We start from the raw sequence: 55,640 nt of genomic DNA on the forward strand, positions 1-55,640 counted from the left end.
GGCACCCCTGGACCAACGGCCAGGTCGAGCGGATGAACCGGACCATCAAGGAAGCAACGGTCAAGCGGTTCCACTACGAGACCCACGATCATCTCCGCCGCCACCTCGGCGACTTCATCCACGCCTACAATTTCGCGCGCCGTCTGAAGACCCTCAACGGCCTGACCCCATACGAATACATCTGCAAAATCTGGACAAAAGAGCCTGACAGATTCGACGTCGATCCAACCCATCAAAGTCCGGGACCAAACATCTAGCCCCCTCAGTCACTTCGCGACAGCTCCCCCAGAGGGGGAGCAGCTGGCCGCCTTAAGCCGCGACCATGTTCTTGGCGATGGCCGCCTCGCGCATATTCTTCTGCAGCTTCTCGAAGGCGCGGACCTCGATCTGGCGAACCCGCTCGCGGCTGACACCGTAATGGGTGGCCAGCTGTTCCAGGGTGGTTGGGTCGTCCTTCAGCCGGCGCTCGGTCAGGATGTGACGTTCGCGGTCGGTCAGTTCGACCATGGCTTCCTGCAGAAGACCCATGCGCAGGGACTTCTCTTCGTTCTCGGCGACGACGGTCTCTTGCGACACCTGGTTGTCGTCGGCCAGCCAATCCTGCCATTCGCTCTCGCTGTCGGAGCGCAGCGGGGCGTTCAGCGAGGCGTCGGGACCCGACAGGCGGCGGTTCATCGAGATGACCTCGCTGTCCAGCACGCCCAGCTTGGTGGCGATGGCGCTGACCTGGTCGGGACGCAGATCGCCGTCCTGGAAGGCCTCGATCTGGCTCTTGGCCTTGCGCAGGTTGAAGAACAGCTTCTTCTGCGCGGCGGTCGTACCCATCTTCACCAGCGACCACGAGCGCAGGATATATTCCTGGATCGAGGCGCGGATCCACCACATGGCGTAGGTGGCCAGGCGGAAGCCCTTGTCGGGCTCGAACTTCTTGACGGCCTGCATCAGACCCACATTGCCTTCGGAGATCACTTCGCCGATCGGCAGACCATAGCCGCGATAGCCCATGGCGATCTTGGCCACCAGACGCAGGTGCGACGTGACCATCTTGTGGGCGGCCTCGGTGTCCTGATGCTCTTTCCAGCGCTGGGCGAGCATGAACTCCTCGTCCTTGGGAAGCATCGGAAACTTGCGGATTTCGGTGAGATAGCGCGACAGGCCGCCGTCAGGCGACATCACCGACAAGGAACGAACGGCCATGCGAAATACTATCCCCTTGGGCTGGCGGATCGCCCGCCTTATTGCCTCACAACAGGTCAGATAGGAAACGGTTGCGGTCAAGTTAAGTCCGGTAACGCATTTGTAATGTCCCACCGAAGCGCTCAGGTATTGAGCGTATCAAGCGCGGCCTTGAACCCGGGCCTGTTCGCGGCGATCTTTGCCTGGAGAGCTTCAGGGGAAGGCAGAGTCGCGATGTTCCGTTTCATCTTTCGGGTGTTGTTCGCCGCGGTCGGCCTCTGGCTGGCTGATCGGCTGGTGGGAGGGATCTCGGCGGATGGCTGGACCACCCTGATCATCGCCGGCCTGCTGTTGGGTGTCGTCAATGCCGTGGTCAAGCCGGTGGTCGTGCTGCTGACCTTCCCCCTCACCATCGTCACCCTGGGTCTGTTCCTGCTGCTCGTGAACGCGGCGATGCTGGGGCTGGTGGCCTGGCTGCTGGACGGCCTGACGGTCAACGGTCTCGTGGCCGGCGTTCTGGGCTCGATCATCGTTGGCGTGGTCAGCTGGGCCGGACAGGTGCTGATCGGAGACGGGAAGTCGGAAAGGGACTGATCTTGCTCGCCCAGACGGCGAGGCTCGCACCGGTTACTGAATCCAGGGCCGCGGCCATGGTCACGGTAACGCTCCCGCAAACACTGTGACGTCCTCGTGAAGTTTTCGAGAAATGAAGGTCGAGAAGCGTCGCCATTAGCACCCCGTTAGTCGGAAAATGGTCGTTGCATTTCGCAGTGGAGGCGTACCTATGTTCACTTTGCGAGACACCGTTTCTTCCCTGGCCCCGGCGCGTCGAGACGATCTAGGCAAGACTTTGTATGAGCGGTTCCGCGAGGAGCCCGACACTCTGATCGTTCCAGTGCTTGACGACGAAGACCGGCCCATCGGCCTGGTCGAGCGCAACGCCTTTTTCCTGCGCATGGCCGCCGAATATGGCCGCGCCCTTTACGCCAATCGGCCGATCTCGGCCCTGATGGACGTCGAGCCCCTGGTGGTCGACGCCGACACCGCCCTGGCTGACTTCACCACCGACAGCCTGTCCTATCGCGCTTCCGACCTGCTGCGCGGCTTCATCGTCACCGATGGCGGCCGCTATCTGGGCGTCGGCACTGTGCTGGCCCTGCTGCAGGCCGCCAACGAGAGCAACCGCCGGGGCGTGGCGGAACTGGCGGTCGCCAAGGCAGACGCCGAGCGCGCCCAGACCTTCATGACCGCCGTCGTCGAAGCCATGCCCTCGATGGTCTTCGTCAAGCGCGCCGACGATCACCGCTACGTGCTGCTCAACCGCGCCGGCGAGAAGACCCTGGGCTTTTCGCGCGCCGAGGTGATCGGCCGAACCGACGCAGACTTCCACCCGGCCGAGCACGCGGCCGTCTATCTCGAACGCGACCGCGAAGTGTTGAAGTCGGGCGAAGTTCGCGTCATCGAGGAAGACCTGGTGCCGCGCAAGGACGGCTCGCTGGCCATCCTCCGTACAAAGAAGATTGCGATCAATGACGCCGACGGCCGGCCCGAATATCTGCTGGGCGTCTCGGAAGACATCGCCGACCGCAAGCGCGCCGAGGCCCAGATCGCCCGTCTGGCCCACTACGACCCCCTGACCGAACTGCCCAACCGCGTGCTGTTCCAGAAGGACCTCAGCGAGGCTCTGGCCCGCCGCAGTCGAACCGGCGACCAGTTGGCCGTGCACTTCATCGACCTGGACCGCTTCAAGACCGTCAACGACACCCTGGGCCACCCGCTGGGCGACGCCCTGCTGCGCATCGCCGCTGAGCGCTTGCGCAGTTGCGTGCGCGAAGGCGACACCGTAGCCCGCCTGGGCGGGGATGAGTTCGCGGTGGTGCAGTCGGGCCTGACCGACCTTGCCGGGGCCACGAAGCTGGCGGAACGCGTGGTCGAGGCCATGGCCGCGCCGTTCGACCTGCAGGGCCATCAGGTGATGATCGGGGCCAGTGTCGGGGTCGCCGTCGCGCCGTCGGATGGCGACGACGCCGACGAACTGCTCAAGAAGGCCGACATGGCCCTCTATCGCGCCAAGGCCGATGGGCGCGGGGCGTTCCACTTCTTCGAACGGGCCATGGACGAGCAGCTGCAGGCTCGCCGGGCGCTGGAATTGGACCTGCGTCGCGCCTTGGTGGCCGGCGAATTCCAGCTCTACTACCAGCCGCTCTACAATCTGGGCGACGACCGGGTGACCGGCTGTGAGGCGCTGCTGCGCTGGAACCATCCGGATCGCGGCATGGTCTCGCCGGCCGACTTCATCCCCATCGCCGAGGAGATCGGCCTGATCGTCCAACTGGGCGAATGGGTGCTCCGCGAGGCCTGCGCCGAGGCGGCCACCTGGCCTGATCACGTGCGCCTGGCGGTCAACCTTTCACCAGCCCAGTTTCGCGACCGAGGCCTGGTTCGCACCGTGGTCTCGGCCCTGGCGGTCTCAGGCCTGCCGGCCGAGCGCCTGGAGCTTGAGATCACCGAGTCGGTGCTGCTGCAGGACAATGTCGCCAATATGGGCATGCTGCATGACCTGAAGGCCCTGGGCGTGCGCATCTCAATGGACGACTTCGGCACGGGCTATTCCTCGCTAAGCTATCTGCGCAGCTTCCCGTTCGACAAGATCAAGATCGACCAGACCTTCGTGCGTGACATCCTCGAGGACAGCGACGCGATGGCCATCATCAAGGCCGTGCTCGACCTGGGCGCCAGCCTGGGCATTGTCACCACGGCCGAGGGGGTCGAAACTCAAGAACAGCTGGACGCCCTGCGCGATCAGGGTTGCGCCGAGATCCAGGGCTACTTCATCAGCCGCCCCGCGCCAGCCTCGGAAATCGCAAGGATGTTGGGCGTCGACGCGCGCAAGCTTGGCGGGAAGGCGGCGGTTAGCCTGGAGACGGCAGGGGTCAAGTCCAGTCCGCCTGCACGGATCAGACGACGGGCTTGACCGAGCCAATCACGGTTTCGACCTCGGGGAGCTCGGTGCTGAAATAGTGCTCGGTAGGAGCGATGTAGAGCACGACGTAGAGCTTGCCCTTGTACTCGGCCACCAGGGCCGTGGCTGAGGTGTCCAGGCCCTCTTTGGTCTTGGCTTTAAGGTTGAACCGCACGGCCCGGGCGTCGGCGAAACGCGCGGGCTGCGGAGCTTCCACCTCGACCCGCTGATAGTCGAGCGCAGCCATGCTGTCGGCGACGAACTCGATGTGCTCGCTAGGTGACATGCCAGCCCGGTAGGTGGGGGTCGGGCGTTCCTTGGCGACGGGCTTGACCATGAATTCGCCAGGCGCGAGGCCGTCGGTGACGTAGAGACGGTTCAGCAGGGGGCCGTCCATCGACAGCAGCCGCACCTTGGGCGGACGTCCGTTCATTATGGCGCTGATATCGGACCAGGCATGGCCCAGGGTGACCTGAGACGCTCCAACCTTGTATGCGCCGGCTGGGGCTGTGGTGACGCTGACGCAGGCCGATAGAGCCAGGGCGGCGGCGCAGACCGCCACTGGAACGCGGACGACGAAGCTCTTCATAGGGTGGTTCCTTCGGCCAGTGCATCGAGGCTGGATTCCACCAGCCAGCGGTCCGACGCCTGAGGCGCGCGGGCGAGATAGTCTTGATAGGCCGCTTGAGCCGCGGGCTTGTCACCGGCCTGGGCGGCCAGGTCGCCCAAGGCTCGCCACGCCGAGAGCGGCGCGTCGGGTTCGGCCGTGGCGGCCGCATAGGCTTGGCGGGCCTTGACCAGATCGTCGTTCTGACGACGCTGGCGATGGACCTCGCCGCGATAGAAAGCCAGAACGCCCAGATCCTCGCCCAGCGCGCTGAGGCGTTCGATCAGGGCCAGACTTTCGCCGGGATCGCGGCGGCGCAGATCGTCCTTTAGCCAGGCCGGCAGGTGCGGGCGGATCATGGTGCGATAGGCGCGGCGATCGACTGTGGTCGCCTTTGATGCTTTGGAGGCCAAGGCGTCCAAAGCCGCGATGCGTTCCGCGCTCACCGGGTGGGTGCTGAAGAGACTGCCTCTGGCTTCCTGATCCCGGACCTTTTTGAAGCTTGAGGCCTGAGTTTCGGCGACCAGCCGCCGCCACATCGTTGCGCCGGCATGCGGATCGTAGCCAGCGGCGACAGCGCGGCCAAAGCCAAGGGCGTCCGCCTGCTTTTCGTTCTCGCGGGAGAAGCCGAAATAGGCCGAGATCTGGCTCAGATATAGCAGATCATTGACCGAACTGGCTGTGCGCATGATGTCGGCGCTGTTTTGTGCCGATCCCGTATTGATCGCCGCTCCAGCCGCCACGACGGTGACCGCCAGCTGCAGGGCCATGGTCGCCTGGGCGCGGGACTTCATGGCCCGGTAGGCTTCGATGGAGTGGTTTTCGGCGAAGTGGCTGATTTCGTGGCCCAGCACGAAGGCCAGTTGGTCTTCGCTCTCGGCGCGCAACAGCAGGCCTGACCACACCTCGGTATAGCCGCTGGGGGTCATGGTGGCGTTCAGGAACGGGCGATCCATGACGTAGACCCGGATATCGCCATTATATTCCGGGGCCAGTTTCGCGACAATTCCGGCGACATAGTCGTTGAGTGCAGGATCGCGGTTTCGCTCGGCCGATTGGCGGGCCTGCTGCTCGGCCTTGTCTGACAGGCCCCACAGGCCACCCTCGTCGGACGCCTGGGCCGGACGCAGGTGCGGAGTCCGCGGCTGGCTCCATGCCGGGATTGCCGCCAGGCCCGCGATCGCCACTGCGAAGGCCATTCCTCCGCGAAGCGCTGAATAGGTCAGAGCGGCGCGTCCTTCAGCAGGGCGGCGGCAAAGGCCTTGGCTCCCTCTGGCGAACGCATGTCCGATCCGGAGCCGGCTACAGCGACATTGAACCACACGATCTTGCCGGTGCGCAGGTCGACCAGCGAGGTAAACGCCTGTTGGGTCGCCATCGGAATGGCGACGCCGAGCAGAGCCGCGCCGACCATGGCCACCTTGCGCCCGCCGCTGGAATAGGCGCCGCGCCCATAGGTGAACAGGGCAAAGTCGGCATCATAGGCCTGGGCCAGGGTCGTGGCGCCAGAGCCCAAGGTCCAGTCGAAGCCCTTCTTGGTCGGCAACGAATAGACGCCGTAATTGAAAGCCTGAATCGAGTTACCGACCGCTTCGTGCAAGCGTAGCAACTGCAACGAGCGAGGGTCCTCGACGCTGGCGGGGTCCAGTTCGCGGAAGGTGTGGCTCTTGAGCGCGGGGGCGGCTTTCAACTCGCGCTTGAGATTGTCGCGAGCCTCCTTGGACCAGTCGGCCCGCGCCTCTGAGATACCCGTGGCGGTCAGCAGCGACAGCTCGATATCGGGCTGGACGATCAGGATGCGAGAACCGGCGGCGGGCCGGGTCTGTGTCTTGTCGGCCAAGCGTGTGTTGGTGGTTGTGCAGGCGGCCAGCAACAGGCACGCGACCAAGGCGGTGAAACGCAACATGACTTAAACGATCCTAACGCCATCCTCTGCGAGCTTCGGCTCCAAGGACAATCATCCTTAACGAGAACGCTACCTGGTGTCGACCGCTATGCGCGCAAGAGCCATCCCCAGGTCCTCGACCATCTCTGGCGTCGTCGCCCAAGAGCACATGAAGCGGGCGGTGCCGTCCAGGAAGCGATAGACGAACCAGCCCTCGCCGCGCAGGCGCTCCAGGGCCGGCTCGTCCATGTCGACGAAGACGCCATTGGCCTCGACCGGATGGCGGATAGGGAAGGGCATCAGAGCGGCCAGCTTGCGGGCCATGGCGTTGGCGTGGGCCGCGCGCGCCGCCCAGGGGCCGCCGTCATTGGCCTCGCCCAGCAGGCCCAGCCACGGGGCGGCGAGGAAGCGGCCCTTGGAGACCAACTGGCCGGCGTGCTTGAGCCGGGCGTCGAGGCGCCTGGCGTGGTCGGGGTTCAGGAACACCACGGCCTCGGTCGGGGTGGAGCCGGCCTTGGTGCCGCCCATGACCAGTATATCGACGCCCATCTTCGCGACCGATTTCAGGTCGAAACCCGAGGCTACGGCGTTGGCCAGTCGCGCGCCGTCGAGATGCACGCCGTAGCCCCTGGCCTTCACCGGCGCGATCAGAGCCCGCAGATGCGCCTCGTCATAGACCGTGCCGTATTCGGTGGCGGTGGTCAGGGACAGGGCGGCTGCCGGCTGACGGTAGGAGACGTCGGGCTCCGAAAGGGCCGCTTCCAGCGCAGGGACCTCGATCTTGCCCGAGGCGCCCGGCAGGCCGATCAGGCCCACGCCCTGGCCGAAGAAGCCGGGGGCGCCGGTCTCGTCGGTGCAGATATGGGCGTGCTCATGGGCCAGCACCGCCTCGTGCGGTTGAGCCAGGACGGTCAGGGCAAAGGCGTTGGCCGCCGTGCCCGAGGCCGTGAACCGCACCGCCGCATCCGCGTTCAGCAGGGCGCGGATGCGGTCGGCGGCGGCGGCGCTGACATGGTCGGTCCCATAGCCCGAGGCCGTGCCCGCGTTTGCGGCGACCAGCGCCCCCATCACCTCGGGCATGGCGCCCGCGACATTGTCGGAAGCGAAGTCGTATCGAGCCGTTGGGCGGGCAGTCGTCATCAGCTTGGCGGGTTCTCGGGAAAGGCCGGAAGGGCGGGATCGATCGGATGCCACGGTTGGGCCGAGCTGGTCCAGATGTGAACCATGGGCGACAGGGCCGACGGGTCGTCCAGGCTGCCCACCTTGACCGGATGGAAGGGCAGGGCGCCTTGCGAAATCAGGGGCGTGCCGCAGTCGGCGCAAAAGACGCGGCTGACCGTCTCGCCGCTGCCGCCGGCCCGGTCGTACCGCCGGGGCTCGCCCTTGGTGAACGCGAAGCCATCCCTGGGCGCCAGGGCCACATAGTTGGGCCCGCCGCCCGAGGCGTACTGGCAGTCGCGACAGTGACAGGCGCCGACGCCCATCAGCGCGCCGGTGATTTCATAGCGCACGGCGCCGCATTGGCACCCACCTTCAAGCTTGGACATGTCAGCCTCCCCGCTGATGTAGGGTCAGGCCTGTCGACCCCATTCGCGCACATCCTGCACGAACAATTCCGGCTCTTCCATTGCCGCGAAGTGACCGCCGCGTGGCATGTCGGTCCAGCGGTCGATGTTGTAGGCGCGCTCGCACCACGAACGGGGAGGGGCCGTGTAGATGGTCTCGCCGGGAAAGTTAGCGAAGGCGGTGGGGGTCTCGCAGCGCTGGCCCTGCGCCAAGGCGACGCCGCCCTCCTCCAGCATGCCGCGATAATACCAAGCGCCGGTCGTGAAGCTGCCGGTCATCACATAGAGCATGACGTTGGTCAGCAGCTGGTCAGGGGTGAAGACCTTCTCGAACGGCTTCGTGGTCAGGTCGGCCCAGTCGTGGAAACGCTCGAGGATCCAGGCGGCCTGACCGACAGGATTGTTCGCGCCGAGCCAAGCGATGGACTGCGGCTTGCTGGCCTGCAGTCGGAAATAGCCGCCATAGGCGTCCAGCGCCGCGCCGAAGCGCGTGATCCAGGCGATCTCCTCGGGCGTGGTCGGCTGGCCGTGAGGGCGCAGGCCGATCATGTTGAGGTGGATGGCCTTCACATGGGCGGCGTGGTCCAGCCCCAGCCACGAGGTGACGAGCCCGCCCCAGTCGCCGCCCTGCGCCAGATAGCGATCATAGCCGAGCTCTTGCGTCATCAGGGTGTTGAACAGCCGCGCCGTGGCCCGCTGGCCTATGGGCCGGACCGGCTTTCCCGAGAAACCGAAGCCCGGCAGGGAGGGGATGACCAGGTCGAAGGCGTCGGCCGGATCGCCGCCGTGGCGCGAGGGGAATGCCAGGGGTTCGATGGCGTCCCAGAACTCGAAATGCGATCCCGGCCAGCCGTGGGTCAGCAGCAGCGGACGCTTGCCCTGGGCCTCGCCAACCACGTGGACGAAGTGGATGTCGAGGTCTTCGATCCGGGCTGTGAACTGGGGGAAGCGGTTGAGGTTTTCCACGGCCTTGGAGAGGTCGAAGCCGTCGGCCCAGTAGGCGCTCAAGCGCCGGAGGGTGTCGGCGTCGCAGCCATGGTTCCAGCCGCCGCCTTCGGGCGAGACAGGGAACTCATAGGCGCGGATCTGGGCCAGCACCTTGTCGATGGCCGGTTGGCTCCACTCGACCCTGAACGGCGTGACCATGACGTTTGCTCCCCTGTTTCCTGGAAGCTGGAGATGGTGACGCGAGGGAGGTCAACTCATCAATGACAGGAAAGCTTAGGCCTTCGCCGCCCCAAACCGTCACCGCACCTTCGGCCACAGCATGTTCACGGCCAGCCCCGTGAGCACCAGCGCCGCCGCGCCGAGCTTCCAGGCCGGCAAGCCTTCGCCCAGCAGCAGAGCCGAGGCGCCCATGCCGAACACTGGAATCATTAAGGCCAGCGGAGCGACCGTGGCGGCCGGATGGCGGGCCAGCAGCCAGCCCCAGGCGGAATAGCCGAACATGGTGTTGCCCACCGCCTGCCACAGCACGGCGGCCCAGGTCAGGGCGTCGGCGCCGCGCACGCCCGCCACCATGGCCGGCCAGCCCTCCAGCCACAGCGACATGAGAAACAGCGGCGGGATCGAGAACAGGCTGGCCCAGACGACATAGCCCAGCATGTTCACCGTGCCGGCCTGGCGGGCGACGATATTGCCGCCCGACCAGCTGGCCGCCGCCAGCAGGACCAGGGCCACGCCGAAGGGCGTTGCCGAGCCTCCGCCGTGGGCGGCGATCAGCACGATGCCCGAGGCCGCCAGCAGCAGGGCGACGATCTGGAAGGGTTGAACCTTCTCGCCGCTGATCTTCATGGCCATGCCGATGGTGAAGAACACCTGGGTCTGCACCACCAGCGATGCCAGGCCCGGCGAGATGTGACCCTTCATGGCCACGAACAGCAGCCCGAACTGCCCGGCCCCGATCAGCAGGCCATAAGCCGCCAGGTTGAGCCAGGACACCGCCGGCCTCTTCACGAAGAAGGCCATGGGCAGCAGCACCAGGGTGAAGCGCAGGGTGGCGAACAGCAGCGGCGGCAGATGATCCAGCCCCACGCGAATGACCACGAAATTGGTGCCCCACACCGCCACCACGGCCAGCGCCAGCAGGAAGTGGCGCAGAGGCAGGGCGGCGTGGGTCATGGCGGTTCCAATCGCTGGATCGTGGTCCGCCGTTTGAGCCTTCACCTCGACCGTAGCAATGGAAACATTGTCGCTGTGACAATTGAAACAGTCGTTTGACTTGCGCAATACCCCGCGCCTAGGCTGCTCTACCTTAACGGGGAGAGCGTCATGGCCTGGGATTTTCTTGTCGCCAAAAGCAACCTGAGACAGGGCGAGTTTCGCGACGCCACCTTGCCTGAATTGTCCGACGGCGAGGTCCGTCTGGCGGTAGAAAGCTTCGCCTTGACGGCCAACAACATCACCTATGCGGTGTTCGGCGAGATGATGCGCTATTGGGATTTTTTCCCGGCGGCCGAGGGTTTCGGCCGCGTGCCGGTCTGGGGTTTCGCGACGGTCGAGGCCAGCCACCACCCTGATATCGCCGTCGGCCAGCGGTTCTATGGCTACTATCCGATGTCGAGCCATCTGACCGTGCAGGCCCGCAAGACCCGCAGCGGGTTCGCCGATGTCGCGGCCCACCGCCAGCATCTGGCGGTGGTCTACAACCAGTACGCCGCCGTTGAAGCCGCCGTCGAAGCCGACGACGGGCTGGAGGCGCTGCGGGCCCTGCTGCAGCCGCTGTTCATCACCGGCTTCCTGATCGACGATTTCCTGGACGAGCACGCGATGTTCGGCGCCCGGTCGATCATCCTCTCCAGCGCTTCCTCCAAGACTGCCATAGGCCTGGCGTTCCTGCTGAAACAGCGCGGCGGGGCGAAAGTCGTGGGCCTGACCTCGGCGCGCAATGTCGCTTTCGTCGAGGCCCTGGGTTTCTATGACCAGGTCGTCACCTATGACGCCTTCCCGACGGCCCCCATCGAAACGCCGGCGGTCTTTGTCGACTTCGCGGGCGACGCCGGCGTGCTCGGGGCGGTGCATGGGCGGTTCGGCGAGGACCTGGCCTATTCCTGCCTGGTCGGCGGCACCCACTGGGAGGCCGAGCGCGGGGCGGGCGATCTGCCGGGTCCTAAGCCGATCCTGTTTTTCGCTCCCGACCGTGTGAAGAAGCGCCAGGAAGACTGGGGTCCCGGCGGTTTCGAGACCCGCTACGGCGCGGCCTGGAGCGCCTTCGTCGCCGACGCAACGCGGTGGTTGAAGGTCGAGACCGGCCACGGTCACGAGGCTATCGCAGCGACCTATTCGGCAGTGCTGGAGGGACGGGCAGGGCCGGAGACCGGGTGCATTCTGCGCACCTAAGGGGCTTCAGCCGCTCAGGCCGCGCGCAGGCCGGCGGGCGCTTCGATATCGAAGTCCAGCCGTTCCCGCAGCGCCTCGCGTCCCGCCAGGGTCAGGTCGGCGGCGCGGCTGGCCCGGTCGCGGACGATCCAGCCCAAGGCCTCCATCCGGTCGCACAGGGCCACGCCCAGCGGACCGGCCAGATGGTGCTGGCGTTCGGTCCAGTCCAGGCATTGGCGAGCGACGCCGCGCTTGGAGCGCAGGGCGGTCGCGTCGATCCCCAGTTGCGCGAACCAGGCGGTTCCGGAGGCGCTGACGGCGTAAAGCTTGTCCTGGCCGGGCACGATATGGCCGCGTCCCTCAAGGGCGCGGGCGAGGCCGACCCCCAGTCGTCCGGCCAGATGGCCATAGCAGCAGCGGCCATTGCGCAGGGCGCGGGCCAGGGGCGAGCGAGGCTCCTCCAGCGCGCGGATCGGGGCGGCCAGCAGGGCGAGGGCCTCCAGGGCGTGAGCCACCTCGGCGTTGTGCAGGCGGTAATAGCGGTGGCGGCCCTCGCGCTCGACCTTCAGCAGGCCGCCCTCGACCAACTTGGCCAGGTGATTGCTGGCGGCCTGGGCAGTCAGGCCGGCGGCCCAGGCCAAGGCGCTGGCCGGCTGAGCGCGGCCGTCGAGCAGGGCCTGCAGCATGGCCGCGCGGCCCGGATCGCCGATCAGGGCGGCGGGGGCGGCGATGTTGGGCTCCATGGGCGGCTCCTTCTGCCCCTTGATACTACCCCATCTGCAGCCGCGATGGTTCAGTCTCGCGTGTAGCATTGGACGCGTCGCCGGGAGCATGAAGGCCGCCATGACCCAAGTCGCCGCTCGCCCCACCCTGATCGTCGTCGCCGCCAGTTTCGGCTTTCTGGTTACCCAACTGGACGTCAGCATCGTCAATGTGGCGCTGGACGCCATCGGCAAGGCGTTCGAGGCGCCGATGGCCGAACTGCAATGGGTGGTCGACGCCTATGTCCTGGCCCTGGCGGCGATGTTGCTCTCGGCTGGAGCCTTGGGCGACCGGATCGGGCCGAGGCGGGTATTTGTGGCGGGGCTGGTGCTGTTCGCCATGGCGTCTGTCGCCTGCGGCCTGGCGACGGGGCCGGGCGGCCTGATCGCGGGGCGAGCGGCCCAGGGCGCGGCCGGAGCGCTGCTGGTGCCGCCTTCGCTGGCGCTGATCGCCCACGTCTTCGAGGGCGACGACCGGGGCCGGGCCTGGGCGGTGGGCTGGTGGACGGCTGCGGGCGGGGTGTCCATCGCCGCCGGCCCGGTGCTGGGCGGCCTGCTGATCGCGGCGCTCGACTGGCGCTGGGTGTTCCTGGTCAACCTGCCGCTCTGCGCCATCGGCGTGGCCCTGACCCTGTCGGTGATCCCCGAGGCGCCCCCCAAGGCTCGCAAGCCGCTGGACCTGCCGGGCCAGGCCCTGGCGCTCGTCGCGGTGACGGCCCTGGTCGGGGCGGTGATCGAGGGCGGCCGGCGCGGCTGGGGTCATCCGGGCCCGCTTGTCGTGCTGGTCGTCGGTCTGCTGGCGGTGGCGGCCTTCCTGTGGGTCGAGGCGCGCAGCCCGCATCCGGTGGCGCCATTGTTGATGTTTCGCCAGCGGGCGGTGTCCACGGCGGTGCTGGTCGGCAGCGCCTTGAACTTTGCCTATTACGGCCTGGTCTTCGTGCTGGGGCTCTATCTGCAGCGGGCGGTCGGCTATGGACCCGAGCAGGCTGGGCTGGCCTTCCTGCCGCTGACGGCGACCTTCATCGTTTCCAACCTGTTCAGCGGCGGATTGGTGGCCCGGTTCGGTGCGGCGCGGATGACCAGCGTCGGGGTGCTGCTCTCGGCGGCCGGCTACGCCCTCACCGCGCGACTGGGGGCGGGCAGTTCGTTCTGGGAGATGTTGCCGGGGTTCGCGCTAATCCCGGGCGGGATGGGCTTGGCGATCCCGGCCTTGACGAGTGGACTGCTGGCCAGCGTGGATCGGAGCGTGGCGGGCGCGGCGACGGGCGTTCTGAACGCCTGCCGTCAGGCTGGCGGCGCGGCGGGCGTCGCGGTGTTTGGCGCGCTGGCGGCGGGCGGGCCGGAGAGGATCGTCAGTGGGCTGAGAATGTCGGGCGTGATTGCGGCGATGATGCTGGTCGGGGCGGCTTGGGTGGCGGGGCGGCGGGAAAAAGTCTGACGCCGGACGCCCCCTCCGTCACGTCGCGTATCCGCGCCGCGCCACCTCCCCCGCACGCTTCGCTACGGGGCAGGAGAAGAACCGCTGAACCCACCTGCCCCGTGAAACGGGGGAGGTGGCGCGATGCGGATACGCATCGCGACGGAGGGGGCGTGCCGGCAGCTCAGACACGAAAGCGCCCGCCCCGATTTCCCAGAGCGGGCGCTTCAACTCAAACCTCAGAGGCCGATCGCTAAACCAGCGACCCGTGGCACTGCTTGAACTTCTTGCCTGAACCGCAGGGGCAGGCGCCGTTGCGGCTGGTGTTTTCCCAACCTTCCGGCAGCACCGAGATCGGCAGGGCCTCGCGCTGCTGGGGCGACATGCCCTCGGGGATCGCGCCGGCCACGGCGATGTTCTCGCCGGTCAGCGGGTCCAGGTGGACCTCGATCAGGTTTTCCGGGCTGTGCAGCGGTTCGGGCTCGGCGTAGGCGATCTCGACCGTCATCAGCCAGCGAGTGGTGTTGGTGCGCAGGTCGCCCAGCAGCTTCTCGAACAGGGTGAAGGCTTCGGTCTTGTACTCGTTGAGCGGATCGCGCTGGCCGTAGCCGCGCAGGCCGATGACGTTGCGCAGGTGGTCCAGGTGCATCAGGTGCTCGCGCCACTGCAGATCGATCATCTGCAGCAGGAAGCTCTTTTCGACCTGACGCATCTGGTCGGGCGTGATGATCTCTTCGCGCTGGACGGCGTATTCTTCCGCGGCCTTGGTGATGCGCTCGCGCATCTCCTCGTCGGCAATGCCTTCCTCAGCGGCCCAGTCGGCCAGGGGCAGGTCGAGACCCAGGATCGATTTCACCCGCTCGGTCAGGCCCTCGATGTCCCACTGCTCGGCATAGGCCTTGGGCGGCAGGTGGCGCAGGACGAGGTCATCGACCACATCGCGGCGCATCTCGTTGATGATGTCGGAAAGGTCGGTCGACTCCATGAACTCCTGGCGCTGCTCGAACACGGCCTTGCGCTGGTCGTTGACGACGTCGTCGTACTTCAGGAGGTTCTTGCGGATCTCGTAGTTGCGCTGCTCGACGCGCTTCTGGGCGGTGGCGATGGCGTTGTTGAGCCACTTGTGGGTGATCGCCTCGCCTTCCTGAACGCCGAAGGTGCGCATGATCGCGTCCAGGCGCTCGCCGGCGAAGATGCGCAGCAGGTCGTCCTCGCACGACAGGAAGAACTTCGAACGGCCCGGGTCGCCCTGACGGCCGGTCCGGCCGCGCAGCTGGTTGTCGATACGGCGGCTCTCGTGGCGCTCGGTGCCGAGCACGAACAGGCCGCCGGCGGCCAGGGCGCGTTCCTTGGCGGCGGCGATCTCGATCTCGAGTTCCTTGCGCTGAGCGACCTCGTCCTCGTGGATCGGGGTGATCCCCAGGCCCTTCTGCTGCTGGCGCCAGTTGGACATGCGCATGTCCATATTGCCGCCCAGCTGGATGTCGGTGCCGCGGCCGGCCATGTTGGTGGCGATGGTCACCGCGCCGGGGACGCCGGCGTCGGCGACGATGCCGGCTTCCTGTTCGTGGAAGCGGGCGTTCAGCACCTGGTGCGGGATGCCGTTCTGCTTCTTGCCGTCGTTTTCCCAGGCAAAGGTCGACAGCAGCTTGGACAGTTCTTCCGACTTCTCGATCGACACGGTGCCGACCAGGATCGGCTGGCCGCGCATGTGGCAGTCGGCGATCTGCTTGAGGATCGACTCGTTCTTCTCGCGTTCGGTGCGATAGACCTCGTCATCGTCGTCGATGCGCAGGACCGGGCGGTTGGTCGGGATTTCGCTGACACCCATCTTGTAGATGTCTTCGAATTCTTGCGCTTCCGTAGAAGCAGTCCCGGTCATGCCCGACAGCTTGGAATAGAGGCGGAAATAGTTCTGGATGGTCACCGAGGCCAGGGTCTGGTTCTCGGGCTGGATGTCGGCGCCTTCCTTGGCCTCGATGGCCTGGTGCAGGCCCTCCGAGAGGCGGCGGCCGGTCATCATGCGGCCGGTGAACTCGTCGATCAGGATGATCTCGTCGTCCTTGCGGATGTAGTCCTTGTCGCGGGTGTAGAGCACGTTGGCCCGCAGGGCCTGGTTGACGTGGTGCACCACCGAGATGTTGGCGGCGTCGTAGAGGCCGGCGGTGTCTTCGGCTAGGTGGCCGCCCGACATCAGGATCTCTTCGATGCGCTCCTGACCGTCCTCGGTGAGGATGACCTGCTTCTGCTTCTCGTCGTGATCGTAGTTGGTTTTGTCCTTGATCAGGTCTTTGATCAGGACGTCGATGGTCTTGTAGAGTTCGCTGCGGTCCTCGGTCGGACCCGAGATGATCAGCGGGGTGCGGGCTTCGTCGATCAGGATCGAGTCGACCTCGTCGACGATCACGAAATGGTGGCCGCGCTGGACCATTTCCTCGACGCTGTAGACGAGGTTGTCGCGCAGGTAGTCGAAGCCGAATTCGTTGTTGGTGCCGTAGGTGATGTCGCTGCGATAGGCGCGCTGACGCTCGCCTTGGCTCAGGCCGTTGACGATGACGCCATAGCTGAGGCCCAGGAAGGTGTAGATCTGGCCCATCCAGTCGGCGTCGCGCTTGGCCAGATAGTCGTTGACCGTGATGACGTGGACGCCCTTGCCGGCCAGGGCGTTCAGATAGGTTGGCAGGGTGGCGACCAGGGTCTTGCCTTCGCCGGTGCGCATTTCCGAGATGCCGCCGAAATGCAGCACCATGCCGCCGACCAGCTGGACGTCGAAGTGGCGCATGCCCAGCACACGCTTGGAGGCCTCGCGTACGACGGCGAAGGCTTCGTGCAGAACGTCGTCGAGGGTCTCGCCCTTCTCCAGGCGCGCCTTCAACTCGTCGGTCTTGGCCTTCAGCGCCTCGTCGGAAAGGGCGGCGTACTCCGCTTCATAGGCGTTGATCTTCGCCACGCGGGTGGTCAGCGTCTTGACCTTGCGGTCGTTGGAAGAACCGAAGAGCTTTTTGGCGAAGCCGAGCATGAAGTCGAAATTCCGATGAAGCGTGAGGCGCGGTGGGCGTTGGAGTTCCTGCAAGGCTAAGACCAAGCACGACTATTTCGGCCCTTACAGCGCGCGGGAGACTTAAGCAGCGACCCCACCAGTGTCAACGCGAGCGCCCCTCATAGGGCGTGGTAGAGGCGAAGGTTTCCGGCGTTTTCCACGTTTAGTTGTCGCGTGCGCCAAAAATGCCGGAAAGCCTTCCCAAGGATGCGCCGGAGTTGCATTCCCCTGCGGCCGAAACCACGCTAGAGCCTGTCACTTTCGGACGTGCAACGACCGAAAGTGAAGAGCAGACTCTAGATTATAAAGCTGAAGCGCGATCGCCGCCGAAACCGGCTTCCACTTTCGGCTATCGCGCTCTAGAGCCGTCCAAAGGTCGTTCGGAGTCCTCCCTTTGATCAAGTTCCCCCACAGCCGCATCTTGGCCCTGCTGGCCGTTACGGTTGTTCTGGCCGCCTGCGGCCAGAACAAGAGCGCCGAGAAGCCGCCAGAGCCGGGCGACACCGCCGTGGCGCGGGTCAACGGGCACAATGTCTGGGCGTCCGACGTCAAGCGCGAGGCGGTGGCTCAAGGCCTGATCAGCGAGGGCGAGCCGCTGGACATTTCCAGCGATCTCTTTCGCCAGCGCCTGGATGAAGTTGTCGACCAGAAGCTGCTGGCCGCCGAGGCCCTGAAGCGCAAGCTGGACAAGGATCCCGTCGCCCAGCGCCGTCTGGCCGCCGCGCGCGAGCGCATCTTGGGCGACATGCTGGTCGAGAGCGTGGTCGAGAAGGCCGTCAACGAGGACGCCATCCGCCGGCTTTATGCCGAGCAGCAGAAGCTCTCCAAGCGCTCCGAAGAGATCCGCGCCCGCCAGATCCTGGTCGCTACCCAGGCCGAGGCCGACAGCATCCGCAAGCTCCTGGCCACCGGGGCCTCGTTCGACGCCCTGGCCATGGAGCGCTCGACCGACCAGGCCACCCGCTTCAATGGCGGCGATCTCGGCTATTTCACCGTCGACGTCATGCCTGAGGCCTATGCCGGGGCCCTGAAGACCGCCAGCAAGGGCGACCTTGTCGGCCCGTTCGCCACTGAAGGCGGCTGGGCGATCCTGCGCGTCGAAGACAAGCGCATGGAAGAGCCGATCACGCTGGAGGCCGCTCGTCCGCAGATCGTCCGCTTCCTGACCTATGATCAGGTCCGGGATCTGCTGGAGAAGCTGCGCGGCGGCGCCAAGGTCGACATGCTGACCGCCAAGACCCAGGAAGTCCCCGGCGCGCCGCAGGAGCCGGCCTCGGCGCCGCCCGAGCTGCAAGGCTCTGCGCCCGCCGCAGCGCCGTCCGCTCCGGCGCCGGCCAAGAAGTAGTCGAGACGACCTTATGCCCCGCAAGACGGACCAGACCGACGCCCCCCAGGCGAATAAGCCCGCGCCCGAAGCCGCTATCGCCTCGCCGGGGGCCGTCGAGCGCGTGGGCCAAAGCCTGGAGCGCGCCCTCGATCCGCTGGCCTCGGCCCTGAAGCGGGCCACCCAACGTCGCGCGGACAAACCGGCCAAGGCTGGAAAGGCCCCGGAGGCGGCCGCGCCCGGCAAGCCCGGTCTGGCCATCTCGCCCCTGGCCGTGCCTTTCCCGCATATCCCGCCGATCGCCGGCGTCGAGATCGCCACCGGTCGCGCCGGCTTCTACAAGCACGAGCGCGAGGACCTGCTGCTGATGCGCTTCGCCGAAGGCACCAGCGCAGCGGGCGTCTTTACCCGTCACGGGGTCGGCTCGGCTCCGGTCGACTGGTGCAAGCGCCAGCTCACCGCCAGCGGCGGCGCCGATGTGCGGGCCCTGGTGGTCAATGCCGGCTGCGCCAACAGCTTCACCGGCAAGCCGGGCGCCGACGCGGTGCGCCGGGTGGCCACGGCCGTGGGCAAGCGGTTCGACTGCCGTCAGCGCGACGTGATGATGGCCTCGACCGGCGTCATCGGGGTGATCCTTGACGACGCCAAGATCACCGCTCGCCTGCACGAGGTGGAGACCCGCCTGACGGCCGATGCCTGGTCCGGCGCGGCCGCCGCGATCATGACCACCGACACCTTCCCGAAGGGGGCCTATGCCACGGCCCTGATCGACGGGCACGAGGTCAGGATCGCCGGTATCACCAAGGGCTCGGGCATGATCGCGCCCGACATGGCCACCATGCTGGCCTTCGTGGCCACCGATGCGGCCATCGCCCCGGCCGCCCTGCAGACCCTGGTCAGCCTGTATACCCGCACCACCTTCAACTGCGTCACGGTGGACGGCGACCGCTCGACCAACGACACCCTGCTGCTGTTCGCAACCGGCCAGTCGAGCGCGCCTAAGATCCACCGCGCGGTCGACAAGCGCCTGGCCGATTTCCGCGAGAAGCTGGAAGCGGTGCTGCTGGATCTGGCGCTGCAGCTGGTTCGCGACGGCGAGGGCGCGACCAAGTTCGTCAAGATCACCGTCAATGGCGCGGAAAGCCCGGCCAGCGCCCGCAAGATCGCCCGCACCATCGCCGAAAGCCCGCTGGTCAAGACCGCCTTCGCCGGCGAGGACGCCAATTGGGGCCGCATTGTCATGGCGGTCGGCCGCGCCGACGAGCCGGTGGCCCGCGAGCGGATCAATGTGAAGTTCGGCGAGCTCTACGCCGCCCGCGATGGCCTGGTCTCGGCCGAATATGACGAGGCGGCGATGAGCGCCTATGTCAGGAACGCCGAGTTCGAGGTCAGCGTCGATGTCGGCGTCGGCAAGGGCTCGGCCACGGTCTGGACCTGCGACCTGACCAAGCAATATGTGGCCATCAACGGCGACTACCGGTCCTGACCATGGCCAGTGAGCCGCGCCCCATCGACCTGGACGCCGTCGCCTCGGCCTGCCGCGCGAGCGGCTACCTCGTCGAGGAGATCGATCGCGGGCTCGAGGTCTCGGGCTCCGACGACGGCGGCGCCTTCTATCTGTTTCCGGAAGGCGACTGGCTGCAGGTGCGCTGCCAGGTGCTGGACCCGCAGGACCTGGACCAGGCTCGCGACCTGACTGCCCTGTTCGAGACCATGGCCCGCGCGCAGTTTCGCCTGATCGGCTGCCGGTTCGGCTTCGATGTCCTGACCGGCCTGTGGCTGATCGAGGACTGCTATCCGGGCTTCGAGCCGGACGACCTGCCGGCCGTATTGGAACAGCTGGCCTTCGTCTGGGGCTCGCTGCAGGATGTTCTCGACGCCGCCTTGCAGGGCGCCGTGCCCAACGACGATTTGCTGGACGCGGCGTTCGAGCTGGAAGCCGCCTCGCCGCCGAACTAGGCGCCGACGCGGTCTTGACGACCGCCCGGGCGGTCGGATGGCGGGAGCGGCTGTTAGCGCCGGAACCTATTGCCAAGCTTGGCCGTTGCTTGTCCGCGTTCACTCATTCGGACGCCTGGGGGTTTCAAATGCGTGGATCTGGCTTTCGATACGGTATGTTCGCGATGGTCGCGGCGCTGGCGCTCTCAGGTGTCGCTCAGGCCCAGACCAAGCGCGACGACGACAAGGCCAAGGACGAAGCCGCATCCCCGGGGCGCTGGGACGATACCCGCAAGAGGGCGCTCGAAATCGGCTCCCAGCCCGGCCGGGACGTCGGCGTGATGAAGCGCGACATGTCGCCCATTCTCGAAGAGGCCCTGGCCGATCCCTATACGCTGGAGGGCCTGAAAACCTGCGTGCAACTGGCCGGAGAGGTCCGCAAGCTCAACGAGGCCCTCGGTCCGGACTACATCGTCGGCAACGAGGTCAAGGAAAGCCGCGCCGGCAAGCTGGCCGAGGCCGGCGGCCGCACGGTGATCAACTCGATCATCCCGTTCCGGGGCCTGGTGCGCGAGATCTCGGGCGCGGCTCCCGCCGAGCGCCGCATGAACGCAGCGTTGGACGCCGGTCTGGCGCGGCGCGGGTTCCTGCGCGGGGTGCACTACAAGCAGCGGTGCAAGACGAAGTTCTGAGGCGGCGAAGTCCTTCTGGAACTGTCGGTCTAGGTCGACTGTTCCTCGCCCAACGCGCTGCTACTGGCGGGCATATCGAGTTTGAAGATCAAGCTATCGCGATCAGGAAAGTCATAGGTCTTCGGTAGTTCAGTGCAGCTCACCAGGCGGTAGCCCCGGCGTTAATAGAAGGCGTGGGAACGCGTTGCGACCGAGGGGGTATCCAAAAAGATTGCGGTGAGGCTCCGCGCTGCGGCCCACGCGATGGCCCGGTCGTGCAGGCCGTGAGACGCCCCGTCCGGACCCCGATAATCCTGTCGCACGAACATTTTTTTCAGCACGCCGCTATCGCCCTAGCGCATCATCCCGATCGTGCCGATGATCTCATCGCCCGCCACCGCCACCCAGTAGGCGCCGTGGCGGTAGGCGCCGGCGATATCGAAGAGTTCTGGCTGCTCTTTGATCGGGACATCCAGGCCGACATCCTCGCGCTGGATCGTCAGAATGAGCGCTGTGACCTCGGGATCGCGCCCTCCAGCATAGTCGATGATCTCGTATCTGGACATGTCGCCCCCTGAATTGTTATCGCGAGGCCCGACGCTCCGCAGCCCTTCCCACTCTCATCGCAGCGAAAGCGCGAGGTCGCGACGCTGGGGGATTTCGACACCCCTTGAACCCGGTCGCCCAATCACGTTCACATGCCGCCTGACCAGTGCGGGGACCCGAGCGTTGACCGAAGCCTTGATCGTGCGGGGGCTGAACAAGACCTTCGCCAAGCCCGCCGTCGCTAATCTCGACCTGACCGTCCATGCGGGCGAGCTCTACGCCCTGCTGGGCCCTAACGGCGCAGGCAAGACCACCACCTTGCGGATGGTGGCCGGCCTGACCCAGCCCGACAGCGGCGAGATCAGCGTCTACGGGATCGACGCTCGCAGGGATCCCGCCGGAGCCAAGGCCTTGGTCGCCTGGGCGCCGGACGAGGCGATGATCTATGACCGGCTGACCCCGCTGGAATATCTGGAATTCGTGGCCGGGCTCTGGAACGTCGATCCCGCCGTGGCCAAGACCCGCGCCGAGGCGTTGCTGGCCCAGTTGGGTCTGGCCGACGAGGCCCGCCGCCGCTGCGAGGGCTTTTCGCGCGGCATGAAGCAGAAGGTCGCCCTGGCCGGGGCCCTGATCCACGATCCCCGCCTGCTGATCCTGGACGAGCCGCTGACTGGCCTGGACGCCGCAGCCGCGCGGCTGGTGAAAGACATGCTGCAGGCCCGGGTCGACGCCGGCGGCACCGTGATCCTGACCACTCACATCCTGGAGGTCGCCGAGCGCATGGCCGACCGCATCGGCATCATCGCCGGCGGCAAGCTGCTGGCCGAGGGCCGGCTGGACGAGCTGCGCGCCCAGGCCGGCGGGGCGGGCGGCAGTTCCACCCTGGAAGACGTCTTCCTGCAACTGACCGCCGAGAGCCAACCCGCGTGAGCCTGCTTGCGCCCGCCAGCACGGCCTGGCTCCTCGCCCACGAGATGCGCCTGGCCTGGCGCGGCTTTCGCGCCGGCCGGGCCGGCAAGGGCGTCGGGGCCTTGATCGGCCTGGCCGTTCTATTCGCCTTCGCCTGTCTCGGCGGCGTCCTCCTGGCGTTGGCCGTGCGCGGCCACGAGGTCCCAATCCATCCCTTGGCCGTGCTGATCGCCTGCATGGCCTGCGCGGTGTTCCTGACCCTGATGCTGTCCCAGACCCTGGGGGCCTCCGCCGAGGCGCTCTACGAGCGCGGCGACCTGGACCTGTTGTTCTCATCGCCCGTTGCGCCGGAAAAGGTGCTGTTGGTGCGCTCGCTGGGCATTGCGACCGGGGTGGCGACGCTTTTCATGGTGTTCGCCGCGCCGCTGCTGCTGCCGTCGATCCTCTATGGACATCCCGGCTGGCTGGGCGTGTTCGGCGTGCTGATCGCCCTGGCCCTGACCGCCACGGCGGTGGGCCTGATCCTGGCCATGGGGCTGTTTGCCTTGATCGGTCCGCGCCGCACCCGCACCGTGGCCCAGGTGCTGGCGGCCCTGGTCGGCGCGGCCTTCTTCCTGGCCAGCCAGGCGCGCACCCTGATGGGTGAGGGCTCCAGCGACAGCCTCTATGCCGACATCGCCCGCGAGGCGATGGACGGCCGCCTGACCCCGCCGCCCTGGGCCAGCCTGCCGTTGCGGGCCATGATCGGCGAGCCCTTGCCGCTGCTGGGAATGTTGGCCGCGGGCGCGGGACTGTTCTGGCTGGCGACCACGGCGCTGGGACGCCGGTTCTCCGACGCTGCCGCAGCGGCGCAGGGCGCGACGTCCAGGCGTCCGCGCGGACCGGTGAAGCCCGCCACCGCCTTCGCCGGTGGGGCCTTCCGCGCCACGGTGCGCAAAGAGCTGCGGCTGATCTGTCGCGACGCCACCCTGTTGTCGCAGGTGTTGCTGCGGGTGCTGTATCTGATCCCCCTGGCCCTGGTGCTGGCCCGCTCGGCCGCCAAGGTCGACGCCGCCGCCCTGGCCGGCGGGGCCGGGATCGTCGCCTTCATGGCCGGTCAGGTGGCCGCAAGCCTGGCCTGGATCACCCTGTCGGCCGAGGACACGCCGGACTTGCTGGCGGTGTCGCCGACCTCGACGGCCACCCTGCGCCGGGCCAAGCTGGTCGCGGCGCTGATCCCGGTGGCTCTGCTGCTGGTCCTGCCCATCGCGGCCCTGACTTGGTTCCAGCCGTTGACCGGCCTGATCACCGCCACCGGCGCGGGCCTCGCCGCCTGGGCCTGCGGGCTGATCAATGTCTGGCATCAGAAGCCCGGCAAGCGAGCCGACTTCAACCGCCGCCGCGGCGCCTCCTGGCTGGCGACTGTGGCTGAAATCATGATCGGCGGCCTGATCGCCGGGGCGACCACCCTGACGGTCATGGGCCTGGCCGGCTGGGCCGCGCCGATGCTGATCGTTGCCCTCACCCTGCTGATGGTGATGCGGCGGACGGACGAGCAGATCGGGAAGGCGCGAAGGGTGGCGAGTTAGAGTTGGCCCTTCTTTTACAGTTCGCTCTTCCCGGCGAAGGCCGGGACCCAGATTCAGCCTGAGCAGTCGGGGATGACGCGCCTTGGGGCGGAGCAAGATCGGTCGCCGCCTCGGGTTCGATCTGGACCCCGGCTTTCGCCGGGGAGAGCGGGATTTCTAGGCGTCCAGCAGGGCGCGGATGTGACAGACCACGCCGTCTGGTTCGAACCTGATGGACGCCTCACCCGACAGCTCGGCGGCCAGGCCGCGCTCGATCAGGCGCGAGCCGAAGCCGCGCTGGGTGGGCGGCTTGACGGGCGGGCCGCCGCCTTCGCTCCAGATCAGATCCAGCCGTTCGGCGCCCGACCCGGGCGCCAGGTCCCAACTGATCAGGATGCGGCCGCCGGGCGCCGACAGGGCGCCGTACTTCACCGCATTGGTGGCCAGTTCGTGCAGGGCCATCGACAAGGACAGGGCGGTGCGCGGCGACAGCCGGATCGACGGCCCGACCAGTTCGAACCGCGCCGGACCGCCGTGCAACTTGGCCAGGCGCGAGGCGATATCGTGCAGTTCGGCGCCTTCCCAGTTCTCGCGGGTCAGCAGGTCATGGGCCTCGGCCAGGGCGACGATGCGGTTGGAAAAGGCCTCCTGGGCCTCCGGCAGGCTGTGCTTACCGTTGAAGCTCTGAGCGGCTAAGGCCTGGATGGTGGCCAGCGAGTTCTTTACCCGGTGGTTCAACTCGTTGACCAGCAGGCGCAGATGCGTCTCGGCGCGCTTGCGGTCGGTGATGTTGACCGTGGCCCCCAGCAGGCGGGTCGCCTTGCCATCGGGCGAGAAGAAGGCCTGGCCCTTTGCGGCGATCCAGCGTTCCAGCCCGTCGTCCCGCCCGATGGCGCGGAACTCGATGGCGAATTCGGCGCGAACGCGCGGGTCGAGGGCATGAGCGATGGCGGCCCGCGTGGGCCTCAGGTCATCGGCGTGAAGGCGTTCGTAGAAGGCCTCAAGGGTGACGGTCTCGCCCGGGGGGACGCCGAACATCGCATAGCAGCGGTCCGACCAGGTCAGCTGGCCCGACCCGACATCCAGTTCCCAGATCCCCAGATCGGCGGCGTCGACGGCCAGGCGCAGGGTCTCTTCCTGCAGCAGGAGATGGGCCTCGGTTTCCTTGCGTTCGGTAACGTCAGAGATCACGCCGACGAAGCGGGTGCAGCGGCCGCCCTCGTAATAGGCCCGTCCGAACGTCTCGATCCAGCGCTGGGCGCCGTCATCGGCGCGGCGGATGCGGTATTCGTGATTGATCCGGCCCTCGCCGGACGGATCCAGAGCCGCGGCCACGGCGGCGCGCATGCCGGTGAGATCGTCGGGATGAACCTGCCGCTCGAAAGCCTCATGGGTGTTTTCGACCTCGTCGGCGATGCCGAAGATAGCCCGGGCGCGGGAGTCCCAGAAACGGACGCCGGCGTCAGGATTGTGATCCCATCGGCCCATGCGCGCGGCGTCCACAGCCAGATCCAGATCGGCCTGGGCGGCGTGCAGCGCCGCCTCGACGGCCTTTCGCTCGGTGATGTCGAGCACGACGCCGGTGTTGCGGGCGGGCCGCCCCCCGTCGTCCAGATAGCAGCTGCCCCGCGTATAGACCCAGCGGATCGAGCCGTCGCTCTGGACCAAGCGATACTCGTCGGCAAAGTCGCCACCCTTTTCCATAGCCGCCAGGCTGATCTGGCGGATCCGCTCGCGGTCTTCAGGATGGACAGCGGCCGTGAAGCTCTTCACCGGCAGACCGGCTTCGACATAGTCGGGCGACAGGGAATGCAGAGCGGCGTAGCCGGCGTCGGCATAGACCTTGTCGGCCTGGATATCCCAGTCCCAGGCGCCGATGTCGCCGGCCGCCTCGATGGCCAGACGGTAGCGTCGTTCGATATCGCGCAGGGTCCGTTCGGTCTCGACCGCTTCGGTGAGCTCGACAGCGGTGATCAGCACCCCGCCAACCCCCGTCGGGAAGGCGGTATCGGGGACCGGGCTGTAGCTGATGGTGAAGTGGCCGATCCGAGCTCCGGAATCTCCGGCGCGCTTGAGACTGAGCGGCATCTTCTCGAGAGCGTAACCGCCGCTGGTTCCCGCCAGAATATCGCTGTGCATCGCTCGCAGGCTGGCCTGAAACTCCTGTGAGTGCTCGGTGAAGAGCATGCCCAGGGCGCTGGGATGCAACTCGTGCAGGGCCGGCGCATAGGCGTCATTATAGATCAGGCAAAGCTCGGGACCCCAGCGAAGAGCCATCGGGAAGTTGGTGGCCAGCATCATGTCGACAGCCAGACGCAGACTGGGCGACCAGGTCTCCATCGCGCCGACCGGCGTTCCGGACCAGTCGAAACTGCGCACGCGTTCGCTCATTTCGCCGCCAGCGATCCTGGTCGGCGTCGGCCCGACGCGCGGCTCTGCCTCCGCCATTGCGGATGTTCCTCCCACCGGTCAATGACCGGCCGCACCCGCATGGTGATCCCATAGCGAAGGTTGATTCAAGGTTTGTCTGGCCCGGATACACCCATCGCGGGCTTCAGACACCTTAACAGACGAAAAAACGGCCGCTTTCACCTCTCGGGTGAAAACGGCCGTCAATTCAATCACATGATAAGACGTGTCTCAAGTGGGCGTACCCATTTTGAGGATCAGTCGATCGGGTTCCAGCGCTTTTCGGCGGGCGCCGCGGCGCTGCTGCGCTTGGGACCGCGATAGTCGCCGCCGGCCGGCTTGGCTGCGGCGTTCGAGGGGCCATTGCGGCCGCGACCCTGGCCCTGGCCCGGGCTCTTGGCCTGCTCTCCGCTGCGCGCGGGGCGATTGCGTTGGCGACGCAGTTCCGAGGGCACGTTGTTGCGCGGGTCGGCGCGACGCGGATCGACGTACTTCTCCGGCGGGGCCAGCTTGTCGGCGACAGCGGCGGCGGCGGCCAAGCTCTTGTCGTTACGACGGTCGAAGGTCGGGATCGTCTGGCGGGTGGCCTTCTGAATGTCGCGCAGCAGGGTGCGTTCGTCATCGGCGCAGAAGCTGATGGCGATGCCGTCCTTGCCCTTGCGAGCCGTCCGGCCGATGCGGTGGACGTAGGACTCCGGCACGTTGGGCAGCTCGAAGTTGAAGACGTGGCTGACGTCGTTGACGTCGATGCCGCGCGCCGCGATGTCGGTGGCGATCAGCGCCTTGACCTGACCGGCCTTGAAGGCGGCCAGAGCCCGTTCACGCTGGCCTTGGGTCTTGTCGCCGTGGATGGCGGCCGCTTCGATGCCGCTGGCGACCAGATACTTGGCCACCCGGTCGGCGCCGCGCTTGGTGCGGGTGAAGACGATGGAGCGCTCAACCGCGCTGTCGGCCAGCAGTTCGGCCAGCAGGGGACGCTTGCGCTGGGCTTCGATGAAGATCAGCGACTGGTTGATACGTTCGACCGTAGTGGCCGACGGGGTGATCGCCACCTGAGCCGGATTCCTCAGCAGTTCGCCGGCCAGCTTGCCGATCTCCGACGGCATGGTGGCCGAGAAGAACAGGTTCTGGCGCTCCTTGGGCAACTGGCTGGCGATCTTGCGGATCGGCACCACGAAGCCCAGGTCCAGCATCTGGTCGGCTTCGTCGAGCACGAAGATCTCGACGCCGTTCAGGTGAGCGGACTTCTCGCCCAGGTGGTCCATCAGGCGACCCGGGGTGGCCACGACCACGTCGACGCCGGCCGCCAGGGCCTTCATCTGCGGGCCATACTTCACGCCGCCGAAGATGGTGGCGACACTCAACCCCATGTGCTTGCCGTAGTCACGGAAGCTTTCGGCGATCTGGGTCGCAAGCTCGCGGGTCGGCGAGAGGACCAGGCAGCGGAAGCCGCGGCGCGGGGCCGGCTTCTTGTCTTCGGCCAGGCGTTGCAGGATCGGCAGGGCGAAGGCGGCGGTCTTGCCGGTGCCGGTCTGGGCGATACCCAGCAGGTCGCGGCCCGACAGCACGGTCGGAATGGCTTGCGCCTGGATCGGGGTGGGGGTGGTGTAGCCCTTGTCGGTCAAAGCCTTGAGGAGCGGCTTGGCCAGGCCAAGGTCGGTAAATTGAGTCAAGTTGGCTGTCTTTCAGACATTGCCGCATGACGGCGCGCGCGGTCCTCGCGCGGCTCGTCCATGGGACGGGTCGGTTGGGGAGCGCCCCGCGTGGCCCGGGCGGTCTATGGACGTTTCAGGGCGCTCGACAGGCTGGACCTGGAATGGTCCCTCACGCGGCTGGAGCACCGATAGCGCCTTTTGGCGCAGACCCCATATCGTTTGTTGCAGGTGCGAAGTCAAGGGGCGCGGGGACGCACCCCCGCGCCCGCGCCTTTCCGGCCTTGGCTTTCAGGGCTTGGGCCTGGGTTTCGCGTCGAAAACCTTGTTGACGATCTTCCAGCCGTCCGGGGTCTTCAGCAACTGGTGCGACCGTCCTTCTTCTCCTCCTCGATCGGTCATCACCGGGACCACTCGCCAGCGCCTCCCCGGCGCGCTAACACCTCGCCCATGACCCGGCACATCCCTCTCCAAGGCGTCGAGAACCTCCGCGACTATGGCGACTACGCCGCTGGTCTGGGCCGGTTGAAGCGGGGGGTGTTGTTTCGCGCCGCTCACCAGGCCGAGGCCACTGACGAGGACCTCGCCGCCCTGGCGGCCCTAAACATCGTCACCCTGGTCGACCTGCGCCGTCCCAATGAGCGCGAGCGGTCGCCGTCGCGGCGCTGGGACGGCTTTGCGGCCCGGGTGATCGACAACGAGCTGGGCGTGACCGGTCCCGATCCGTGGCACGAGTTCCTGAAGGGCTCGGACCTCTCGCTGGGTTCGATCCAGGATTACATGGTCGAGTACTACCAGCGGGCGCCGTTCAAGGAGCGCCATCTCGACCTGTTCTCGCGCTATTTCAAGGCGCTAGCGCAGGCCCGCGGGCCCGTCCTGATCCACTGCGCCGCCGGCAAGGACCGCACAGGCATCCTCGCGGCCTTGACCCATCACGTCGCCGGGGTGTCGGACGACGATGTCATCGACGACTATCTGCTGACCAACGACCCGACCCGCTTCGAGCGGCGCGGCGTCAGGTTCATGGCTGTCATTCAGGAACTGACCGGCCGCACTCCGACCGAAGCGGCCGTGCGCGCCGCCATGGGCGTCGAGGCTCAGTACCTGGCCGCCGCCTTCGCGGCGATGAAGGACCAGCACGGCTCGCTGGACGGCTATCTGGAGCAGGCGGTTGGTCTGGACGCCGACACCCGCGAGGCCGTGCGGGCGCATATCCTGCTCTAAAGTCAGTCGTGACAAACGCTCGTTTAACCGCCACGCTCCCTCAAGCGTCCGCATCAGACGGCGCCCAGACCGGGGTAGGGCATGAGTGACGTTACGGGCGCGCCAGCGGGCGGCAAACCGGCTGGCCTGTCGAAGAGCGCGCTCAGCTGGATCCTGCATCAGGGCGCCCGCGACCCCTATGTGATCCTGATCACCATCTACATCTTCGCGCCGTATTTCTCGCGCGTGCTGATCGGCGACCCGGTCAAGGGCCAGGCGGCCATGGCAGACATCGCCACTGCCTATGGCCTGATCACCGCCGCCACCGCGCCGCTGCTGGGCGCCTCCATCGAACGCTACGGACCGCGCAAGCCGTTCCTGCTGGGCGTGCTGGCCCTGATGGTCCCGCTGTTGCTGGCCTTGTGGTTCGCGACCCCGGCCGGCGGTCTGTCGGTCGGAGTGGTCGGCGTGATCCTGATCGCGCTGGGGGTGGCCTACAATTGGGGCGACGTGCTCAACAATTCGCTGCTGGCCCGCGCCTGCGAGCCGGGGCAAGAGCCGCTGGTGTCTGGGCTGGGCTACGCTCTGGCCAATTTCCTGTCCGTGGTCGTGCTGATCTTCATGCTGTGGGGCTTCGTGCTGCCCGGCGCGGTGCTCTGGCCCGGCATCCCGGCCGCGCCGCTGTTTGGCATGCCGACCGACGCGCACGAGCCCAGCCGGCTCTCGGCGCCGCTGGCGGCCCTGGTCATGGTGCTGGGCGCTATCCCGTTCTTCCTGTGGACGCGCGATGCGCCGCGCACCGGCCTGACCATGATCGCCAGCCTGCGCCATGGCGCGCGGCTGCTGGTCGACACCTTCAGAAACCTGAAGGGCCACAAGGATGTCGCCACGTTCCTGGGCGCGCGGATGCTCTATTGCGACGGCATGACGGCGCTGCTGGTGTTCGGCGGACTGTTCGCGGCCGGGCTGATGGGCTGGGGCGAGCTGGAGATGCTGGCCTATGGCATTTCCCTTTCGATCTTCGGCGTGCTGGGCGGGTTCCTGGCGCCGTGGCTGGACAAGACCCTGGGGCCACGCCGGGCGGTGCAGCTGGAGATTTTTGGCTGCCTCATCGTGCTGATCGGCACGCTGGGCATGGGCCGCGACAAGATCCTCTATTTCTGGAGCTATGACGCCGCCGCCCATGGCCCGGTCTGGAACGGGCCGCTGTTTCGCACCTTGCCGGAGCTGATCTATCTGGGCCTTGGCCTGCTGATCGCCGTGTTCGTTACGGCGCAATATGCGTCGAGCCGCACCCTGCTGGTGCGCCTGGCCCCGCCCGACCGCATCGCCGCCTTCTTTGGTCTGTTCGCCCTGTCGGGCACGGCGACGGTGTGGCTGGGCTCGCTGCTGGTGGCCCTGGCGACCCGGATATTCCAGAGCCAGGTGGCGGGCTTCCTGCCGATCGTAGGCCTGCTGTTGGTAGGCACGCTGGGGCTGTTCTTTGTGAAGGGCGGCGGTCGGGAAGCCTGAGGCATGGCGGCGCGGCGCGGGCGGGAGTATCAACCCCGACCATGCGCCGCGTCGCTCTCCTATCCGCCCCCTGGCGCGAGCCGGTGTGGGCCTTGCAGCCGTTTCGGGACGAGCCGCACGTCTGCGCCCTGCTGTCGGGCGGCGGCGAGCGGTGGTCCTATCTGCTGCGCGCGCCCGAGGCGGTGCTGACGATAGACGCCGCCGACCCGCGTGACCCGTTCCAGGCGCTGGCTGCGCTAGTCGAACCGCGGCTGCCTAATGATCCAGATGGTCCGCCGTTTCAGGGCGGGGTCATCGGTCTGGGAACCTATGAACTCGGCGATCGGGTCGAGCGCCTGGGGCTTTCCCGCACCGACTGGCCCGACCTGACCTGCGCCCGCTATGCCGCCTTGCTGGCTTTCGATCATCAGGAGCGCCGCGTTGTCGCCGTCGGGCGGGGCAATACCGACGGCGAGGCCCAGGCGCGCGCCCGGGCGGCCCTGGCTTGGTTGGACATCCCTGTCGACGGGCGACCAACCGTTGAGGGGCGGCTATGCCACGCCCTGACCGCCACCGACGGCGAAGCCTATGAGGTCGCCGTCGCCGAGGTGGTGGCGCGCATCCATGACGGGGAGATCTTCCAGGCCAATATCGCCCGCGCCTGGACCGGGCGGCTGGCGGACGGCGCCGATCCGTTCGACCTCTTCACCCGCCTGCGCGGCCAGAGCCCGGCGCCGTTTTCGGCCTATTGGCGGCTGGAGGGCAGGGCGCTGGTCTCTAACTCGCCCGAGCGGTTCCTGAAGGTGCTCGACGGCGCTATCGAGACCAAGCCGATCAAGGGCACGCGGCGGCGCGGCGCGACGCCGGCCGAGGACGCCCTGATGACCTCCGAGCTGTTGGCCAGCGCCAAGGACCGGGCCGAGAATCTGATGATTGTCGACCTGATGCGCAACGACCTGGCCCGGGTCAGTCCGCCAGGCAGCGTCAAGGTCCCGGAGCTTTTTCGGATCGAGACCTTCGTCAATGTGCACCACCTGGTCTCGACGGTGACGGCGCGGCTGGCGCCGGGCCTGAGCGTGGCCGATCTGCTGCGGGCCAGCTTTCCGCCGGGCTCGATCACCGGCGCGCCCAAGGTCCAGGCCATGAAGCTCATCTCGCAACTGGAGCCGCCGCGCGGCCCCTATTGCGGCTCGCTGTTCTGGGCCGGGTTCGATGGCAGCTTCGATTCCAGCGTGCTGATCCGCACGGTGGGTCTGGTGCGCGACGGTGACGGATGGGCGCTTGAAGCCCGGGCCGGGGCGGGCATCGTCGCCGACAGCGATCCGCACACCGAGCGTCTGGAAACCGAGGCCAAGATCGCCGCCTTGAAGCGCGCCCTCACTGAAGCCATGACGGAGGCTGCCCAATGATCCCCCTGGACGATCGCGGCCTGCTGCTGGGCGACGGGCTATTCGAGACCATGCTGGCGCTGGACGGCGCGATCCCGGCGATCGAGGCGCATCTGGACCGCTTGGCCGCCGGCTGCGCGGTGCTGGGCCTGCCGGATCTGGATCGCGGGGCCGCGCGAGCGCTGTGTCTGGCCGCGCCGCCGGCCGCGGGGCGGGCCGCCGTGCGCCTGACCCTGACGGCCGGCTCTGGCGGGCGCGGCCTGGATCGTCCGATCGAGATCGAGCCGCGCTTCAGGGTCACCGTGGCTCTCTCAGCGCCCATCGAAACGCCCGCGACCCTGATCGTCGCCCAAACCCGTCGCAACGAGGGCTCGCCGGCTTCGCGACTGAAGACCCTGGCCTATCTCGACAACGTCTTGGCGCGGGCCGAGGCCAGGGTGGCGGGGGCGGACGAGGCGGTGATGCTGAACAATGCGGGCCACATCGCCTGCGCGGCGGCGGCAAACCTGTTCTGGATCGAGGGCGACCGGCTGCTGACCCCGGCCCTGGACTGCGGCGTACTGGCCGGGATCACCCGGGCGCGCGTGCTGGCAGCCGCGCGGTCATGGGAAATCGAAGCGCTGGTGATCGCCGCCGATGGCGCGCGACTGGCGGGCGCCGACGGGATCTTCCTCACCAACAGCCTGATCGGTGTGCGGCCGGTCTCGCGGCTCCACGAGCGGATCTTCGCGCCGCATCCGCTGACCGAGCGGCTAAGGGCGGTCTTCTCCTCCCTTGCATAGCGGCGGAGAAGATTCCTAGAGCATTTTCCGATAAGTGTGAAACGGTTATCGGATCGAAAAATGCTCTAAACTTTTGATTTAGAGCCCTTTTCGCCAGACCCTGATGAAGCCATCAGGTCGGAAAGGGCTCTAGCTGACCCGCACCACTATTTCGGACTTGCGGGGCCGCAGATAGAAGGTGCGGTAGAAGTTCAGGGTCGAGGGCAGGATGAACTTGATGGGCGAGTTGTAGCCGTAGCTGGCCTTGGCCATGATCACGCTGTGGCTGGCGGGAAGCACGCCGACCGGCACCACGGCGGCGCCCAGCACCGCGCCCTTGGCCGGGCAATTTGCATGGCTGTTCTTGTTCTCGGACCAGTCGACGGTGTCCTTGCCCGTGGCGTCGGACGAGACGCTGACCAGGCACATGCGCAAGGTGGCGGTCGGGAACGGGGCCATGACGGAGGCGCCGATCGCGAAGATGTCATTCAGACGCGCATCGCTCAGTTGGGGGCTCTGGGCCACCAGATCGCCGATCGATGAGGCGATGTTGCTCAAACGACGCTGGGCCATCATGGCCTGGGTCAGCTCGGCCAGGCCGCAGTAGAAGATCAGCATAACCGGCGCGATCAGGGCGAACTCCACAGCCGAAACACCGCGGCGGTCGCGCCAGAAGCCGGACAAGCCCCGGTGACGAGGTGCGTGGCGGGGAGGGCTTGGGATCAGGTCGGGCATGTGACTGGCGCCGCCGGAGTGTCGGAATAGGGCTCGTTGGCGAAGGCCGTCGCCGCCATGACCATGCGCTTGCCGCTCGCGGTCTGCAGGCCGGTCTGCAGCAGCGGGGTTATCAGGGGCCAGTTATAATAGGCGCGGACCATGACGATCGAGCCTGGACCGCCTGGATCCCAGCAGGTGTTGTTGGGCTTGGCGGCGATCAGCGCCGAGCCGGAAGCCGTGAAACCGGTGAAGGTGCGCACGTCCACGCTCAAGGCGCCGTTGCAGGTCGAGCCAAGCCAGCCCATCTCGGTGCAAACAGCGCTCTTGAAGGTGGCGGCGGTGCGACCGGCTATCTGGACCTCGCCGGTGCGGATGGTCCGGCCGACGTCGTACACGGCGTTCTCAAGGGTCACCGAGAGCAGGAACACCAGGCCAAGCTCGATGATCGCGAAGATCAGCAGCAGGAAAGGGATCGAGACGAAGGCGAACTCCACCGTCACCGCGCCGTGGCGGGCGCGCGCGAACAGTCTTGCGCGGGCTCTGGCTCGGGCCTTGGCCAGCAGGCCAGCGCGGCGTTTGATGCGAGGTCGGGCGACGTGCGCCATGACGCTTGGGGTCCGTTTTCGACGCCGCCGGGTTGGGCGGTCGAGGCATCCTAGGCCGAACGCCCCTAATCAGTCGTTTAGGAGTGCGCTTGAGCGCATGGGCGCGTCTTCTACGGAACGCCGGCGCCCGAGGTGAGGGGGATGCGGGTGCACTGCACGCCGCAGGCATAGTTCCCGACATTGGCGTTGCCGCGATAGATGGTGATCGCGGCGCCGTTATCGGAGACCTGCACCTGGCGATCTGCAAGGGAGCGGCCGGCGCCATCGAACGCCATCACGGTGGTGATGCCCGGACGCTTGCCCATGATGATCAGAGTGCGCTCGTTGATGACGCTGACGTCGGCCACCAGCGGATCGCCCACCACGACGTCGCGCACCGCGCCGTCAAGAGCGATGCGCACGGCCTCGCCGGCGGGAACGGCCAGGCTTTGGGCGTGGGCGGTGGCGGCCGTGAGGGCCAAGATGGCGGCGAGAGCGAGCGACAGGCGGCGCATGACGGTTCCAGTTCGATGTCCGAGCGTCTGCAGACTGACTTTGAATGGTCAACAAAAGACTAAACCCGGATTTCCCGCGACAACTTGACCATTGGGAAAATTGTTGATTCAAAAGGCTTTAGAGGCGATTTTGTGTTGTACGGTTAAGAACGAGTAATGGTAAATTTAAATAAACCAACAGAAAACTCTCGAAAACTATTCAGACGTTTACTGGCCATTAAGCGAGCTGGGTGAAATTGATCGTGTTTTCGGGGGTGAGCAAGTCGACACGGCTTGAAGACCTCAACATTAACCAACGATGATTTTGGAGATCAAGTCATGTCGAAGTTCTTCACCCGCTTCCTGAACGACGAATCCGGCGCCACGGCCATCGAATATGGCCTGATCGTCGCCCTGATCGCCGTCGTGATCGTGACCGCCGTCACCACGCTCGGCACCGGCCTGAAGGCTACCTTCGTCAAGACCGGTGGCGTAGTCAGCGCAGCCAACGCGGCCAGCTAAGACTAGCTTCCGCCTCGAAAAAAGAGGGTCGAGACTTCGGTCTCGGCCCTTTTTCTTTGCCTGGATACCGTCGCTCGGCTCGGGCGACGTCTGTTTAGGAAACCATTGCTTCACCTGATCGTCCCAGAATGGAGCGGTCAACAAGGCGCTTTGCGATGCATGCTATCCAGATCCCGCTGCTGCTGATCTTTCCGGCCCTGGTCATCGTGGCCGCGCTGAAGGACGCCACCAGCTACACCATTCCCAACTGGATCTCTCTTGGCCTGATCGCTGCCTTCGCGCCGGCTGCGGCCTTCAGCGGGGCGTCCCTGCCGGTCATCGGTCTCTGCCTGGCGACGGGTCTGGGCGCGCTGTTCCTCGGAATGGGCATGTTTGCGGCCGGATGGATCGGCGGCGGCGACGCCAAGCTGTTCGCGGCCTCGGCCCTGTGGATCGGCTGGCCGGCCGCCTTTCCGTTCATGTTGTCCACCGGCCTGGCGGGCGGCGCCCTGACCATGACCATCCTGGCCCTGCGCTCGGGCTGGCTGGAGCCGGTGCTGGCCGGGAGCCCGTCCTGGCTGCGCAAGCTGGGCGCTCAGGGCGGCGACATTCCCTATGGCGTCGCCATCGCGGTCGGCGCTCTGGCGACCTTCCCGCAAGGCGCCTTGGCTTCTGCCATTTTGGGTTGATCCCGAGTGGTTTGGCGAGTCCCGCGTCAGCCTGTCACAGCGGGCATATCGACTCACGGAGCCAAAACTTCAGCCGGTGTTAACCATGCACCGGCGACGATGAAGCTGGCCAGAAAGGCTGTCTGACGAATCGTGCGCGCCGTCCTGAAGGGCAGTTGCTCGCGAAACCTCGCTTCCCGTCGCGAAAGCCAGTGACCGCGCAATGAATCCTGTTCGCCTCCTGATCGTTCTGGTCGCCGCCGTGTCGGCCATCGGCCTGGCCGTGGTGATGCAGCGCGCTCTGGGCGGAAAGCCCGCCGTCGCAACAGCGATCGCCGCGCCAGCCTCAAGCAGGCCCATGACCCAGGTCCTGGTCGCCAAGCGCGACCTGACCATCGGCACGCGGCTGACTGGTGAGGATGTCACCTGGCAGGCCTGGCCAACCGAGGCCGTCAACGCCGCCTTCATCACCAATGGCGCCGCCTTGCCCAAGCCGGAAGGCGCGGCCAAGGCCAAGGCTGCCGTCGCCAACGCCGCCAGCGACATGATCGGCGGCGTCGATCCGGCCAAGGCCGTCGAGGGCGCGATCGTTCGCGACCCGATCCTGACCGGCGAACCCATCACCCCCCGCAAGATCGTCCGCGGCGGCGACGGCGGCTATCTGTCGGTCGTGCTGTCGCCCGGCAAGCGCGCCATGTCGGTGCCCGTCACCTCCGAGACCGCGGTCGGCGGCTTCATCCTGCCCGGCGACCGTGTCGACGTGCTGCAGACCCGCGAGGCCTCCGGCAGCAGCGATGGCGGCTCCGACAAGGTGCTGATCGCCGAGACCATCCTGCAGAACGTTCGCGTGCTGGCGCTCGACCAGAGCACCGCCGCCGAGAAGGACGCCAAATCAATCGTCGCGGCCACCGCCACCATCGAGGTCGCCCCCGCCGACGCCGAAGCCCTGACGCGGGCCAAGGCGACCGGCCCGGTGACCCTGGCTCTCCGCGCCTACACTGATCTGGGCGGCCCCTCGGGAGCGGTCGGTCGGGTCGAGCACAAGGTCCATGAGGAAGCGGTCATCCGCATCAACCGCGGGGGCCAGACCACCAACATTCCGGTGCGCCCATGAGCCGCTCTCCCATGATCCGTCGCCTTTTCACCGCACACCTCGCCGCGCTTCTGGCGTTGACCTCGGCGGCCCCGGTGCTGGCCGACGGCCCGGTCGGCGGCTCGCATACCTACCGTCCCGCCCCCCGGATCGTCCGCCCCGCGCGTCCCGTCGCGGTCGCGCCGATGTCGGCGCCCGCTCCCGAGCAGGTGCTGAGCATCGACCTGACCGCCGGCGCCGGCGCCCGCGTGCTGGATCTGCCGCTGGGCAAGTCGGCGATCATCGAACTGCCGGTCGACGTGCGCGACATGCTGGTCACCAATCCGCTGGTGGCCGACGCCGTGCTGCGCAGCCCGCGCCGGATCTATGTGCTGGGCCTGGCTTCGGGCTCGACCGACGCGGTGTTCTTCGACACCGCTGGCCGCAAGATCCTGCAACTGAACATCCGCGTCGCCCAGGACATCAGCCTGCTGTCGACCACCCTGCGCAATGTGCTGCCCGGCGGCACCGTCCAGGTCGTGCCGCTGAAGGACAGCGTCATTCTAAGCGGCATGGTCATGAACGCCGCCGACTCCGAGAAGGCCTCGCGGATCGCCGCCCAGTTCGTGTCCTCGCCGGAAAAGGTGCTGAACATGCTCAGCATTGCCGGCAAAGACCAGGTGATGCTGGAAGTGCGTATCGTCGAGGTTCAGCGCAATATCATCAAGCAGCTTGGCGTCGACCTGAATGCGGTGCTCGGCCAGCTGGGAGAGGCCCAGTACAGCTTTGGCCTGTCGCCGACCTTTGGCGTCAACGGCTCGCTGCTGGGCGGTGTTACCAGCGGCTATTCGACAGACACCACCAAGCAGCCAGTGCTGCAGGTGCCGTGTAATGTCGCCTTGCCTGATGCCGCCAAATGTCTCCAGGTGGTGCGCGACAACAGCGTCTACGGCAACGGCGACACCGCCACGATCGCCGATACGGCTGGCAGCGCGGGCCTGAACAAGGCCAAGGGCATGATCCAGGCGTTCGAGCGCGTGGGCCTGATCCGCACCCTGGCCGAGCCGAACCTGACCGTGCTGTCGGGCGAGTCGGGCAAGTTCCTGGCGGGCGGCGAGTTCCCTGTGCCCACCGGCCAGGACGTCACCGGCAAGGTCACCATCGAGTTCAAGCCCTATGGCGTAGGGCTGGGCTACACGCCCGTCGTGCTGTCGGGCGGCCGCATCTCGCTGAAGCTGTCGACCGAAGTGTCCGAGCTTTCCAGCCTGGGCGCCTATTCGGTCTCGAGCGGGGCCGGGTCGAGAACTTTGACCGTGCCGGGTCTGACGGTCCGCCGGGCGGAGACCACGGTCGAGCTGCCTTCGGGCGGCTCGCTGATGATCGCCGGCCTGCTGCAGCAGACGACCAAGGAAACCATCGACGCGATCCCGGGCATGACCAACATGCCGGTGTTGGGCGCGCTGTTCCGGTCGCGCGACTATCTGAACGGCGAGACCGAGCTGGTGATCATCATCACCCCCTACATTGTCGATCCGACCCGCCCGCAGAATCTGCAGACCCCGGCCGATGGCCTGCGGTTCGCCAGCGACATGAGCACGGCCCTGCTGGGCCGGCTCAACAAGGTGGTCAATGCGCCAGTCGGCGCCAATACGGGGCGCGCCTACCAGGGCCCCGTCGGTTATGTGATCGAGTGAGGACGCGGACATGAGCAGCCAACCCGTGAAACTCATCCTTCAGGCCGGTCTGATCGGCGCCGCCTTGCTCGGCCTGTCGGCCTGCGCCAGCGTCCGTGGCGAACCGCCTGTCGCCGCCCCTGTAGCGCGCACCGAAACCGAGAAGTGGCGCGACCAGATCAAGGTCGATGGCCGCGCCGATGAAATCCAGCTGGCCGTTCACGCCACCGGCGTCTCGGCCAATCAGGACCAGGCGCTGTCGGCCCTGGTCAGCCGCTGGCTGTCCGCCCAGGCGCGCGAGATCGTGGTCAGCGCCCCCATCGGCGGCGGCAACCCTTCCGCCGCTGGCGGGATGGCGGTCCAGGTTCGCGAACGCCTGACCTTTTATGGCGCGCCCGCGTCCTACGTGCGGGTAGTCGGCTATGACGGCGCCGGCGACCCCGCCGCGCCGCTGCGCGTCGGCTTCGAGGTCTTCACCGCCCAGGGGCCGACCTGCGGCGCCTGGGAGAACATCACCGCCACCCGCAAGAACGAAGCCTACGGCAATTTCGGCTGCTCGATGGCCGCCAACCTGGCCGCCCAGATCGCCAATCCCGAGGACCTGATCCGGCCGCGCGACTCCACGCCCATCGACGCGGGCCGCCGCGACGTGGTGCTGGGCAAGTACCGCCAGGGCCAGGCCACAGCTTCGGCCAAGGATGACCAGGCCAATGGCGCCATCTCGAAGGCGATCAACTGATGGCGCGACCTCCTTCGGAACATGACCCGTTCGACCTGGGGTTCGAGGCGACCGACGAGTTCACCTCGGCCGGCTCCGATCCCTGGCGCTCCTCTGCTCCGGCCCTGACGCCGGCCATGGGCGGACTGGACGACCCGTTCGCCGACTTCCCGCCGGCCCGGCCGCGCGACGAGCGGCCCTCGCCCGCCCTGGACCCGTTCGCGGCGCCCGCCGCCGCACGTCAGGCCCAAGCCCAGGCAGCGGCGCCAGCGCGCGCCGCCGCGCCACAACCCGTTCCTCCCCCCGCGCTGCGGCCCGAGGTTGAGCGAGCGCCCGCCGCCGAACCGGCGCCGGCGCCGACGCCCGACCCGTCGGTTCACACCTCGCATGACGGCCTGATCGGCAGCGACGCCGCTTTGGGCGAAATGGCGGTGCCGCGCATCACCATCCACGCCTTCTGCGTGCGACCCGAGACCTCGGCCCTGATCGAGCTGGCCGCCGCCGACCGCCGGATGGCGCGTGCCTCGACCCTGGTCCGCGTTGGTGGCCTCGACGCCGCTGTCGAGCTCTACCAGAACCAGTCGACGCCCTCGCTGGTGCTGGTGGAAAGTCATGACGGCGCCCAGCGCCTGCTGCATCTCCTCGACGCCCTGGCCCAGGTCTGCGACCCGGGCACCAAGGTCGTGGTGATCGGCCAAACCAACGACATCGCCCTCTATCGCGAGCTGATGCGGCGCGGGGTCAGCGAGTATCTGACCCAGCCGCTGGGCCCTCTGCAGGTGATCCGCGCGGTCTCCGGTCTGTACGCCGATCCGTCGGCGCCCTTCGTCGGTCGCCAGGTGGCCTTCGTCGGCGCCAAGGGCGGGGTAGGGGCCTCGACCCTGGCCCACAATTTCGCCTGGTCGATGGCCGAGCGCATGCAGACCGCCACGGTGATCGTCGACCTGGACCTGCCGTTCGGCACCGCCGGCCTCGACTTCAACCAGGACCCGCTGCAGGGCGTCATCGACGCGCTCACCCAGCCCGAGCGCCTCGACCCCGTGCTGATGGACCGCATGATGGTCCGTTGCGGAGACCGCCTGTCGCTGTTCGCAGCCCCGGCCAGCTTGGATCAGGACTACGACATCAGCGCCGACGCCTATGAAGAGGTCACCCAGAAAATCCGCGGCGCCGCGCCCTTCGTGGTGCTGGACCTGCCGCACAGCTGGGCGGCCTGGACGCGCAAGGTGCTGATCGGCTCGGACGATCTGGTCGTGGTCGCCACGCCGGACCTGGCCTCGCTGCGTAACGCCAAGAACATCGTCGACATGGTCCGTCAGGCCCGTCCCAACGACGCTCCGCCGCGCCTGGTGCTCAATCAGGTGGGCGTCCCCGGCCGTCCAGAAATCCCGGTGAAGGATTTCGGCGAGGCCTTGGGCGTCACGCCGTCGCTCGTCCTGCCCTTCGATCCCAAGTCCTTCGGTCTGGCCGCCAATAACGGCCAGATGGTTGGAGAGGTCGCGCCCAAGTCCAAGGCGGCCGAGGGTATCGACCACCTGGCCCAGCTGATCAGCCGTCGCGAACCGCCGCAGGTTCAGAAGGCCTCGATGCTGTCTGGTCTGTTCAGGAAGAAATAGCGACGGATGTTCGGCAAGCGCGATCAGAACACTCCTGCCGACCGGCAGGCGCCGCCTCCGGCCCCGGCTGACGGCTCTGCGATCGCCACGCGCCCGCAGCGGGTCGATCCGGCCCAGGAACGCGCCGCGCCTTCTTCCAAGGTGGCTGCGCCCAAGTCGACGCCGGGTCTGGAGCAGCTGCGCGCCGCGCAGGGGGCTCCAGCCACGACCACGATCGTCCGTGAGCAGAGCGACTACTACCACGCCACCAAGACCACGATCTTCAACGCACTGCTCAACACCATTGATCTGAGCCAACTGGCCCAGCTGGACCTGAAGGCGGCGGCCGAAGAGATCAGGGACATCGTCGCCGAACTGGTCGCGATCAAGAACGTCTCGATGTCGGTCTCCGAGCAGGAGCACTTGGTCCAGGACATCATCAACGACGTTCTCGGTTATGGCCCGCTGGAGCCCCTGCTGGCTCGCGACGACATCGCCGACATCATGGTTAATGGCGCCCACCGGGTATTCATCGAAGTCGGCGGCAAGGTCCAGCTGACCAATGTGCGCTTCCGCGACAATCTTCAGCTGATGAACATCTGCCAACGCATCGTTAGCCAGGTCGGCCGCCGGGTCGATGAAAGTTCACCGATCTGCGACGCCCGTCTGCCCGACGGCTCTCGTGTCAACGTCATCGCGCCCCCGCTTGCTCTGGACGGTCCCACCCTGACCATCCGGAAGTTCAAGAAGGACAAGCTGACGATGAAGAACCTGGTCGACTACGCGTCGATCAGCCCGGAAGGGGCGCGGGTTCTGGGCGTGATCGGGGCCTGCCGCTGCAACATCGTCATTTCCGGCGGTACGGGCTCGGGCAAGACCACCCTGCTCAACACCCTGACCGCCTTCATCGACCCGACCGAGCGGGTGGTGACTTGCGAGGACGCCGCCGAACTGCAGCTGCAGCAGCCACACGTGGTGCGTCTGGAAACCCGGCCGCCCAACCTGGAAGGCCAGGGCGCGGTGACCATGCGCGATCTGGTCAAGAACTGCCTTCGGATGCGCCCCGAACGGATCATTGTCGGCGAAGTCCGGGGGCCGGAGGCCTTCGACCTGCTGCAGGCCATGAACACCGGCCACGACGGCTCGATGGGCACGCTGCACGCCAACAGCCCGCGCGAAGCCATCAGCCGGATCGAGAGCATGATCACCATGGGCGGGTACGGCCTGCCCTCCAAGACCATCAAGGAGATGATCGTCGGTTCGGTCGACGTCGTCATCCAGGCCGCCCGTCTGCGCGACGGCAGTCGTCGCATCACTCACATCACCGAAGTGGTGGGTCTGGAAGGCGACGTGATCGTCACCCAGGACCTGTTCGTCTACGAGATCACAGGCGAGGACGCCGACGGCAAGGTGATCGGCAAGCACCGCTCGACCGGCATCGCCCGGCCCCGCTTCTGGGACCGCGCCCGTTATTACGGTCTGGAACGCGAGCTGGCCGAAGCCCTCGACGCGGCGGAGTAGCCGATGCTGTTCGTGATCGCCGGCGTTCTGGGCTTCATCACCATAGCGGGTCTGGGCTTCGCCTTCGCTGGCGGCGACCCGAACGCGGCCCGCACGGCCAAGCGCGCCCAGGCGATCGTCGGTGGCGGTCCGCGTGAAGCGGGGGCCCGCGCCAAGGCCGTGGCCAACACGCCGGACGCTCGCCGCAAGCAGATCCTGAAGACGCTGAAAGAGCAGGACCGCAGGCAGAAGAAGGCCACGCTCAGCATCGCAGCGCGCCTGCGCGCTGCCGGCCTGGGCGAAAAGGTTCAGATGTTCTGGATCATCAGCGGCGTGCTGGGCCTTTGCGTTGGCCTGGTTGTCCTCATCCTGCGCCAGCATCCGCTGATCGCCCTGGGCGGAGCCTTCGCGGCCGGTTTTGGCCTGCCGCGCTGGGTCGTCGGCGTGCTGGCCAAGGCCCGCACCAAGAAGTTCACCGAGGCCTTTTCCGACGCCATCGATATCATCGTGCGCGGCATCAAGTCGGGCTTGCCGGTCCATGACTGTCTGAAGATCATCGGCAAGGAATGCCCCGAGCCCCTGGCCGGCGAGTTTCGCGTGCTGACCGAGAACGTCGGCATGGGCATGCCGATGTCCGACGCCCTGGAGCGCATGTACGAGCGCATGCCGACCAACGAGCTGCGCTTCTTCGCCATCGTGCTGTCGATCCAGGCCAAGACCGGCGGCAACCTGGCCGAAGCCCTGGGCAACCTGTCGACCGTGCTGCGGGCCCGCAAGCTGATGCACGAGAAGATCAAGGCCCTGTCGGCCGAAGCCGTGGCCTCGGCCGTCATCATCGGCGCCCTGCCGCCGGGCGTGGTGGTCCTGATCACCGTGACCTCGCCGGCCTACATGCAGCCTCTGTTCACCGACCCGCGCGGACACCTGATGCTTCTGGCCGGCGGCCTCTGGATGAGCATGGGCATCTTCGTGATGCGCAAGATGATCAACTTCAAGTTCTAGAGGAGATGATTCAGTGACTCTCCAGAACACCCACACTCCGCTCTCCCCGGCGAAAGCCGGGACCCAGTTTCAACCTGAGCGACTGGGGATGACGCGCGGTCTGCCTCGCTTCAGTCGATTGACGCCCTGGGCTCGATCTGGGTCCCGACCTTCGCCGGGAAGATCGGTTATCAGTTGTTCTAGGGGGAGGGCGCTGACATGAACATCGTCGCCATCCTGACCGATCCCAGCAACCTGCTGACCGGCTTCATCGCCATCGTGGTGTTCGCCACCATCATCACCCTGGCCGCGCCCGCCATGAGCGACCGGGGCCTGGAAGGCCGCCTGAAGTCGGTGGCCAACCGTCGCGAAGAACTGCGGCGCCGCTCGCGTGAGGCCATCGCCCAGAAAGGCGGGACCAGCACCCTGCGTCACACAGACGAGGGCCTGTACAAGAATATCGTCGACCGGCTGCAGTTGTCCAAGCTGCTGGAAGACCCGAAGGTCGTCGACAAGCTGGCCCAGGCCGGTTTCCGAGGACCGCAGCCGGTCTCGACCTTCTATTTCTTCCGCTTCGTGATGCCGTTCGTCTTTGCCGTGGTGACGGCCGTCTACATCTACCTGATCAACGATTTCGGCCTGCTGGGCATGCAGAAGATGTGCGCCTGCGTGGCGGCCCTGGCCATCGGCTACTACGCGCCCAATGTCTATATCAGCAACATCGCCACCAAGCGCCGCGAGTCCATCGTGGCGGCCTTCCCGGACTCGCTCGATCTGCTGCTGATCTGCGTCGAGAGCGGCATGTCTATCGAGGCGGCCATCCAGAAGGTCGGCGCCGAGGTCGGCTCCAGCTCGATGGAACTGGCCGAGGAACTGTCGCTGCTGACCGCTGAGCTGTCCTACCTGCCCGACCGGCGCCTGGCCTATGAAGGCCTGGCCCGCCGCACCAACCATCCCGGCATCCGCTCGGTGGCCACTGCCATGATCCAGGCCGAGCGCTACGGCACGCCGCTGGGCTCGGCGCTGCGCGTCATGGCCAAGGAAAATCGCGACCTGCGTCTTTCTGCGGCAGAGAAGAAGGCCGCCGCCTTGCCCGCCCAGTTGACCGTGCCGATGATCCTGTTCTTCCTGCCGGTGCTGTTCGTCGTGATCCTGGGTCCGGCGATCCTCAAGATCCAGGACGTGATGGGAAAGGGCTAGGCTCCAGCCCTTCCTACCCAAAACCTTGTCCTTCCCGGCGCTCCGCTTCGCTGCGACCGGGAGGACAAGCTTGTCGTCCCCAAGGGCCGCGCTTCGTCCCGGATACCTGGCGATACGGCCTGAGAGCAGCCATCAGCGCTGCATGATCTTTCAGCCCACCCTCGCCCTCCACATCACCTGCGGCCTCGTCGCCGTCGCCGCAGGCTTCCTGCCCATTGTCACCCGCAAGGGCTCGCGGCTGTATCGCACCTCCGGATGGATCTTCGCCAGCCTGATGGGGGTAATGCTGGCCTGCGCCTGGGTGATGACGGCCTTGCACTTCAGCGCCTATTTCGCGGCCCTGACCGCGACGGCGTCGATCACCGTCTTCTCCGGCGTGCGGGTGCTGAAACGCAAGCGGCCCGACCTGCGCCGCGCCGACCGGGCGAGACTGATCGACTGGCTGCTGACCCTGACCGTGGTCGGCGTCGGCCTGTGGCTGCTGGCCCTGATCCTGCTGGGCAAGGCGGGTCCCAGTCCCGCCGTCTCAGCGGCCCTGGTCTATGGCGCCCTGACCTATGGCGGCTGGGACCTCTGGCGCTTTCTGCGGCCGACCGCGTGGCCTTTCTTTCCGGACCTCTGGACCTACGAGCATCTTGTGAAGATGCTGAGCGCCTACGGGGCGGTGATGAGCGCTTTCTCGGGCAATTTTCTGACCTTCCTGCCGACCCCCTGGAGCCAGCTCTGGCCGACCCTCTTCTTCCAGCCTCTGGCCCTGATCTGGGTGCTGACGCACGCGCGGCGGCGCCGCGCCAGCTTCGCGACCGCTTGAAGCGCGCGTCGACCTCCGCCTGGGTGTGGGCGTTCAGCGTCTACAGCTATGTGGCCACCACGCTCAGCGCCGCCTGGTTCGCGCGGCGGGCCGCCCGCGCGGCGGGGGCGCCGATGAGCTTCGTCGAGTCGGTGAGCTGGCAGGGCGCCAGCTACGCCCTGTGGCTGCCCTTCGCCGGCCTGGTTTGGGCCATGCTGCGGCGTTTTGGAGCCGGCGGGCGGGGCGTGGCCGTTCTGACCCTCGCCGCCATTCTTCTCGTCCCGCTGGAGTCCCTTGCGGCGGCCTGGACGGACATGGCGTTCAGAGGGGCGGGCGGCGGCTGGGGCGAGGCGCTGGGGCGCGCCGTCGGGCGGCTGCCCGTCTCGATCCTGCTCTACACCGCCATCGCCGCCGCCGGTCTGGCTGCCGCCCATCGGCAGAAGGCGGTCGAGGTTCAGGCCCGCGCCGACGACCTGGAAACAGCGTTGGAGACAGCCCGAGGGGCTCTTGCCCGCCAGGTCGCTCCGGCCGAGCGCCTGATGGTCTCCAACGGCTCGCGCCGCACGCCGGTGGACCTGGCCCAGGTCGAATGGTTCGCGGCGGCCGGCAACTATGTCGTGGTCCATTGGGGGCAAGGGGAGGGGGGCGAGCGGGAGGGCCTGATCCGCGAGACCTTGCAGGCCCTGGAGGCGCGGCTGGATCCTGCGGTCTTCGCCCGCAGCCATCGCTCGACCCTGGTCAATCTGGCCCGCGTGCGCGAGACGCAGTCGCTGTCGGACGGCTCCTGGCGCCTTACGCTGGAGAGCGGCGCCGAGCTGGTCGCCAGCCGAACCTATCGCGACGACCTGCTGGCCCGCCTGGGGCGATAGAGCCTTTGCGGCTCTATCTGATGCCGGGAGCGCGATTGCAGCCGCGGCGCCCTTCTTGCGGCTCGCCCCCCAGTGGTTTGCCATTGTGGGACAGTCAGCATGAAGATCGGCGGCAAGCGGGCTCACCGCGATCGAGGCTTCGCGGGCGACGAGGTCGGCGGATCGGCGGTCGAGACGGCTCTGATCTTCTCGCTGGCGGCGACCTTCGCGGTGGTGGTCCGCGAGGGCGTGAGCATGCCGCTGCTTCAGAAGTTCATCGACGCGGCCATGGCGCTGGAAAACGTACTCGGCTAAGAGCCCGCTCTAGCCGCCCGACTTCATCGCGTCCCACGACCGGGATTGGCCCGCCGGGCCGGGCTTGCTGGTGGCGGCTCGCAGCCAGGCCAGATTGTTGGCCACCGATTCCGGGGGCAGGTCCTGACGGGCCAACTTCTCGGCCTCGGCGATGCGGCCTTGCAGGCCGATAACCAGGGCGAGGTTCTGACGGATCTGGATACTTGAGGCGGGCATGACTGCCGCGCGGCGCAGTTGAGCCTCGGCGCCGGCCAGGTCGCCCTGGCTGGCCAGGTGCATGGCGTAGTTGGCGGTCGGCACGGCTTCGTTGGGAGCAAGCGCCACGGCCTGACGGTGGGCCACGCTGGCTTCGTCGTCACGCTGGGCCTGCTCGTAGGCGACGCCCAGCAGCGATTGCGGACGCCAGTCGCGGGGCGCCAAGGCGGCGGCGCGACGGGCCGGGTCGATGGCGTAGAAGCCCTGGCCACGCGCGATCTGGGCGCGGGCCGATTCCAGCAGGGCGTCGATATTGTCGGGCTGGGCCATCAGCACCTTGGCCACCGTCGCGGCGGCGTCGTCATAGCGTCCCAGCGCCCGCAGGGCCTGGGCCAAGGCGACCCCGGCCTCGGCGTCGCGGCTGTCGGTCTCGAATTCACCACCCCAGAACGCGGCGCGGGCCAGCGGATCGGCCCGGCGCATCTCGGCCCGTTGGGTCGGCGTGGCCTTGCGCGAGGTGGTCTGCTCGACGGCTTCGGGCTTGTTCTTCGCGGCGCCGGCATGGGCCTGGGCGCCCAGCAGCATAAGAGCCGGGGCGAGAACGGTTGCGAGGAGCGCGCGCTTGCGACACATGGAAGACAAGTCTCCGAAAGGTAGCCGCATCCTCGCCGCGCGGCCCTCAAGGAATCGTTAAGCATAATTTCCGAGGGCCGCGACATGTTGGACAGTCATCCAATCCTTTCGGCAGTTTTTCCGGCGGCGACCGAGCTCGCCATTCCGGTCCACCCGCTGTTCGAGGCCGAGCTGGAGGCGTTCCTGACCGCTCGCCGTCCCTCGGCCCGCGTGCTGGCGACCCAGGCCCAGTTCAAGGCCAAGGCAGGCCAGGTGCTAGTGCTGTCGGCGCCCAGCGGTAAGGTCGAGCGTGTGCTGATGGGAATCGGGTCTCGCATGAGCGTCGATCCGGGCCTGTTCCGAGGCCTTGCCGCCAAGCTGCCGGCCGGCGACTACAGGCTGGCCCGCCTGCCGCGCGGCCTGGACGCCCAGGAGGCGACTCTAGCCTTCGCCCTGGGGCTCTATCGCTTCGACCGTTATCGCAAGCGCCCGCCTAGCAAAGAAGGGGGTGAGGCCGTACCCCGGCTGGTCGCGCCAAAGGGCGTCGATATCGAAGCCGTGACCGCCGTCAGCCACGCCTGCGCCCTGGCCCGCGACATGATCAACACCCCGGCCAACGACATGGGGCCGCTGCAGATCGAGACTATCGCCCGCGAGATCGCCGAGAAGCACGGCGCGACCCTGTCGGTGATCGTGGGCGATGATCTGCTTGAGCAGAACTACCCCGCCGTCCACGCGGTGGGCCGCGCCGCCGTTCCGCATCGCGCGCCGCGCATGATCGAGATGAGCTGGGGCGATCATTCGCACCCTCTGGTCGTCCTGGTCGGCAAGGGCGTGGTGTTCGACACCGGCGGGCTGGATATCAAGCCTTCGGGCGGAATGCGGCTGATGAAGAAGGACATGGGCGGCGCCGCCCACGCCCTGGCTCTGGCCCGTATGGTGATGTCGGCCAAGCTCCCCGTGCGGCTCGTCGTGCTGACTCCCGTGGTCGAGAACGCCATCAGCGGCGACGCCATGCGGCCGGGCGATGTGCTGCAAACTCGTGCCGGCCTGACCGTCGAGGTGGGCAATACCGACGCCGAGGGCAGGCTGATCCTGGCCGACGCCCTGACCCGCGCAGCCGAGCTTAAACCCGTCCTGACCCTGGACCTGGCCACTCTGACCGGCGCGGCGCGGGTGGCCATGGGGCCGTTCGTCATCCCGTTCTGGACTGCCGACGACAGGCTGGCCGGCCAGATCGAGGCGGCGTCCAGGGCCACCTTCGACCCCTTGTGGCGCCTGCCTCTGTGGGACGGCTATCGCGAGGCCATCGAGAGCGACATCGCCGATCTGAAGAACGATCCCGACGCCTGGGCCCAGGCTGGCGCGACGACGGCCGCCCTGTTCCTCGAAAAGTTCGCACCCACCGATGGAAGCTGGGCTCACTTCGACGTCTATGCCTGGAATCCCAAGAGCCGGCCGGGCTATCCCACGGGCGGTGAGGCCCAGGCGATCCGGGCGCTGTTCAGCTTGCTCAAGACGAGGTTCCCGGCATGAGCCCATCCGACCGCCGCCTGACCCTCTTGCGTGACGGCTTGGCTGATCAGCGGCTGGAGGGGCTCGTCGTCGCAGAGCGCTTCGCGGCCGCCACACCGATGCAGGCCAGCGCGCCTGTCGCTTCGATCCGCAAGGCGCCGGCCCCCGACGCCGAACAGGAAGATCAGCTGGTCTTTGGCGAGCGGTTCGATGTGCTGTTCGAGATCGATGGCTTCGCCTTCGGCCAGGCCCGCCGCGACGGCTATGTGGGCTATGTGACAAGCGACGCCCTCTCGGCGCCGGTCCTGGCTTCCACCCATCGGGTCTCCGCGATCCGCACCTATGGGTTCAGCCAGCCCGACATCAAAACGGCCATTGTCGGTCTTTACAGCCTGGGCGCCCTGGTGACGGTGGAGGCGCGCGAGGGGCGCTTTGTCCGGGTCGCCCGCTCGGGCTGGTTCATCGAGGCGCATCTGACGCCGATCGGACGGGGCGAGACCGACTGGGTCGCGGTCGCTGGGCGGTTTCTGGGCGCGCCCTACCAGTGGGGCGGGCGGGAGTCGCTGGGCCTGGACTGCTCGGGTATCGTCCAGCAGGCCCTGGCCGCCTGCAACCGCGCCTGCCCGCGCGACACCGACCTGCAGCGCGCCTTCTTCCCCGAGATTGCGGAGGCCGAGCGCCGCCGGGGCGATCTGGTGTTCTGGAAGGGCCACGTGGCCATCCTGCTGGACGCCGAGACCATCCTGCACGCCAATGCCCACCACATGGCCGTGGCCGTCGAGCCCCTGGCTGAGGCGGTCACGCGCATCGAAGCGGCCGGGGTGGGGGCACCGCTGGGGTATCGGCGGGTCTAGCAAAGAAAAAGGGCCGCGAAGCGAACTTCGCGGCCCTGAATCTGTCCCGACCGGAAACCGATCAGTGCGCGGCGGGCGCCGTAGCAGGGGCCGCCGGAGCGCCCGCGGCGACGGTACCGGCGGCTGCGGCCGTGGCCGGGGCGCCTTCCGGAGCGGCTGTCGGCGTGGCGGCCGTGTCGGCCGGAGCGTCGGCCGGCTTGGGCGCCGGCACGGGCAGGGTCGAGCCCAAGCTATGCAGATAGGCAATCAGGGCGACGCGATCTTCCGGCTTCTTGATGCCGACGAAGGTCATGTTGGTGCCCGAAACATATTTGCCCGGCGCCTTCAGGAAGCCGTCCAGGTGGCCGTAGTCCCACACCGGGTTCTTGGCGCCGAAGTCCTTCATGGCCGCTGAATAGGCGAAGCCGGCATGGCTGGCGGGCTTGCGGCCGACCACGCCATAGAGGCCAGGGCCGACGCCGTTGGCGCCGCCCGCTTCGACCTTGTGACAGGCGGCGCACTTGGCGGCCACGGCCTGACCGGCGGTGATATTGGCCGGCAGCAGCAGGGCCGTGCCCCAATCGGGCGCGACCTCGACGACGGCGGCGCGGCCCTCGCCCGGCTCTTCGACCGCGATCTCGTAGCCGGCTTTTTCGGGTTCGTGCTTCTCGAACACGATGGTCGATGCTTCACGCAGACCAAAAATGATGAGGCCGGTCAGCAGCACGCCGCCAGCAATCTTGTTGAACGTCAGGTCGCTCATCTCAGCCTTGTCAGCCTCTTACCGACCCGCCTGGGCGGGGCCAAATTCCACGGCGAGGAATCCCTCACGTGCGCCTCTTGTTGCGCTCGCGTCTCTTACACGCTACCGCCCCTCGCGCAACCGGGCAGCAGCGATATTGAACTCATGAATCCTATCGTCCTGATCCCCGCGCGGATGGCGGCGACCCGCCTGCCCAACAAGCCGCTGGCCGATATCGGCGGCCTGCCGATGATTGTCCGCGTTCTGAACCAGGCGCTCAAGGCCGATATCGGCCCGGTGGCCGTGGCCGCCGGCGATCCGGAGATCGTCGAAGCCGTGCGCGCGGCGGGCGGCGTGGCTGTGTTGACCGACCCGGAACTGCCCTCGGGGTCCGACCGGATCCTGGCCGCCCTCGCGCAACTCGATCCGGATTTCGAGCATGACGTGGTGATCAACCTGCAGGGCGACATGCCCTTCGTCGACCCGTCGATCCTGTCGGCCTGCGCCGGCCTGCTGGAAGATTTCGGTGATTGCGATATCGCCACCGTGGTGGCCGCCGAGGCCTCGCCCGCCGACCGCACCAATCCCGACGTGGTCAAGGCCGTCCTGGCCATGGAAGACGACGGCATGAGCGGCCGCGCCCTCTATTTCACCCGCTCTACTCTCTATGGCGACGGCGCGGTCTGGCGCCATATCGGCATCTATGGCTATCGCCGCGAGGCGCTGGAGGCGTTCAACGCTGCTTCGCCCTCGGCGCTGGAAAAGCGCGAGAAGCTGGAACAGCTGCGGGCCATGGAGCTGGGCATGACGATCCGCGCCGCCGTGGCCGCTGAGGCGCCGATCTCCGTCGATAATCCCTCTGATCTTCAAGCGGCGCGTAGCGCCGCCGGGCCTTCCGATCTCGAAGCCGCGCGTATCCAGGCTGGAAAAGCACAATGAGCATCCTTAAGAAGATCGCCTTCCAGGGCGAGCCCGGCGCCAACAGCCACGAGGCCTGCCGCACCTATTTCCCGGACCACGAGGCCTATCCCTGCGCCACCTTCGAGGAGGCGTTCGAAGCCATCAAGACCGGCGTCTGCGAGCTGGGCATGATCCCGATCGAGAACTCGATCGCCGGCCGGGTCGCCGATGTGCACCACCTGCTGCCGGCCGCCGGGCTGAAGATCGTCGGCGAGCGGTTCAAGCCGATCCGCTTTCAGCTGATGGCCAACAAGGGCGTCAAGCTGGACGCGATCAAGACTGTCGCCTCTATGCCGATCGCGCTGAGCCAGTGCCGCAACAGCCTGCGCAAGCTGGGCGTAACCACCGAGGCGGCCGGCGACACCGCCGGCGCGGCTAAGGCTCTCGCCCTGAAGCCCGATCCGACGCGCGGCGCCGTGGCCCCGGCCCTGGCCGCCGAGATCTATGGCCTCGACATCCTGGCCCGCGACATCGAGGACGAGCGCCACAACACCACCCGCTTCCTGGTGATGACGGCTGAGACGAACCCGACCCCGCCCGCCTTTACCCACCGCTGCGTGACCAGCTTCGTGTTCAAGGTTCGCAACCTCCCGGCCGCGCTCTACAAGGCCATGGGCGGTTTCGCGACCAACGGCGTCAACATGACCAAGCTGGAAAGCTATATGGAAGACGGCGCCTTCACGGCGACCTTCTTCTACGCCGAGGTCGACGGCCGCCCCGAAGATCGCAGTCTGGCCCTGGCCTTCGACGAGCTGAAATTCTTCTCGGACAAGTTCGAGATCCTGGGGGTCTATCCGGCCGACCCGTTCCGGGACCGGACCTGAACACCATTCCCATACGGCAAGCTTCGCAATAGCGCCGAACTGCGTCTAACCTCTCCGGATAACAAACGTCCGGGGAGGGACGCATAGATGGATACCTTGATCGCGCCAGTCATGGCGCTCGTGGGCTGGTCGCTGCTGGTCTGGTTGGTGATGTATGTCCGCCGCATCCCGGCCATGGCCAAGGCCGGTGTCAAACCGCAGGACGCGGCCTTTCCGGGCTCGCTGAACGTGCTGCCGGCCGGGGCGCGCCAGGCGGCCGACAACTACAACCACCTGATGGAACAACCGACCATCTTCTACGCGACCGCCCTGGCGATCAGCGTGGCGGGTCATGGCGACGCCTTGGCGCTGCAGCTGGCCTGGGGCTATGTGGTCGTGCGAATCCTGCACAGCCTGATCCAGATGACGGTCAACCTCGTGAACCTGCGCTTCCTGCTGTTCACGGCCTCGACGATCACCTTGGCGGTGATGGTGGTGCGGGAGTGCGTGAAGATCTGGGGCTAGCCGTCGTAGAGGCTGGGGTCCTTCAGCATCAGATCAACAGTCTGAATGGCTCCAGCCTCACTCGTCTCTACCGACCGCAAGAGCGCTATCATCCGGTCGCGGTCGCGAGCTCGAAACGGATTATCCCTTTCGTCCAGCAGGCCAGCCGCTCCTAGGCGTTCGTTGCCCGTCATGCCTTCATACGCGGGCATTCTCAGACCGCGTCCAGCCCGATATCCAGCACCGGCGCCGAGTGGGTCAGCGCCCCGACGCTGATCACGTCGATGCCCGTCTCGGCGATGGCCCGCACGGTGGTCAGGTTGACCCCGCCCGAGGCCTCCAGCACCGCCCGGCCCTTGGCCAGCGACACGGCCGTGCGCAGGGCTTCGAGGCTGAAATTGTCCAGCATCACCACGTCCGGGCCGTGCTTCAGGGCGTCTTCAAGCTGGTCCAGGCCATCGACCTCGACCTCGACCTTGACCAGATGGCCGGCGAAAGCCCGCGCCCGGCGGACGGCTTCGCCGACCCCGCCGCAGGCGGCGACATGGTTGTCCTTGATCAGGATGGCGTCATCCAGGCCGAAGCGATGGTTGACCCCGCCGCCGCAGCGCACGGCGTATTTTTCCAGCGCCCGCAGGCCCGGGGTGGTCTTGCGGGTGTCGACGATGATCGCGCCCGTGCCCTTGACGAGCCGGACATAGGCGCGGGTCAGAGTGGCGATGCCCGACAACCGGCCCAGCAGGTTGAGGCCCGTACGCTCGGCGGCTAGCACGGCGCGGGCGTTGCCCTCGGCGCGCGCCAGCACCGTGCCCGGCGCGCAGTCGGCGCCGTCCGGCGTGGCGATCTCGAAGCTCGCCGTCGGGTCCATGGCGGCCAGCGCAAGGCGGGCGCAGGACAGGCCCGCGACCCGGCCATCCTGGCGGGCGGCGAACACCACCGACAGGCGCGCGTCAGCGTCGATACAGGCCTCTCCGGTGATGTCGCCGGCCCGGCCGAGGTCTTCGGCGAGGGCGAGATCGATGATGGGGCGGATGAGGAGGTCGGGGAGAGGGGAAAGCTTCAAAACAGCTCCGGGAGCGTGATGCGGATTTGCGGCGCGAACAGCGGCGAGATGGCGTCGTCGTGGTCATCGTGGACCATGGTCGAGGCCCAACTCCCGTTCGGCTGAGGGGCGCGAAAAATCGTTAATCGTCGCTCTTCGGGCTCGATCACCCAGAACTCAGGAACACCGGCCCGGGCGTAGAGTGGCGCCCTCAGTTTCAGGTCGCCGTCGCAAGTCGAGATCGACACCTCGACGACCAGGACGGCGTCGGCCGCCTCGGCGTACTTCCGGCCGGTGAAAGTCCGCACGATCATCAAGTCGGGTTCGGGTGCATTGTGCTCGCCGATCTTCAGGGTGGCGTGGATCAGGAAGCGAAAGTCCGCCGCGATACCGGCGGTTATCGCTGCGGATTTCAGCGCGAAAAGAGCTTCACCCGATGTGTCGCCATGATCCGAGGAGGTGGGCGCCATTTCGAGCAATCTTCCCTCGATGAGTTGCACGCGACCCCAGGCGCGCTGGAACAGGCCCGCTTGGTCCATCTGCTCGAAGGCATCGAAATCGAACAGGAAATCGCTGACGGCGGCATCTTCCAGGCCGGGCTCGGACGCGGTCATGATTGCATCTCCATTCCTGAAATTGTGCCGCTACTCCGCCGCGTATTGCAAGCCGGACTCGCGCAGGCTTCCAAGCCCGGGAGGGAGCGTCGCGAAGGTCCGGACCGGCGCGGCGGTCGCCGGAAAATCGGCGCGGAAGTGACCGCCCCGGCTTTCCTCCCGCGTCAGGGCGGCGGCGACGATCAGGCGCGCGGCGATCAGGGGCGGGCAGGGGCCGTGGGCGGACTCCAGAGCCTCGATCTGGTCCAGCAGACGGGTCAGGCCTGCCGCGTCGCGGATGACGCCCGCGTCGCGGCTCATGGCCTTGCGGAGAATCTGGAGGACATCGGCGGGCAGATCCGGCATTGGCGCCAGCGAGACGGGCTGGCCGGGCGCGTGATGCTCGCTCGCCGCCGCGCGGCCGGCGCGGGCGCCGAACACGACTGCTTCCAGCAGGCTGTTGGAGGCCAGGCGGTTGGCGCCGTGCACACCCGTCGCGGCGCACTCGCCGGCGGCGTAGAGAGCGGGCAGGGAAGTGCGGCCGTCCAGATCCGTGGCCACCCCGCCCATGTGATAGTGCACGGCCGGGGTCACCGGGATCATCTCGCGGCGCGGATCGATCCCGCCGGCGCGGCAGGCTTCGAACACGGCCGGAAACTCGTGCGGGAAGTGGGCGCCCACCGCCGTCGTGGCGTCTAGGAAGGCGCCGCGACCGGCCGCGCGCTCGGCGTGGATGGCGCGGGCCACGATGTCGCGCGGGGCCAGTTCGGCGGCAGGGTGATAGTCGGCCATGAAGGCCCTGGCATCTGTGTTTCGCAGGATCGCGCCCTCGCCGCGCAGGGCTTCGGTGGCCAGGGGGGCGGGGTCGCGACCGATGTCGATGGCCGTGGGATGGAACTGCACGAACTCGGGGTCGGCGATCACCGCGCCGGCCAGGGCGGCCAGGCCCAGACCTTCGCCGCGCACCTCGGCGGGGGTGGTGGTCACGGCATAGAGGCCGCCGACGCCCCCGGTGGCCAGGATCACGGTGGGGGAGAGGATTTCGACCAGCTGGCCGTCGATCTCTGCAAGAACACCCACGACGCGACCGCTCGCGTCCTGAAGCAGCCGGCGGGCGCGGGCGTTTTCGCGGATCTCGATGGCGGGTGTTGCGCGGACGGCCGCGATGACGGCGGCCATGATCGCGGCGCCCGCGCCGTCGCCGCCCACGCGAGCTACGCGGGCCTTGGAGTGAGCCGCTTCGAGGCTCAGCGTGAAGTCGCCGTCTTTCGTATCGAACGGCGCGCCTAGCGCGGCCAAGGCGCGGACCGCGTCGGGGCCTTCGCGGGTCAGCAGTTCGACGGCCTCGACGTCGCACAGGCCCGCGCCGGCGGCTGCGGTGTCGGCGGCGTGCAGGGCCGGGGTATCGTCAGCCGCCAGGGCGGCCGCCATGCCGCCCTGTGCCCAGGCGCTGGAGCAGCCGGTCGCCAACGGCGTCGGCGACAGCACCAGTGCTCGCTTCGCCTCGATGGCGGCGGTGAGGCCGGCAAGTCCAGCCCCGAGGATCACGGGGCCGTCGAAGGTCAGGCGGTTGTGCATCACAACTCCCTTGCCGGCCTCCTCCTGCCATCCCGGC

52 protein-coding genes and 1 pseudogene are annotated in these 55,640 nt (G+C 67.3%); 32 read left to right on the forward strand and 21 right to left on the reverse strand.

From position 1 onward, the window contains the following. A partial coding sequence (locus tag ACP69S_RS16615) for an integrase core domain-containing protein (protein WP_425999097.1) occupies window positions 1-257 on the forward strand: 257 nt, incomplete at its 5' end. A gap of 52 nt (window positions 258-309) precedes the next feature. Here the strand turns inward: ACP69S_RS16615 and rpoH are convergent. Beyond that, complete coding sequence (gene rpoH, locus ACP69S_RS16620; RefSeq protein ID WP_425999099.1) at window positions 310-1,197, reverse strand: RNA polymerase sigma factor RpoH; 888 nt, start codon at window positions 1,195-1,197, stop codon at window positions 310-312. Between the two features lie 213 nt (window positions 1,198-1,410). On the opposite strand from rpoH, the gene ACP69S_RS16625 reads away from it, so the two are divergent. Both ACP69S_RS16625 and ACP69S_RS16630 read left to right on the forward strand, forming a co-directional pair. After that, window positions 1,411-1,770, forward strand: coding sequence for a phage holin family protein (locus ACP69S_RS16625; RefSeq protein WP_425999101.1), 360 nt, complete (start codon window positions 1,411-1,413; stop codon window positions 1,768-1,770). A 190-nt stretch (window positions 1,771-1,960) separates the two neighbouring features. After that, on the forward strand, window positions 1,961-4,150 hold the full coding sequence (locus tag ACP69S_RS16630) for a putative bifunctional diguanylate cyclase/phosphodiesterase (RefSeq protein ID WP_425999103.1): 2,190 nt from the start codon (window positions 1,961-1,963) through the stop codon (window positions 4,148-4,150). Here ACP69S_RS16630 and ACP69S_RS16635 read toward each other — a convergent pair. The 7 genes from ACP69S_RS16635 to ACP69S_RS16665 all read right to left on the reverse strand — a co-directional run bounded on the left by ACP69S_RS16635 (window position 4,134) and on the right by ACP69S_RS16665 (window position 10,316). Beyond that, entirely contained in the window at window positions 4,134-4,727 is a 594-nt protein-coding gene (locus ACP69S_RS16635; protein WP_425999105.1) for a hypothetical protein, read from the reverse strand. The genes ACP69S_RS16630 and ACP69S_RS16635 overlap by 17 nt on opposite strands. Next, on the reverse strand, window positions 4,724-5,944 hold the full coding sequence (locus ACP69S_RS16640) for a M48 family metallopeptidase (protein WP_425999107.1): 1,221 nt from the start codon (window positions 5,942-5,944) through the stop codon (window positions 4,724-4,726). Before ACP69S_RS16640 ends, ACP69S_RS16635 begins: the two co-directional genes overlap by 4 nt. Before the next feature lie 23 nt (window positions 5,945-5,967). Next, window positions 5,968-6,651, reverse strand: a complete 684-nt coding sequence (locus ACP69S_RS16645) for a hypothetical protein (protein ID WP_425999109.1) — start codon at window positions 6,649-6,651, stop codon at window positions 5,968-5,970. A gap of 69 nt (window positions 6,652-6,720) precedes the next feature. Continuing rightward, on the reverse strand, window positions 6,721-7,770 hold the full coding sequence (locus ACP69S_RS16650; RefSeq protein ID WP_425999110.1) for a low specificity L-threonine aldolase: 1,050 nt from the start codon (window positions 7,768-7,770) through the stop codon (window positions 6,721-6,723). Then, a complete protein-coding gene (locus ACP69S_RS16655) occupies window positions 7,770-8,177 on the reverse strand; it encodes a GFA family protein (RefSeq protein WP_425999112.1) in 408 nt (135 codons plus the stop codon). Before ACP69S_RS16655 ends, ACP69S_RS16650 begins: the two co-directional genes overlap by 1 nt. Before the next feature lie 24 nt (window positions 8,178-8,201). After that, window positions 8,202-9,341 (reverse strand): epoxide hydrolase family protein, encoded by a 1,140-nt coding sequence (locus tag ACP69S_RS16660; RefSeq protein ID WP_425999114.1) that lies wholly within the window; start codon window positions 9,339-9,341, stop codon window positions 8,202-8,204. A 99-nt stretch (window positions 9,342-9,440) separates the two neighbouring features. Further along, window positions 9,441-10,316 carry an EamA family transporter gene (locus ACP69S_RS16665; protein WP_425999116.1) on the reverse strand — a complete coding sequence of 292 codons (876 nt, stop codon included), beginning with the start codon at window positions 10,314-10,316 and terminating at the stop codon, window positions 9,441-9,443. 150 nt (window positions 10,317-10,466) lie between these two features. Between ACP69S_RS16665 and ACP69S_RS16670 the strand changes: the two genes are divergently transcribed. Continuing rightward, entirely contained in the window at window positions 10,467-11,534 is a 1,068-nt protein-coding gene (locus tag ACP69S_RS16670; protein WP_425999118.1) for a DUF2855 family protein, read from the forward strand. Window positions 11,535-11,548: 14 nt separating this feature from the next. Here the strand turns inward: ACP69S_RS16670 and ACP69S_RS16675 are convergent, their stop codons facing one another. Next, entirely contained in the window at window positions 11,549-12,256 is a 708-nt protein-coding gene (locus ACP69S_RS16675; RefSeq protein ID WP_425999120.1) for an ArsR/SmtB family transcription factor, read from the reverse strand. A gap of 100 nt (window positions 12,257-12,356) precedes the next feature. On the opposite strand from ACP69S_RS16675, the gene ACP69S_RS16680 reads away from it, so the two are divergent. Beyond that, complete coding sequence (locus tag ACP69S_RS16680; RefSeq protein WP_425999122.1) at window positions 12,357-13,712, forward strand: MFS transporter; 1,356 nt, start codon at window positions 12,357-12,359, stop codon at window positions 13,710-13,712. Between the two features lie 232 nt (window positions 13,713-13,944). Here the strand turns inward: ACP69S_RS16680 and secA are convergent, their stop codons facing one another. Further along, complete coding sequence (gene secA / locus ACP69S_RS16685; protein WP_425999124.1) at window positions 13,945-16,710, reverse strand: preprotein translocase subunit SecA; 2,766 nt, start codon at window positions 16,708-16,710, stop codon at window positions 13,945-13,947. A gap of 415 nt (window positions 16,711-17,125) precedes the next feature. On the opposite strand from secA, the gene ACP69S_RS16690 reads away from it, so the two are divergent. From ACP69S_RS16690 to ACP69S_RS16705, 4 genes are all read left to right on the forward strand, one after another. Then, entirely contained in the window at window positions 17,126-18,076 is a 951-nt protein-coding gene (locus ACP69S_RS16690; RefSeq protein ID WP_425999126.1) for a foldase protein PrsA, read from the forward strand. Window positions 18,077-18,089: 13 nt separating this feature from the next. Then, the gene (argJ, locus tag ACP69S_RS16695) at window positions 18,090-19,541 is read left to right on the forward strand and encodes a bifunctional glutamate N-acetyltransferase/amino-acid acetyltransferase ArgJ (RefSeq protein ID WP_425999128.1); all 1,452 of its coding nucleotides are present in this window, start codon (window positions 18,090-18,092) and stop codon (window positions 19,539-19,541) included. A gap of 2 nt (window positions 19,542-19,543) precedes the next feature. Next, a complete protein-coding gene (locus ACP69S_RS16700; RefSeq protein ID WP_425999130.1) occupies window positions 19,544-20,014 on the forward strand; it encodes a hypothetical protein in 471 nt (156 codons plus the stop codon). Window positions 20,015-20,178: 164 nt separating this feature from the next. Continuing rightward, window positions 20,179-20,685 (forward strand): hypothetical protein, encoded by a 507-nt coding sequence (locus ACP69S_RS16705; protein WP_425999218.1) that lies wholly within the window; start codon window positions 20,179-20,181, stop codon window positions 20,683-20,685. Between the two features lie 332 nt (window positions 20,686-21,017). Here the strand turns inward: ACP69S_RS16705 and ACP69S_RS16710 are convergent, their stop codons facing one another. Next, complete coding sequence (locus ACP69S_RS16710) at window positions 21,018-21,230, reverse strand: hypothetical protein (RefSeq protein WP_425999131.1); 213 nt, start codon at window positions 21,228-21,230, stop codon at window positions 21,018-21,020. Window positions 21,231-21,393: 163 nt separating this feature from the next. Here ACP69S_RS16710 and ACP69S_RS16715 point away from each other — a divergent pair, with 163 nt between their 5' ends. Together ACP69S_RS16715 and ACP69S_RS16720 are read left to right on the forward strand one after the other, a co-directional pair. Continuing rightward, window positions 21,394-22,140, forward strand: coding sequence for an ABC transporter ATP-binding protein (locus ACP69S_RS16715; RefSeq protein ID WP_425999133.1), 747 nt, complete (start codon window positions 21,394-21,396; stop codon window positions 22,138-22,140). After that, a complete protein-coding gene (locus ACP69S_RS16720; protein ID WP_425999135.1) occupies window positions 22,137-23,687 on the forward strand; it encodes a putative ABC transporter permease subunit in 1,551 nt (516 codons plus the stop codon). The genes ACP69S_RS16715 and ACP69S_RS16720 overlap by 4 nt, the downstream gene beginning before the upstream one ends. A 156-nt stretch (window positions 23,688-23,843) precedes the next feature. On the opposite strand, the gene ACP69S_RS16725 is transcribed toward ACP69S_RS16720, so the two are convergent. After that, window positions 23,844-26,057 carry a PAS domain-containing sensor histidine kinase gene (locus ACP69S_RS16725; RefSeq protein WP_425999137.1) on the reverse strand — a complete coding sequence of 738 codons (2,214 nt, stop codon included), beginning with the start codon at window positions 26,055-26,057 and terminating at the stop codon, window positions 23,844-23,846. A gap of 275 nt (window positions 26,058-26,332) precedes the next feature. Further along, window positions 26,333-27,748: a DEAD/DEAH box helicase gene (locus tag ACP69S_RS16730; RefSeq protein ID WP_425999139.1), complete on the reverse strand. Its 1,416-nt coding sequence runs from the start codon at window positions 27,746-27,748 to the stop codon at window positions 26,333-26,335. A 429-nt stretch (window positions 27,749-28,177) separates the two neighbouring features. On the opposite strand from ACP69S_RS16730, the gene ACP69S_RS16735 reads away from it, so the two are divergent. The 4 genes from ACP69S_RS16735 to ACP69S_RS16750 all read left to right on the forward strand — a co-directional run bounded on the left by ACP69S_RS16735 (window position 28,178) and on the right by ACP69S_RS16750 (window position 32,591). Continuing rightward, window positions 28,178-28,951 (forward strand): tyrosine-protein phosphatase, encoded by a 774-nt coding sequence (locus tag ACP69S_RS16735; RefSeq protein ID WP_425999141.1) that lies wholly within the window; start codon window positions 28,178-28,180, stop codon window positions 28,949-28,951. 81 nt (window positions 28,952-29,032) lie between these two features. Continuing rightward, window positions 29,033-30,442, forward strand: coding sequence for an MFS transporter (locus ACP69S_RS16740; protein WP_425999143.1), 1,410 nt, complete (start codon window positions 29,033-29,035; stop codon window positions 30,440-30,442). 41 nt (window positions 30,443-30,483) lie between these two features. Then, window positions 30,484-31,830: an aminodeoxychorismate synthase, component I gene (pabB, locus tag ACP69S_RS16745; RefSeq protein WP_425999145.1), complete on the forward strand. Its 1,347-nt coding sequence runs from the start codon at window positions 30,484-30,486 to the stop codon at window positions 31,828-31,830. After that, on the forward strand, window positions 31,827-32,591 hold the full coding sequence (locus ACP69S_RS16750) for an aminotransferase class IV (protein ID WP_425999147.1): 765 nt from the start codon (window positions 31,827-31,829) through the stop codon (window positions 32,589-32,591). The genes pabB and ACP69S_RS16750 overlap by 4 nt, the downstream gene beginning before the upstream one ends. A 129-nt stretch (window positions 32,592-32,720) precedes the next feature. On the opposite strand, the gene ACP69S_RS16755 is transcribed toward ACP69S_RS16750, so the two are convergent. From ACP69S_RS16755 to ACP69S_RS16765, 3 genes are all read right to left on the reverse strand, one after another. Then, window positions 32,721-33,305: a TadE/TadG family type IV pilus assembly protein gene (locus ACP69S_RS16755; RefSeq protein ID WP_425999149.1), complete on the reverse strand. Its 585-nt coding sequence runs from the start codon at window positions 33,303-33,305 to the stop codon at window positions 32,721-32,723. Next, window positions 33,293-33,892, reverse strand: a complete 600-nt coding sequence (locus ACP69S_RS16760) for a TadE/TadG family type IV pilus assembly protein (protein WP_425999151.1) — start codon at window positions 33,890-33,892, stop codon at window positions 33,293-33,295. Before ACP69S_RS16760 ends, ACP69S_RS16755 begins: the two co-directional genes overlap by 13 nt. Before the next feature lie 110 nt (window positions 33,893-34,002). Further along, entirely contained in the window at window positions 34,003-34,386 is a 384-nt protein-coding gene (locus tag ACP69S_RS16765) for a pilus assembly protein N-terminal domain-containing protein (protein WP_425999153.1), read from the reverse strand. A 318-nt stretch (window positions 34,387-34,704) separates the two neighbouring features. On the opposite strand from ACP69S_RS16765, the gene ACP69S_RS16770 reads away from it, so the two are divergent. The 12 genes and pseudogenes from ACP69S_RS16770 (at window position 34,705) to ACP69S_RS16825 (ending at window position 46,226) form a co-directional block, all read left to right on the forward strand. Continuing rightward, window positions 34,705-34,887, forward strand: a complete 183-nt coding sequence (locus ACP69S_RS16770) for a Flp family type IVb pilin (RefSeq protein ID WP_425999155.1) — start codon at window positions 34,705-34,707, stop codon at window positions 34,885-34,887. Window positions 34,888-35,042: 155 nt separating this feature from the next. Then, the gene (locus ACP69S_RS16775; protein WP_425999157.1) at window positions 35,043-35,555 is read left to right on the forward strand and encodes an A24 family peptidase; all 513 of its coding nucleotides are present in this window, start codon (window positions 35,043-35,045) and stop codon (window positions 35,553-35,555) included. 202 nt (window positions 35,556-35,757) lie between these two features. Further along, window positions 35,758-36,648 (forward strand): Flp pilus assembly protein CpaB, encoded by an 891-nt coding sequence (gene cpaB / locus ACP69S_RS16780; protein ID WP_425999159.1) that lies wholly within the window; start codon window positions 35,758-35,760, stop codon window positions 36,646-36,648. An 11-nt stretch (window positions 36,649-36,659) separates the two neighbouring features. After that, a complete protein-coding gene (locus tag ACP69S_RS16785; protein ID WP_425999161.1) occupies window positions 36,660-38,300 on the forward strand; it encodes a type II and III secretion system protein family protein in 1,641 nt (546 codons plus the stop codon). A gap of 10 nt (window positions 38,301-38,310) precedes the next feature. After that, window positions 38,311-39,018 carry a CpaD family pilus assembly protein gene (locus ACP69S_RS16790; RefSeq protein ID WP_425999163.1) on the forward strand — a complete coding sequence of 236 codons (708 nt, stop codon included), beginning with the start codon at window positions 38,311-38,313 and terminating at the stop codon, window positions 39,016-39,018. Beyond that, window positions 39,018-40,613 (forward strand): AAA family ATPase, encoded by a 1,596-nt coding sequence (locus tag ACP69S_RS16795; protein ID WP_425999165.1) that lies wholly within the window; start codon window positions 39,018-39,020, stop codon window positions 40,611-40,613. Before ACP69S_RS16790 ends, ACP69S_RS16795 begins: the two co-directional genes overlap by 1 nt. Window positions 40,614-40,619: 6 nt before the next feature. After that, window positions 40,620-42,113 (forward strand): CpaF family protein, encoded by a 1,494-nt coding sequence (locus ACP69S_RS16800; protein ID WP_425999167.1) that lies wholly within the window; start codon window positions 40,620-40,622, stop codon window positions 42,111-42,113. A 3-nt stretch (window positions 42,114-42,116) separates the two neighbouring features. Further along, the gene (locus ACP69S_RS16805; RefSeq protein ID WP_425999169.1) at window positions 42,117-43,094 is read left to right on the forward strand and encodes a type II secretion system F family protein; all 978 of its coding nucleotides are present in this window, start codon (window positions 42,117-42,119) and stop codon (window positions 43,092-43,094) included. 137 nt (window positions 43,095-43,231) lie between these two features. Next, a pseudogene (locus ACP69S_RS16810) lies at window positions 43,232-44,273 on the forward strand (type II secretion system F family protein). Window positions 44,274-44,415: 142 nt separating this feature from the next. Further along, window positions 44,416-45,084: a hypothetical protein gene (locus ACP69S_RS16815; protein WP_425999171.1), complete on the forward strand. Its 669-nt coding sequence runs from the start codon at window positions 44,416-44,418 to the stop codon at window positions 45,082-45,084. Next, entirely contained in the window at window positions 45,081-45,932 is an 852-nt protein-coding gene (locus tag ACP69S_RS16820) for a LytR/AlgR family response regulator transcription factor (RefSeq protein ID WP_425999173.1), read from the forward strand. The genes ACP69S_RS16815 and ACP69S_RS16820 overlap by 4 nt, the downstream gene beginning before the upstream one ends. 99 nt (window positions 45,933-46,031) lie before the next feature. Continuing rightward, window positions 46,032-46,226 (forward strand): hypothetical protein, encoded by a 195-nt coding sequence (locus tag ACP69S_RS16825; protein WP_425999175.1) that lies wholly within the window; start codon window positions 46,032-46,034, stop codon window positions 46,224-46,226. A gap of 9 nt (window positions 46,227-46,235) precedes the next feature. Here ACP69S_RS16825 and ACP69S_RS16830 read toward each other — a convergent pair whose 3' ends face one another. After that, the gene (locus tag ACP69S_RS16830; protein WP_425999177.1) at window positions 46,236-47,054 is read right to left on the reverse strand and encodes a tetratricopeptide repeat protein; all 819 of its coding nucleotides are present in this window, start codon (window positions 47,052-47,054) and stop codon (window positions 46,236-46,238) included. Window positions 47,055-47,138: 84 nt separating this feature from the next. Here ACP69S_RS16830 and ACP69S_RS16835 point away from each other — a divergent pair, with 84 nt between their 5' ends. Continuing rightward, window positions 47,139-48,569, forward strand: coding sequence for a leucyl aminopeptidase family protein (locus ACP69S_RS16835; RefSeq protein WP_425999179.1), 1,431 nt, complete (start codon window positions 47,139-47,141; stop codon window positions 48,567-48,569). After that, entirely contained in the window at window positions 48,566-49,402 is an 837-nt protein-coding gene (locus tag ACP69S_RS16840; RefSeq protein ID WP_425999181.1) for a C40 family peptidase, read from the forward strand. Before ACP69S_RS16835 ends, ACP69S_RS16840 begins: the two co-directional genes overlap by 4 nt. A gap of 61 nt (window positions 49,403-49,463) precedes the next feature. Here ACP69S_RS16840 and ACP69S_RS16845 read toward each other — a convergent pair whose 3' ends face one another. Further along, a complete protein-coding gene (locus ACP69S_RS16845; RefSeq protein WP_425999183.1) occupies window positions 49,464-50,144 on the reverse strand; it encodes a c-type cytochrome in 681 nt (226 codons plus the stop codon). Window positions 50,145-50,288: 144 nt separating this feature from the next. On the opposite strand from ACP69S_RS16845, the gene ACP69S_RS16850 reads away from it, so the two are divergent. The 3 genes from ACP69S_RS16850 (at window position 50,289) to ACP69S_RS16860 (ending at window position 52,411) form a co-directional block, all read left to right on the forward strand. Then, window positions 50,289-51,062: a 3-deoxy-manno-octulosonate cytidylyltransferase gene (locus ACP69S_RS16850; protein ID WP_425999185.1), complete on the forward strand. Its 774-nt coding sequence runs from the start codon at window positions 50,289-50,291 to the stop codon at window positions 51,060-51,062. Beyond that, the gene (locus ACP69S_RS16855) at window positions 51,059-51,907 is read left to right on the forward strand and encodes a prephenate dehydratase (RefSeq protein ID WP_425999187.1); all 849 of its coding nucleotides are present in this window, start codon (window positions 51,059-51,061) and stop codon (window positions 51,905-51,907) included. The genes ACP69S_RS16850 and ACP69S_RS16855 overlap by 4 nt, the downstream gene beginning before the upstream one ends. 87 nt (window positions 51,908-51,994) lie before the next feature. Continuing rightward, window positions 51,995-52,411, forward strand: a complete 417-nt coding sequence (locus ACP69S_RS16860) for an MAPEG family protein (protein WP_425999189.1) — start codon at window positions 51,995-51,997, stop codon at window positions 52,409-52,411. A gap of 193 nt (window positions 52,412-52,604) precedes the next feature. On the opposite strand, the gene nadC is transcribed toward ACP69S_RS16860, so the two are convergent. From nadC to ACP69S_RS16875, 3 genes are read right to left on the reverse strand one after another with little or no spacing between them, the layout of a single operon-like run. Beyond that, window positions 52,605-53,453, reverse strand: coding sequence for a carboxylating nicotinate-nucleotide diphosphorylase (nadC, locus tag ACP69S_RS16865; RefSeq protein ID WP_425999191.1), 849 nt, complete (start codon window positions 53,451-53,453; stop codon window positions 52,605-52,607). Further along, window positions 53,450-54,046: a Uma2 family endonuclease gene (locus ACP69S_RS16870; protein WP_425999193.1), complete on the reverse strand. Its 597-nt coding sequence runs from the start codon at window positions 54,044-54,046 to the stop codon at window positions 53,450-53,452. Before ACP69S_RS16870 ends, nadC begins: the two co-directional genes overlap by 4 nt. Window positions 54,047-54,076: 30 nt before the next feature. Then, on the reverse strand, window positions 54,077-55,603 hold the full coding sequence (locus ACP69S_RS16875) for an L-aspartate oxidase (protein ID WP_425999195.1): 1,527 nt from the start codon (window positions 55,601-55,603) through the stop codon (window positions 54,077-54,079). Window positions 55,604-55,640 lie beyond the last annotated feature (37 nt).

The organism is Caulobacter sp. DWR1-3-2b1, assembly GCF_049895765.1.
Taxonomy (GTDB): domain Bacteria; phylum Pseudomonadota; class Alphaproteobacteria; order Caulobacterales; family Caulobacteraceae; genus Caulobacter.

Coding starts and splice junctions, on each gene's coding strand:
- ACP69S_RS16770 (WP_425999155.1), top strand. CDS start 34,705: ATGTCGAAGTTCTTCACCCGCTTCCTGAACGACGAATCCGGCGCCACG.
- ACP69S_RS16635 (WP_425999105.1), bottom strand. CDS start 4,727: ATGAAGAGCTTCGTCGTCCGCGTTCCAGTGGCGGTCTGCGCCGCCGCC.
- cpaB (WP_425999159.1), top strand. CDS start 35,758: ATGAATCCTGTTCGCCTCCTGATCGTTCTGGTCGCCGCCGTGTCGGCC.
- ACP69S_RS16650 (WP_425999110.1), bottom strand. CDS start 7,770: ATGACGACTGCCCGCCCAACGGCTCGATACGACTTCGCTTCCGACAAT.
- ACP69S_RS16750 (WP_425999147.1), top strand. CDS start 31,827: ATGATCCCCCTGGACGATCGCGGCCTGCTGCTGGGCGACGGGCTATTC.
- ACP69S_RS16640 (WP_425999107.1), bottom strand. CDS start 5,944: ATGGCCTTCGCAGTGGCGATCGCGGGCCTGGCGGCAATCCCGGCATGG.
- ACP69S_RS16860 (WP_425999189.1), top strand. CDS start 51,995: ATGGATACCTTGATCGCGCCAGTCATGGCGCTCGTGGGCTGGTCGCTG.
- ACP69S_RS16835 (WP_425999179.1), top strand. CDS start 47,139: ATGTTGGACAGTCATCCAATCCTTTCGGCAGTTTTTCCGGCGGCGACC.
- rpoH (WP_425999099.1), bottom strand. CDS start 1,197: ATGGCCGTTCGTTCCTTGTCGGTGATGTCGCCTGACGGCGGCCTGTCG.
- ACP69S_RS16645 (WP_425999109.1), bottom strand. CDS start 6,651: ATGTTGCGTTTCACCGCCTTGGTCGCGTGCCTGTTGCTGGCCGCCTGC.
- ACP69S_RS16700 (WP_425999130.1), top strand. CDS start 19,544: ATGGCCAGTGAGCCGCGCCCCATCGACCTGGACGCCGTCGCCTCGGCC.
- ACP69S_RS16665 (WP_425999116.1), bottom strand. CDS start 10,316: ATGACCCACGCCGCCCTGCCTCTGCGCCACTTCCTGCTGGCGCTGGCC.
- ACP69S_RS16630 (WP_425999103.1), top strand. CDS start 1,961: ATGTTCACTTTGCGAGACACCGTTTCTTCCCTGGCCCCGGCGCGTCGA.
- ACP69S_RS16655 (WP_425999112.1), bottom strand. CDS start 8,177: ATGTCCAAGCTTGAAGGTGGGTGCCAATGCGGCGCCGTGCGCTATGAA.
- ACP69S_RS16825 (WP_425999175.1), top strand. CDS start 46,032: ATGAAGATCGGCGGCAAGCGGGCTCACCGCGATCGAGGCTTCGCGGGC.
- ACP69S_RS16815 (WP_425999171.1), top strand. CDS start 44,416: ATGATCTTTCAGCCCACCCTCGCCCTCCACATCACCTGCGGCCTCGTC.
- ACP69S_RS16765 (WP_425999153.1), bottom strand. CDS start 34,386: ATGCGCCGCCTGTCGCTCGCTCTCGCCGCCATCTTGGCCCTCACGGCC.
- ACP69S_RS16705 (WP_425999218.1), top strand. CDS start 20,179: ATGGTCGCGGCGCTGGCGCTCTCAGGTGTCGCTCAGGCCCAGACCAAG.
- ACP69S_RS16795 (WP_425999165.1), top strand. CDS start 39,018: ATGGCGCGACCTCCTTCGGAACATGACCCGTTCGACCTGGGGTTCGAG.
- ACP69S_RS16870 (WP_425999193.1), bottom strand. CDS start 54,046: ATGACCGCGTCCGAGCCCGGCCTGGAAGATGCCGCCGTCAGCGATTTC.
- ACP69S_RS16790 (WP_425999163.1), top strand. CDS start 38,311: ATGAGCAGCCAACCCGTGAAACTCATCCTTCAGGCCGGTCTGATCGGC.
- ACP69S_RS16840 (WP_425999181.1), top strand. CDS start 48,566: ATGAGCCCATCCGACCGCCGCCTGACCCTCTTGCGTGACGGCTTGGCT.
- ACP69S_RS16710 (WP_425999131.1), bottom strand. CDS start 21,230: ATGTCCAGATACGAGATCATCGACTATGCTGGAGGGCGCGATCCCGAG.
- ACP69S_RS16755 (WP_425999149.1), bottom strand. CDS start 33,305: ATGCCCGACCTGATCCCAAGCCCTCCCCGCCACGCACCTCGTCACCGG.
- ACP69S_RS16785 (WP_425999161.1), top strand. CDS start 36,660: ATGATCCGTCGCCTTTTCACCGCACACCTCGCCGCGCTTCTGGCGTTG.
- ACP69S_RS16805 (WP_425999169.1), top strand. CDS start 42,117: ATGCTGTTCGTGATCGCCGGCGTTCTGGGCTTCATCACCATAGCGGGT.
- ACP69S_RS16740 (WP_425999143.1), top strand. CDS start 29,033: ATGAGTGACGTTACGGGCGCGCCAGCGGGCGGCAAACCGGCTGGCCTG.
- ACP69S_RS16670 (WP_425999118.1), top strand. CDS start 10,467: ATGGCCTGGGATTTTCTTGTCGCCAAAAGCAACCTGAGACAGGGCGAG.
- secA (WP_425999124.1), bottom strand. CDS start 16,710: ATGCTCGGCTTCGCCAAAAAGCTCTTCGGTTCTTCCAACGACCGCAAG.
- ACP69S_RS16875 (WP_425999195.1), bottom strand. CDS start 55,603: ATGCACAACCGCCTGACCTTCGACGGCCCCGTGATCCTCGGGGCTGGA.
- pabB (WP_425999145.1), top strand. CDS start 30,484: ATGCGCCGCGTCGCTCTCCTATCCGCCCCCTGGCGCGAGCCGGTGTGG.
- ACP69S_RS16800 (WP_425999167.1), top strand. CDS start 40,620: ATGTTCGGCAAGCGCGATCAGAACACTCCTGCCGACCGGCAGGCGCCG.
- ACP69S_RS16850 (WP_425999185.1), top strand. CDS start 50,289: ATGAATCCTATCGTCCTGATCCCCGCGCGGATGGCGGCGACCCGCCTG.
- ACP69S_RS16680 (WP_425999122.1), top strand. CDS start 12,357: ATGACCCAAGTCGCCGCTCGCCCCACCCTGATCGTCGTCGCCGCCAGT.
- ACP69S_RS16760 (WP_425999151.1), bottom strand. CDS start 33,892: ATGGCGCACGTCGCCCGACCTCGCATCAAACGCCGCGCTGGCCTGCTG.
- ACP69S_RS16675 (WP_425999120.1), bottom strand. CDS start 12,256: ATGGAGCCCAACATCGCCGCCCCCGCCGCCCTGATCGGCGATCCGGGC.
- ACP69S_RS16830 (WP_425999177.1), bottom strand. CDS start 47,054: ATGTGTCGCAAGCGCGCGCTCCTCGCAACCGTTCTCGCCCCGGCTCTT.
- ACP69S_RS16725 (WP_425999137.1), bottom strand. CDS start 26,057: ATGAGCGAACGCGTGCGCAGTTTCGACTGGTCCGGAACGCCGGTCGGC.
- ACP69S_RS16845 (WP_425999183.1), bottom strand. CDS start 50,144: ATGAGCGACCTGACGTTCAACAAGATTGCTGGCGGCGTGCTGCTGACC.
- ACP69S_RS16625 (WP_425999101.1), top strand. CDS start 1,411: ATGTTCCGTTTCATCTTTCGGGTGTTGTTCGCCGCGGTCGGCCTCTGG.
- ACP69S_RS16775 (WP_425999157.1), top strand. CDS start 35,043: ATGCATGCTATCCAGATCCCGCTGCTGCTGATCTTTCCGGCCCTGGTC.
- ACP69S_RS16660 (WP_425999114.1), bottom strand. CDS start 9,341: ATGGTCACGCCGTTCAGGGTCGAGTGGAGCCAACCGGCCATCGACAAG.
- ACP69S_RS16735 (WP_425999141.1), top strand. CDS start 28,178: ATGACCCGGCACATCCCTCTCCAAGGCGTCGAGAACCTCCGCGACTAT.
- argJ (WP_425999128.1), top strand. CDS start 18,090: ATGCCCCGCAAGACGGACCAGACCGACGCCCCCCAGGCGAATAAGCCC.
- ACP69S_RS16855 (WP_425999187.1), top strand. CDS start 51,059: ATGAGCATCCTTAAGAAGATCGCCTTCCAGGGCGAGCCCGGCGCCAAC.